We start from the raw sequence: 57,671 nt of genomic DNA on the forward strand, positions 1-57,671 counted from the left end.
GCCCCTTCGCCACCCTGGACATACTGGTGGCACTGCGGCAGTCGTTTCGACTTATCGATGACGTGGGGCAGATTTACGGTGTGCGGCCCTCTGTGGTAGTGCGCTGGCGCCTGTTTAAAAAAGTGCTTGCGCTGGTGGCCTACAGCGGAGTCAGTGAATATGCGGTGAGCGAACTGTGGCCGGAACTGGTGGGTGACAGCGTATTGAATACGGTTTCTGCACGCCTGGGACAGGGAATGGGTGCCAGTTTGTTTATGGCGCGGATAGGGCTGGCTTCAATGCACAGTTGCCGGCCGATTCCATTTGCAGACAAACGCAGTCCCCGCTTGGGGACACTGACAAAGCGCATCGCCAGCAGCCTAAAGGAACGCCTGCTGGGACAGTCCGGGCCGGCAGATGGTTTGTTCACCGGGGGCCTGGGGCGGGGAGCGGAGCACTCCAGCCAGGCGCGCGAGGAAAAGTAGCGGTAAGCTGCCGCGGCCGCTGGAAGCCCAGTGGCCCCTGCAGTTGCGCGCCCAGGGGTAATGCCTGGTGCGTTTAGCCAGTGGGGTGGGGTCGCAATAACTGCGGGGGCGGTATAGCTATTGCCCGAGGCGGTGTTACTGGAACTGTTTGCGCAGCAGTATCTGCGTGTGGTGTTGGTCCACCAGCTTTGCAAGGGTGTCGAAGCGGCTCTTGATGACCGGCTTGGGGTTGTTGTTGCCGGAGTCATCTGTATATTCCACGCCCTCGCGCACATGCTGCAGCTCTTTGGCCAGGGCTTCCATGGCCGCGAAAATCTCGCGTGTCAGAGTTGCGCTGTAAAATACACTGCTGTTGTGGGTGTCGAGCAGATAGTCGTTGCATTCGGACAACCACGAAGAACGCTTCTCGAGAAAATCGATGGTGTTGCGGATACCACCCGTAAACTCGGGTTGAAAGTTATCGTTTACGTACTTGCCGAGGCTGCGCATGCCGTTATCGACGAACTGCTCCGTTAGGCTTTCGCAGTATTTTGGGGTCAGGTACGACGGGTGAGTTTTTGCGTTGGCGACACTGCTCGCCAGCAGCAGGCATAGCAGAGGCAGCAGTCGCTGAAAGGTTGTTGTGTTGGAGGTGTTCATTGCTCTCAGCCTTATAGTTATTTCCGTATGGCTTCCTGTGACGGTCGTCACATGAATATAAGAAGCTGTCGTGGATGTCAATGGATAGTCGGTCATTATTGTCAATTTTGTGCCAATTGCTTGTCTGCCAGATGCCAACAAACAAGTGTGGCTTCCGAGGTTGGAGCGACTGTCCTCTAGCAGGTTGTTGAAAAAGTCCTCCCTAGCTTTCCTCAACCCGGGCCTGCGGCGCATGTCCGCAAACCCTCCACGACAAATCAAGCAGTTACATGCTTGATTTGCGGCTCGAACATCCCTGTTTGGGACAGCAGGCTGTTGAAATACACTTTTTCAACAGCCCGTTAGGGCGGTGATTTGCTTTGCCGTCCCTGTGTCGTAACTGGCCGGGGTGGAAAGGGCGGCTAGCTGGGACCAAGTGTCAGCTGGAGGGATTTTCTGATAACTGCGGTACGGATGGTACTGCTACCGGCTGCAAGCCGGTGTGACTTGTTGAATGGCCGGTGACTGGCAGGCTGCTGGAAAGCCTTTTTGAGCAGCAAAGGCTGGACAGGCGTTAAAGTATTGTTTGTGTCCGGGATTGATAGTGGATGCTAGGGAGTTTGTCTTGAGCGAATTTGATTTTGATGTGTTTGTCATTGGTGCCGGGTCCGGCGGAGTGCGCGCCGCGCGCATGGCGGCTGCGGCGGGCATGCGGGTTGCGGTGGCGGAGGATCGCTACATGGGGGGTACCTGCGTGAACGTGGGCTGTGTGCCGAAAAAACTTTTTGTGTACGCCAGCGGTTACAGTGAGTCCTTTGCGGATGCCCGCGCCTACGGATGGCAATCGGAACGGCCGGATTTTCACTGGCAGACTCTGCGCGATAACAACGCCAGGGAAATAGCGCGGCTAAATGGGATATACCGCGACCTGCTGGCTGGTTCGGGGGTACAGGTGATTGATGGACGGGCCTCTATCGAAGGGCCGCATCAGGTGACGGTCCACGAAATGCGCTATTCCGCCGAGCGTATTCTGGTGGCGACGGGTGGGTGGCCTTTCGTTCCGGAATTTCCCGGGCGTGAACATGTGATTACTTCCAATGAGGTATTCTCATTAGCCGAATTTCCACGGCGGGTACTTGTGGTTGGGGGGGGCTATATAGCGGTTGAATTTGCCGGTATCTTCGCCGGCCTGGGTGCGGAAACACACCTTTCCTATCGCCGGGATCTGTTTTTGCGCGGCTTTGATTACGATATACGCAGCTTCGTAAGAGACGAAGTGGCAAAGAAGGGCGTTCAGTTACATTTCAATAGTGAGATCAGATCCATTGAAAAACAGCCGGATGGCAGCTTGCTGGTAGCAATGAAGTCGGAGGGGCCCCTGAAAGTGGATGCCGTTTTGTACGCAACCGGGCGCAGGCCGAATACCGTCGGCCTGGGTCTGGAGGCACTGGGGGTGGCTACCCGAGCGGACGGGAGCATTTCGGTGGACGACAGTTTCCGCACCAGTGTGCCATCAATCTACGCCCTGGGGGATGTTAGCGGTGGGCCACAGTTAACGCCAGTGGCCCTGGCTGAAGCCATGGCTCTGGTCAAGCACTGGCAGAGCGGGCGCGCTGCCGAAATGGATTACAACTATATTCCCACGGCGGTTTTCTGTCAGCCCAACATCGGCACTGTTGGACTCACGGAAGAGGAGGCCCGCGACGAGGGGATTCCAGTGCACGTATACAAGTCAGAATTCAAGCCGATGCGCCACTCAGTGAGCGGGCGGGACGAGAGAACGCTGATGAAGATGATTGTTGACTCCCGTAACGACAAAGTCCTGGGCGTTCACATGGTGGGGCCGGAAGCGGGTGAAATTATCCAGGGTATGGCAGTTGCGCTAAAAGCCGGGGCGACCAAGGAGACTTTTGATAGGACCATCGGTATTCACCCGACTGCTGCTGAGGAATTTGTGACCATGCGTACGCCATCTCGAGATTAACCCGGGAAGCCAATTAATGGCCTCCCAAACATTGGTTTGTCACTCTTGAAAATCTGCGCATTTCCGCGGATTAAATTGCTTTTCGGAGGCTTGTGCCAGCCTTTGCCCGGCGCTGACATATCCCTGCGCCGCATTAACCCGATGACTTATTGAGTCGCCGGGTTAATGGCGGTTTGTCGGCAAAGCCTTGCGGGGATTTTCCAGCCGGGGTTTACGACCTGTGTCCGCAAATCCTCTATCCAAACAGTTGCAAGCTGGTTTCGCGGTTCGAAGTGTCTGGGGGCATCGGGCTGCTGGCAAGGTTCTTTTCAGCGGTTTGATGGCAGCGAATTTTCGGACCGCCAAATAATTTAGGCGATGCAGACGCACCGCCTTCCGCTTTCCTAAGATAACGTTGATCCGGCAGGAGATAACTGCCGCGTAGACGGCTGACCAGCCGTCAAGTTTCCTCACTTGAGCTGAGAGCCTGATGGCGGAGCGTCTTGCGGCGCTCACCGCGCTCTTTCAGGCAGCGCTCGGCAGAGGCAAAGGCACCGCTGACCGCCCGATGGATGGATTCGCTTTCGCTGGTGATGGTCACAGGCTTGCCGCTTAAGGCTAACTCTACAGAGGCCTTGAACTGTTTGCCTTTGTGCTTGTGCTGATGGGGTGCTTCGAGAACCACACGGCTTCGTATGATGTCGCCACAATAACGTTCCAGTTTATGCAACTTTTTAGATATCGTGTTGGCCAGGGCGGCGGATTTATCGATATCGCGGAACACAATGTTATCGTAAGGCGTTGATTTCATGGGCAAATACCTCCGGTTATAAGGAACCTCGCAGGCCGCTGATGCGGTTTGCTAAATGAAGGTAGGGCGCCCTTAGGGGTCGCGGTTACACTTGAATTGCCGTAACGCCGGTGTCGCAACTAAATCTTGCTGATTTAACAGCCTGGGGTGTTTTACGCCCGGGTCGGAAATTCACTGTTTCCAGCGATTATCCCTGCTATCCATAATGCACTCACGCGCAAAAAAATCAAGCACCCTGATCGCAAAATTTTATCAAAAATGCGCCGCTGGCCATTCCAGTGGCTTTGCACGCTATAGGGCTCAGGGGACAGAAGCTGTATAGAAAACCGGCGCCCGGCAGTCCGGTAGCCGATAGAGGGATGGCTTATTTCTATAGCGGAGATTGCCCCTCGCAGAGCGGCTGCGTAGAATCACGCTGTGCGTGACCAGACGACGGAGAGGAGTACCCAACTCCTCAAGTTAAGGCGGCTGTAGCGCAATTCTCCCAACAGACACATTAAATCGAGAAACGGGTTCTTTCCTATGGCGGTATTGAGGCATTGCTCACTTGTGATGACGGGTTTGATGATGTTGGCGGCTGGCCCCATCACGGCCCAGGAACAGGCGTCCCTGGAGGCGGAGAAGAACCGGCTGGCTCGTATGGGGCAGACACTGGAAAACCGCATGGTTGAGGTGGAGGAGATCGAAAACGAATTGATTTCCTATGACTACAAGCTGGAACAGGCACAGCAGGCTGTTAGCGCGGTGCAGCTAAATTTTGAACAAAGTACCCGGGACTTGCAGAAGGCTGAACGGGATCACCAGTTACAGAACAGTTCTGATTCCGAACGCCAACTGCGCAAAGCCCAACACAGCTTTGCCATGGCCGAGCGCGGTGTGGACAGTCGCAACCGCCGCCTGAAGATCATCCAGTCCAATTACCAGCAGTTGCAGGATCGACTCAGCGCTACCCAGGAGGCCGTCACCAACGACCGGGCGCGCATGGTGGCCCAGGAGCGGAAAGTCGAGCGGTTGACCAATGAAATGCTGGCCCGGGCTGAAGCGGCGAAGGGGCGCAAAGAGATTGATAACCGATCTGCCCTAACGCAGGAATTGAAGATACCCGCGCCAGTGGTCGTTGCGGATCCGGCCCCTGCGCCTGCCCCCGAGCATGAACGGACAGTCGACGGGGAGATGCTCACCTATGTCCGGGGCGAGAAAGACCGCCTGCAAAAAGTATTGGAGGGAGAGGGTGAGGGGGACCAAAGCTTCCCGAACTTAACACTAAAACTTATTGGAGGAACCTCCATCCCATTTGAATTTCTGGGACACAACCAGTATCGCCTGGTGGCACCGGTAGAGGCCGGCCGGCAAACCTATAAAGTCCGCAAGTGGAAGTTCCGCCGCACCATACCCGCCGATGACGCGGGTGAGCCTTACGTGTTTATCTTCGACGCGCGCAGGCCGTCGCGTCCGCGCCTGGTGATGTACCCTGAGTATGTTCTGTCCAAGCTGGATTAGCGGGCAGATTTTTTTATTAACCGCATCGATGATCCGTCCGCGGCAAATCAGGCAGTTATACGCTTGACTTGCCGCCAGAACACCCCTGTTCGGAGCATCAGCCTGCTGGGCAGGCATAGGCGGTGTATTGCCGATTGCGATTGTGGCGCCGGCCTTTCCAGGCGGGCGATCAGACCAATGGTGAAAGATCCGTCTGGTCGCCAGGTTGTTCGCTGGTGCACAGGGGCAGCTCTATCAGTGGCAGATACTGACTGCCGCCCGGCGCCATCAGGCTTTCATAGAGCACCAGGTTGCCAATATTCACGGAAAAATCCACCGCCTGGGCTTTCATTGCCGCGAACCCCCTGGGGCTGCGCGCCAGGGTGATGTGGGGGCGGAAAACCGCACTTTCCGGCTTTAACCCGATATCCATCATTAGCTGCCGACAGCGCCGGTGCAAACGGTCGAGATCGGGATTGCCCAGCAGTTCTGCCACCAGTAACCGCGATTTGTGCTGTGGGAATGGATGCAAGGCTGCGATCCTGCCAGTGCAGCGCTGTGACTCCGATGCAATTACCTGCATCCGCTGTTCGATTGCGGCGACAAGATCGGCGGAAGTCTCCCCCAAAAAAGCCAGTGTCAGATGGCGGTTGGTGTGACTGGTCCAGCGAATGGGGCTGCTGCGCCCGGCGCCGAGCGCGCGTTTCGCATGACTAACCAGTCCATCCAGGAACCGCTGGGTATCACTGTCCGGGCGCACACCAATGAACAGTCGCTGGTCTCCCGGTGCGATGGTTTTTTTTCTGCTGGCCATAAAAGTTTACTTTCGCAGTTGAAAAATAATCCCGCGACCCTATCTAGATAAACGAGGAGGCAGGCTCATCCGGAGCTGCACCCTCAGCCCGGCTCGGTCTTCACGACGAGCGAACTTCAATATTGCTCTGAATAGAGGATATGACAATGCGTAACTTAGATTTTTCACCACTATACCGTTCCGCCATAGGTTTTGACCGCATGGCCCGACTGCTCGACGCAATGACAACCGGCGAGCAAAACCAGCCGACTTACCCGCCCTACAATATCGAATTGACTGGAGACGACAATTATCGCATCTCTATGGCAGTGGCGGGGTTTGAACAGTCCGAACTGGATATTCAGGTGGAGCAGAACCGACTCACCGTGAGCGGCAGAAAACCGGAAGAGAATGATCAGCGGAATTTTCTGCATCGGGGTATCGCCGCACGTAACTTCGAACGCCGTTTCCAGCTCGCCGACCATGTGCAGGTGACCGGTGCCGAATTGGAAAATGGCCTGCTGCATATTGACCTGGTGCGCGAGATTCCGGAGGTCATGAAGCCGCGCAAAGTGAATATCTCCTCCTCCGACAACTTGCTTCAGCAAAAGCGCAAAGCGTCCTCAGCCAGTGCTTCCGCTGCCTGACGGAGTGCCTTCCTGTCCACAGTGCCGCCTTGGGGCGGCACTGATTTGATCTGCGCTCCGAAGATACCTGTTTGGTAAAGCCGGTTGTCGGCTAAGTATTATTCAACAGCCTGCCAGCTGTTTTCGCACCTGGCTACAGGGGTCAGGTGTTTACGCGAAATAACTTGGCGCGCACTGTGGTGCGGTAGTCGCTGGGTGTCGTCGCCAGAAATTTCTTAAACAGGGCGGTGAAGTGCCCCATATCCTGATAACCTACTTTCTCCGCAATTTCATTCACCGAAAGATTGCTGGACTGCAATAGTTCCCGGGCCATATCCACGCGCACATGCTGCAGGTACTGCAGAGGAGTCTGCCCCGTCGCCAGTTTGAAGCGGCGATTGAACGAGCGCACACTCATATCAAAGCGACTGGCGACCTCACTGAGTCGGACCTCTTCACTGCAGTGTTCCCGCAGCCACGTCTGGGTCTGTACTATTTCTTCGTCGGGGTGCAGGCGCACTGAGCCCTCCGAGTAGGCAATTTCCTCGAAGGGACGCCGGATCTCATGGGAAAAATTGCGCTCCACATGGCTCGCCACTGCCGGCCCGTAAAGCTGCCGGATCAAATAGACGGTGACATCCGCCAGGGCGTTGACACTGGCAGCACAGAAAATCTTATCCGCCTGGGTGATGAAATACTGCCGTTTGAGTTTGATCTGCGGGTAGTCCCGCGCGAATCGCTCAAAATAGTGCCAGTGGGTGGTGGCCGGTTTGTTGTCCAGCAGGCCTGCCTCTGCGAGGAAGCATACCCCCGTACCCACGGCCGAAATGGCTGCGCCGGCCTCCGCCTGGCGTTGCAACCATTCGAGTAATGCTCCACTGCGCCGCAGCGCCGGGCGCGGATTGCGCCAGAGGGCGGGCAGGTAGATGATGTCGCTGTCGGGGGCATCGGCGAGGCTCAGGTCCGGAGCCAGCAAAAATCCTGATCGTGTGGCCACCGGAGCGCCATCCAGACTGGCAGTGACAATACGCAGAGGTTCGGTCATTCCCTCGGCGCGGGCGCGACTCTCGGCGCCCCGGAGCATTTCCAGCGGCAGCATGGTGCCGGTGGTAAGCATCTGGTCGATCAGAAGAAAAGTGACGGTTCGCATTACAACTCGAAGCTTTTGGCCAGATAATCAATTTTGCTGGCCAGTATGACCATAACTCGGCCGATTCGCCACCCCCTAAACTGGACTTCCGTGAAATTTGGTTCATATTTTGTCAGCATTTTTTGCTGGAGGTCAGGATGCAGCGCCTTCCCGTTATCACCGCGTTTGGTGGTTTCAACCCCGCCGGACGAAGCTCCTTTCATCACGGTTACAGGCGCTTGGTGCTGGACAGGCTGAACGGCGCGGAGCGCAAGCGGACCCTGACCAGCCTGGCGGCGATGATGGGCATGGGCACCGCCGCGGACGGTGACAAGCCGCTGACTGCGGAAGAGGAGCAGCGGGTACTCAACCACACTCTGGTGCGGGAGCTGGAACAGCGGTTTTACGATTACCACAGGTGCCATTATCACCAGCCGGCGGAGCTGAACAGCACGGAGGGGTTTACCTTCGAAATGAGTGTGCGTCAGTTGCCGGAGCCGCTGCCGGCGGACTGGCGGCTGGAGCCCGCCGGCGAGGGCCGGGTGCGTGTGCACAGCCGGAGCCTGTCGGTCATGCTGGACAGCTATCGTGAGATACCGGTGGCGGCAGCGGGCCAGTTGCCGACGGGGTTTGAACCGGCAGAGTATTACAATTCCCGCTTTCACCCCCGGGGTCTGCAACTGGCAATCCTCGGTGCGTCGGATGCGGTGCAGTCTCTGGGAGTCGACTGGCAGGCGGTGGCAGAGGCGGCCGGGCCGGAGCAGATTTCCGTCTATGCGAGCTCTGCGATGAGCCAGTTGGACCCCTACGGTAATGGGGGCCTGCTGCAGTCCCGCCTGCGCGGCGGCCGGGTCAGTTCCAAACAGCTGGCGCTCGGGCTCACCAGTATGCCGGCGGACTTCGTCAACGCCTATGTGCTGGGCAGCGTGGGAACCACCGGTGCGGTAGCGGGGGCCTGTGCCACCTATCTCTACAACCTGCGTGCCGCGGTAGAGGACATCCGCAGTGGGCGGGCCAGGGTTGCGGTAGTGGGAGCGGCCGAGGCGCCACTGGTTCCCGAGGTTGTTGATGGCTATGCGACCATGGGGGCGCTGGCCAATCTGGACGGATTGCGCAAACTTTTTCCGGGAGAAATTGATTTCCGTCGGGCCAGCCGGCCCTTCGGAGAAAACTGCGGTTTCACCCTGGGTGAGGGCAGTCAGTGGGCCATCCTTATGGATGATGCCCTGGCGCTGGAGCTGGGCGCCACTATTCACGGTGCGGTGGCGAATGTTTTTGTCAATGCCGATGGCACCAAGAAATCCATTTCCGCCCCGGGGCCTGGTAACTATCTCACGGTGGCGCGGGCGATGGCGGAGACCCGTGCAATCGTCGGTGAAGAGAGTTTGCGCCGGCGCAGCTTCATCCAGGCGCACGGTTCTAGCACACCGCAAAACCGCGTTACTGAGTCGGCGATTTTCGATCGCCTGGCGGGTGATTTCGGTATTCAGCACTGGCCTGTATGCGCGGTGAAGGCGTATCTGGGGCACACCGTAGCCGCCGCCAGTGGCGATCAGTTAATCACCAGCCTGGGTATTTTTGACCGCGGTATTCTGCCCGGGGTCACCACCATTGACCGTATCGCCGAGGATGTGCGCCACGACAATCTGGAGATTTCACTGGAGCATTCAGAACGGGATATCAATACGCTGGATGTGGCGTTTCTGAATTCCAAGGGATTTGGTGGCAACAACGCCACCGCCAGTGTACTGGCCCCCCATTTGGTGCACAAAATGGTGGAGCGTCGTCACGGCAGTGAGGCGATGCGCAAATACCGGTCGCGCAACGAGCCGGTTGCAGAGCGGTCGCAGGCTTATGATCTCAGAGCCAGCAGTGGTGATATGAGCGCCATCTACCGGTTTGGAGAGGGCCTGGTGGATGAGGACGCCATCAAAACGTCCACCAGCCAGGTCACTTTGCCGGGCTACCCGCCCGTCAATCTGCCGACAGACAATCCGTTTGCAGACATGGCGTAAGGGGTTGGCCGGCCCTTGGCGTTTATCTTAGACTGTAGCCCCCACCGACGCGGGCACGAAAATGGGAAACGTGGAATCGGTGATTCGCTCACCGGATGGCAAAGGAACTGACGACGTCGGCAGCCGCTTGAAATCAGTGCGTAAAATGCACGGTCTGTCGCAGCGGGAGCTGGCCAAGCGCGCAGGAGTGACCAACGCAACAATCTCACTGATTGAGCAGGGACGAGTCAGTCCCTCGATCGGTTCTCTGAAAAAAGTGCTGGGAGGCATACCCATGTCTCTGGCGGAATTTTTCACACTTCAACTTGATCACAACGCGCAGGTTTTTTTTCGCGCGACGGAGATGCCCGACTTAAGCACGGGTCCGAATCAGTATCGCCTCCTCGGTGCGGACAAACGCCGGCGCCAGATGTCCATCTTCTATGAGATTTACCCTCCCGGTGGTGACACGGGACCGGAACTCCTAAGACACGATGGAGAGGAGGGCGGTATCATTGTTTCCGGGCGGCTGGAGGTGACAGTTGGCGGTGAGTGCGCGGTGCTTGGTTTGGGGGATGGTTATTATTTCAACAGTCGCCTTCCACACCGGTTCCGCAATCCCGGTGACCTCGATTGTGTCCTGGTGACAGCCAACTCACCCGCCAGCGTATAATCCGCACCGTCGCTAGGGTTCCCGCCCGGGAGGTCGGTTTGCGGCCGATACCGCGTTGACCGGCGATTGGAATCACCGAGCCATTCCCGCCCATTCGGGCCGATCCGGGTATCAATCAGCCAAATAGCGGTCTTCACCATTGGTGGCGCCACCCAATTTGTAACGATTGGTATTCAAACAGACGTTTGAATCTGTCTATACTAGGGCTGGCTGACTGCCGGGAACGCAAACGTCATCATCTCAGGGAGGGGGTATCACGGCAGTCACTCACAAACCCCGACCCCGGGCCACTTCGGGCCCCGTTAAAAAGAGGTCAACCAATGTTATTCAATGGCAAGGCGCTCAATGCGCAAATGCTCGACAACGGCATCGTCGAACTCCGGTTCGATTTGGAAGGCGAGTCCGTCAACAAATTTAGCCGGCTCACAGTCGCGGAGTTTTCCGAGGCCCTGGATGTTATCGAGTCCGCGGACGGCGTCAAAGGCGTGCTGCTGACAAGCGGCAAGTCGGTATTTATCGTCGGTGCCGATATCACCGAATTCGGCGGCGCTTTTTCCGCAGGGCCTGAAGGTATTGCGGAGTTGATGAACAAGAACAATGCCAACATCAACCGTTTGGAAGACCTGCCGGTCCCTACGGTTGCGGCCATCAACGGCTACGCCCTGGGTGGAGGCTTTGAAGTTTGTCTTGGGTGCGACTACCGGGTAATGGGCGACCAGGCCAAGGTCGGCTTGCCGGAAGTGAAGCTGGGCCTGATCCCGGGCTGGGGCGGCACAGTGCGCCTGCCACGCCTGGTGGGTGTGGATGTCGCCGCAGAGTGGATCGCCGCGGGCAAGGAGCAGAAGCCGGAGGCCGCGCTGGCGGCGCACGCGGTCGATGCGGTGGTGCCCAACGAGCAGCTGCAAGAGGCGGCAGTGAAACTGTTGAGCCGGGCAATCGATGGCGAACTGGACTATCGGGCCGTCCGCGCTGTCAAGAAATCACCTATCCCCCTCAACGACACCGAAGCCCTGATGGCTTTTTTCACCACCAAAACCTTCGTGGGTGGCCAGGCCGGCCGCAATTATCCATCGCCAGTAAAGGCGGTGGAGTCCATGGAGCAGGGTTACAAGCTCAACCGTGAGGAAGCGCTGGGTATAGAGCAGCAGAAATTTATCGAGTGTGCGCAGACGGGTACCGCCAAGTCACTGGTGGGGCTGTTTCTCAACGATCAGGCGGTCGGCAAGGTGGCGAAGAGCTGGGAGAAGAAGGCCGACAAGGTGGTCGAGCGCACTGCCGTCCTCGGGGCGGGGATCATGGGCGGTGGTATCGCCTACCAGTCGGCGTACAAGGGCACGCCGATCAAGATGAAGGACATCGACCAGAAAGGCATTGATCTGGGCCTTGAGGAGGCCAACAAACTATTGTCCAAGCTGGTGGACAGAGGCCGGCTGACGCCGCTGAAAATGGGTGAAGTGTTGAATCGCATTGAGCCGACCCTGAGCTATGACGGCTTTGACGATGTCGACGTGGTGGTCGAAGCGGTAGTTGAGAATCCAAAAGTGAAGCACGCGGTGCTGAGCGAGGTTGAGGGCAAGATCAGTGAGGACACGGTGATCGCCTCCAATACCTCCACCATATCGATCGACCACCTGGCGCAGGCGTTGAAGCGCCCACAGAACTTCCTCGGCATGCACTTTTTCAACCCGGTCCATAAGATGCCGCTGGTAGAGGTGATCCGCGGCGAGCAGACATCCGACAGCGCCATTGCCCGTGTCGTGGCCTATGCGAAGAAGATGGGCAAGAAAGCCATCGTGGTTGGAGACTGCCCGGGATTTTTGGTTAACCGGGTGCTGTTTCCCTATTTTGCCGGTTTCGCCATGCTGGTGCGGGACGGCGCCGACTTTCAACAGATTGACAAGGTCATGGAGCGTTGGGGGTGGCCAATGGGCCCCGCCTATCTGATGGACGTGGTGGGTATCGATACCGGCGTGCACGCGGAAAAAGTCATGGCGGAGGGTTTTCCGGAGCGTATGGGCAAGACCTTTACCGCCGCTTCCGATGTGATGTACGAAGCCGGTCGCTATGGTCAGAAGAACCGCAAGGGATTTTACAACTATGAGGACGACAAGAAAGGACGCCCGAAAAAGGTGGTTACCGAAGAGTCCTACGATCTACTCAAGGGTCACGTTGCGGAGCGCCGCGAATTTGACCCGGAAGAAATTATCGCGCGCATGATGGTCCCGATGGCCACCGAGTTGGCCCGCTGCCTGGAGGAGGGGATCGTGGGTTCTCCGGCCGAGGCGGACATGGCTCTGATCTATGGCATCGGTTTTCCACCCTTCCGCGGCGGTATTTTTGCCTGGCTGGATAGTATCGGCCTGGATGAATTTTTGCGCATGGCGGACAAGTATGCGGAGTTGGGTGAGCTTTACCGACCCACTGAACGCATGCGGGAAATGGCCGCTAGCGGAAAAACCTACTACGGCAACAAGTAAGGAGATTCACAATGAGTTTAAATCCGAGAGATGCCGTAATCGTAGACTATGCGCGTACGGCCATGGGGCGCTCCAAAAACGGTGTCTACCGGCATGTCAGAGCCGACGACATGTCCGCGGAACTGCTGCAGAAGTTTTTGCAGCGCAACGACAAACTGGACCCGGCCGAGATAGACGATCTCATTTGGGGCTGTGTCATGCAGCGGGACGAGCAGGGGTTTAACGTTGCGCGTTTTATTCTGCTGCGCGCCGGTCTGCCCCACACCATCCCGGCACAGACGGTAAACCGTTTGTGTGGCTCTTCCATGTCCGCGCTGCACACCGCCAGCGCCAACATTCGCGCTGGTATAGGCGATATTTATGTGGTCGGTGGTGTTGAACACATGGGGCATCTGAACATGATGGAGCATGTCAGTCCGAATCCGATGCTGGGTCGCTATATGGCGAAAGCCGCCGGCTCCATGGGTATGACCGCTGAGTATCTGGCTATGATGCACGATGTCCAGCGTGAGCAGATGGACGAGTTTGGGGCCCGTTCTCACCAGCGGGCTGCCGCGGCCACCAGAGAGGGCAAATTCAACCGCGAGATTATCGCTATCGAAGGCCACGACGAGAATGGCGTGCCGTTTCTGGTGGAGACGGATCAAACCATCCGCCCGGACACCACCGTAGAGGGGCTGGCGCAACTCAAGCCGGCGTTCGACCCCAAGCACGGACGGGTGACAGCGGGCACTTCCTCACAGATCACTGACGGTGCCTCGATCATGCTGGTAATGTCTGCCGAGCGTGCCCAGTCGCTCGGCATAACGCCGATCGCAAGGGTGCGGGAAATGACCCTGGCGGGGGTGGATCCGTCAATCATGGGTTATGGCCCGGTGCCCTCGACCCAAAAAGCACTGCAGAGTGCAGGGCTGGGCATGGGGGATATCGACAAGGTGGAACTGAACGAGGCTTTTGCGGCCCAGGCACTGCCGGTGTTGAAGGACCTCGGCCTGCTCGACCAGATGGACGAAAAGGTGAATCTCTACGGCGGTGCCATCGCCCTGGGGCACCCCTTCGGCTGTTCCGGCGTGCGCATAACCGGCACACTGCTGTCAGTCATGCAAAATGAGGGCGGTGACCTGGGTGTTTCCACCATGTGCATTGGTTTGGGACAGGGAATCACTACTGTCGTCGAGCGAGTGTGACTGGATCTCAGTTTGTGAGTTGGCGGCTGCCATCGGCGCATCCGCCAGATCCCAGCCTGTGGACGGAGACTCGTCCGGCTATTCCTTGAAGCCCCTTGGCGCCTGTGGCACAATCTGCTGCCCCCGGCGCCGGAGTAGTATATTTATGCGATAAAGTGCATAGATATCAATGAGTTAGCGTTTGGGAGCGTCTTGGGGACGTGGTGGAATTGGTAGACACGCCAGATTTAGGTTCTGGTGCCGCAAGGTGTGGGAGTTCAAGTCTCCCCGTCCCCACCAACAATTGAATGGAGTGCCTGTGCCGTCGCCGCTTGAACAGAGCGGGGTGCGGGCTATTTTCATTTGGTCCGGGCGGTTCAATAGCCGCCCCAGGGGCCGAACTGAATTCCGCGGATCGACACGGCTGATGCGGTGGCGTGCCGGCCATGGCGGAGCCTAAAGCGCAATAGCGTTAAGAAAGAGAGAGTCTCACGAGGAATAAAATGCAGGTTTCCATCGAAACAACTTCTGGCCTGGAGCGCCGTTTGACGGTCAATTTACCGGCGGAAGTCGTCGATAAAGAAGTGGACAAGCGTCTGCAACAGGCCGCGAAGAATGTGCGTGTAAACGGCTTCCGCAAGGGCAAGGTGCCGTTGAAAGTGGTGCGCCAGCGGTTTGGCAGTGGAGTGCGTGAGGAAGTGCTGGGCGAAGTCATGAGCCGCTCATTTTACGAAGCGGTACAAAAGGAGCAGGTAAAGCCTGCCGGCTCGCCAAGCATCGAAGCAAAGCAAACCGCACCCGGCGAAAATCTGGAATATGTGGCGACTTTCGAAGTGTATCCGGAGGTGGAGCTGGCGGATCTCACCGAGGTGAGAGTGGAGCGACCGGTGGCGGAAGTGAGTGATAAGGATGTCGAGAACATGATCGAGGTGTTGCGTCAGCAACAGGCCACCTGGAAAGATACCAAACGCAAGGCACAAAAGGGCGATCGGGTGACCATCGATTTTGTGGGCCGCAAAGACGGTGAGGAATTTTCCGGCGGCAGCGCTGAGGGGCAGCAACTGGTGCTGGGTTCCGGGCAGATGGTACCCGGTTTCGAAGACGGTATCGTGGGCATGAAGCCCGGCGATGAGAAGGATGTCGATGTCGTCTTCCCGGAAGACTATCAGAGTGAGGAGCTGCGCGGTGCTGAAGCGACCTTTACGATAAAGGTCACCGGGTCAGAAAAGCCTGAGTTGCCGGAATTGAGCGAAGAGTTCATTCGGGGCTACGGCGTTGAAGAGGGCGGCGAAGACAAGTTCCGCGAAGAAGTCCGCAGCAATATGGAACGCGAGCTGAAGAACGCGGCTTCCAACAAAATCAAGACACAGGTAATGGATCAGCTGTGCGACAAGCACCAGGTAGAGGTGCCTGCGGCACTGATTGCCGGTGAGGTGGAGACCCTGCGCGGCCAGATGGTTCAGCAGTTCGGTGGCCAGATCAAAGCCGAAGATGCTAAAGGGATGCTGCCGGACACCATGTTCGAGGAGCAGGCCAAACGCCGCGTGGTGCTGGGGCTGGTGGTCGGAGAGATCATCAAGCAAAACGATATTGCCGTGGATGCGGATAGGGTCAAAGCGAAAGTCGAAGAGTTGGCGTCGACCTATCAGGAGCCGCAGGAAGTGGTTGAGTATTACTACAATAACCGCGAGCTCTTGTCCGGTGTTGAATCCGTCGTACTGGAGGATCAGGTCGTCGATTTTGTGCTTGACACTGCGAAAGTCGAGGACGTGAACAGCAGTTACGATGAGGTAATCAAGCCCCAGCAGCGGGCTTGAGGGCCGCTCACAGGGCGGCAGCAATCTCGCGGCCGCCAATCACTTTTCCCGCCCCCGGAGCCGACTGGCTTTCTCGGCTGTGACCAGTTAAGCTGAGAAAACCGGGCTTTCAGTCATCTACACCAAAACTCTATGGTGCTGCTGAAACGACTCGCCAAATACGCCAAAAAGGAAGCTAAGGTATCTATGGCACGTTTTGATTACCCCCGTTCTTCTCTAGACATTTCAGCTACCGGTCTGGTGCCCATGGTGGTGGAGCAAACGGCCCGAGGTGAGCGTTCGTTTGATATATATTCCCGCCTGCTCAAAGAGAGGGTGATCTTTCTCGTCGGGCCGGTGGAAGACCATATGGCTAACCTTGTGGTGGCGCAATTGTTGTTTCTGGAGGCGGAAAATCCAGATAAGGATATCCATCTTTACATCAATTCCCCCGGCGGTTCGGTTACTGCAGGGATGTCGATTTACGACACCATGCAGTTCGTTAAACCGGACGTCAGCACCATGTGTATTGGGCAGGCCTGTAGCATGGGGGCTTTTCTATTGGCAGCGGGTAGTGCGGGTAAGAGATTTGCTACCCCCAATTCCCGCGTCATGATCCACCAGCCCAGCGGTGGTGCCCAGGGGCAGGCGACAGATATTCATATCCATGCGCAGGAGATTCTCAAACTGCGCCATCGCCTCAATGAGCTGATGGCCCACCACACGGGTCGAAATGTGGAGGAAATCGAGCGGGATACCGAGCGCGATCACTTTTTGAGCGCAGAGGAAGCCAAAGAGTATGGCCTAGTGGATGACGTATTGTCACAGCGGCAGGCGGGTTGAGCCCTGTGTGTCTGGCTGGTCGGCTGACCTGCACTGGCGGACGGCAGCCTGCCCCTGCAGGCAGGGGTGACCCCTCTTCCCGGTGGCTCGCCGCGATTCGGGGTGGTTAATATGACCGGGACCAGGGGCTGCGCGGCCAGATTACCGGTTTCTGCGGTATGCGGACTGCAAGGGCTTGAAAAAGCTGCTGAAAGGCAGCATCTTGCGATATAAGAAATGACCTCAGCGGGATAGCGGCTGGGTTGAGACCACGGAGTAACTGAATGACCGACCAGAGTAGCGGAAAAGACAATGGCAAACTGCTGTACTGCTCTTTCTGTGGCAAGAGCCAGCAGGAAGTTCGCAAGCTTATAGCGGGCCCATCTGTCTTTATCTGTGACGAATGCGTCGAGCTTTGCACCGACATTATCCGCGAAGAAGTGCAGGAGCAGGCGGATGGTGGAGAGGGTCGTCTGCCAATGCCCCGGGAGATTACCGCAATTCTGGACCAGTATGTGATCGGTCAGGAGCGCGCCAAGCGTGTTCTGGCGGTGGCGGTTTACAACCATTACAAACGTCTGCGCAGCAAAACTGACGTCAAGGGCAGAGAGCGGGAAGATGTAGAGCTGAGCAAGTCCAATATTTTGTTGGTCGGCCCCACAGGCAGTGGAAAAACCCTGTTGGCTGAGACCCTGGCGCGCCTTTTAAATGTGCCTTTCACCATTGCCGATGCCACAACCCTTACCGAGGCTGGTTATGTCGGTGAGGACGTGGAGAATATTATTCAGAAACTGCTGCAGAAATGTGACTATGATGTCGAAAAGGCGCAGCAGGGCATTGTTTATATCGACGAGATCGACAAAATTTCCCGCAAGTCTGATAACCCCTCTATCACCCGCGACGTTTCCGGCGAGGGCGTGCAGCAGGCGCTGCTCAAGCTGATTGAGGGCACTGTGGCCTCTGTGCCCCCCCAGGGAGGGCGCAAGCACCCGCAGCAGGAGTTTCTGCAGGTCGATACATCCAATATCCTGTTTATCTGTGGTGGAGCTTTCGCCGGCCTGGACAAGGTGATCCGCGACCGATCGGAAAAGGGTGGTATCGGTTTCAGCGCCGAGGTCAAGTCCAAGGATGACAGCGGCAGCTTTGGCGAGGTTCTGCGGGACCTGGAGCCGGAAGACCTGGTTCGCTATGGGTTGATCCCGGAGTTTGTGGGCCGACTCCCCGTAACTGCCACTCTCGAAGAGCTGGATCGCGAGGCGCTGGTGCGAATCCTCACCGAGCCGCGCAATGCCCTGACCAAGCAGTACATGAAGCTGTTTGAGATGGAGGGGGTCGAACTCGATTTCCGCCCGGACGCGCTGGACGCGGTTGCGCACAAGTCCATGGAGCGGAAGACGGGTGCCCGGGGGCTTCGCTCCATCATGGAATCGGTATTGCTCGAGACTATGTACGACATCCCCTCAACCGACAATGTTGCCAAAGTCGTTATCGATGAGGCGGTCATAAAAGGGGAATCCGCGCCGCTGCTCGTCTATGAGAGCAATGACAAGCCGCAAAAAGCGGCGCCGGAAGAGTAAGCTGGGCCCAGCTTCCGGCGCTTCTCCTGTGCCTGCAAGAGCGCGGATACCCGTGCACTCCTGATGGCCGTTAGGGTCATAAAAGTAACACCTGACAAATTTTCGCCCGGCAGCGGTTTCCCGGGCGACCTCCCCAATGTGGTACCCCGGGGTCGACTTTGGTCAAATTCCGGGTCGGTACCGCCGGACGGAGAGGTTAGACTTGTATTTCACGGGCGCACCCCTATCTATAGGTGGTGGAAAGCAATCAGCCTGTGGCTGAAGTGCGCAAAAACCGCGCAGAATCCCGCGATAATACTTATCCCCCTGTTTTTGGGCCGAGAGGAGTTCTATGGATCAGCCATCCGCCCCCAAGTTTGAATATCCGCTGCTACCGCTGCGCGATGTCGTTGTTTACCCGCATATGGTGATCCCCCTGTTCGTTGGTAGGGAAAAGTCTATCGATGCGCTGGAGGAGGCGATGCGCAACGACAAGCAGGTGCTGCTTGTGGCGCAGCGTCAGGCATCGGAGGATGATCCGAGTGCCGAAGACATATATCGGGTTGGCACAGTTGCCAGTGTGCTGCAGCTGCTAAAGCTTCCCGACGGCACTGTCAAAGTGCTGGTAGAGGGCAGTCGACGGGTGCATATCCTCGAAGTGATGGAAGGTGACGGGCACTACCGCGCCACTGTAGAGTCCATGGAAACCGAGGACATTCCGGAAGCCGAGGCGGAAGCGCTGGTTCGTTCGGCCATGACGCAGTTCGAGCAATACGTCTCGGCGAGCAAAAAGGTGCCCAACGAGGTCATCACCTCTCTGTCCGGAATAGACGAACCGGGACGGCTCGCGGACACTATCGCTGCGCACATGTCGCTGGACCTGCAGCAAAAGCAGGAGTTATTGGAGACGGCCAGCGTGAAGCAGCGTCTCGAGCATCTGCTCGGGCTGATGGATTCGGAAATTGATCTGATCCAGGTCGAAAAACGAATCCGCGGGCGTGTGAAAAAGCAGATGGAGAAAAGCCAGCGCGAATATTATTTGAATGAGCAGATGAAAGCCATTCAGAAGGAACTCGGTGAAATTACCGAGGAGCCAAATGAAATCGAAGAGCTGGAAAAGAAAATTACCGATTCCGGTATGTCTTCCGAAGCGGAAAAGAAAACTCGCACCGAACTGGGCAAGCTGAAGATGATGTCACCAATGTCCGCAGAGGCATCGGTGTTGCGCAGTTACATCGACTGGATGCTGAACGTCCCGTGGAAAAAGGCCAGCCGGGTACGTCACGACTTGAAAAAAGCCGAGGAAATTCTCAACAAGGACCACTATGGTTTGGAGGAGGTGAAGGAAAGAATCCTCGAATACCTGGCGGTGCAGAAAAGGGTTAAGAGGGTCAAGGGACCGATCTTATGCCTGGTGGGACCTCCTGGTGTCGGCAAGACCTCGCTCGGCCAGTCTATCGCCCGCGCCACTAACCGAAAGTATGTACGTATGGCCCTGGGAGGCGTGCGCGATGAGGCGGAAATTCGGGGGCACAGGCGCACCTATATCGGTTCTCTGCCTGGCAAGCTGATCCAGAAAATTTCCAAGGCTGGAGTAAAAAACCCCCTGTTCCTGTTGGATGAAGTGGACAAAATGGGTATGGACCACAGGGGCGACCCCGCATCCGCATTGTTGGAGGTACTGGACCCCGAGCAGAACAAATCGTTTAACGATCATTACCTGGAAGTGGACTATGACCTGTCCGACGTAATGTTCGTGTGCACTTCCAACTCCATGAATATACCCGGCCCTCTGCTGGACCGCATGGAAGTGATACGCATACCCGGTTACACCGAGGATGAGAAGCGCAATATTGCCCAGCGGTATCTGGTGCCCAAGCAGCGCAAGGCGAACGGTCTGAAAGACGATGAACTGGTTTTGTCGGACGATACAGTGCGTGACATAGTGCGTTACTACACCCGCGAGGCAGGTGTCCGCGGGCTGGACCGGGAGATCGCCAAAATCTGCCGCAAGGTAGTGACAGAGCATGTGCGCAACGCCACCGGATCCAAGGCGGTGGTGCAGCCGGACCAGTTGGAGTCCCTGCTCGGGGTGCGGAAGTTCGACTATGGCCGGGCCGAGGAGGAAAATAAAATCGGCCAGGTTACCGGTTTGGCCTGGACGGAGGTTGGCGGCGAGCTGCTGACTATTGAGGCATCTGCGGTACAGGGTAAAGGGCGTGTCATTAAAACCGGCTCTTTGGGAGACGTAATGCAGGAGTCGATCCAGGCCGCCCTCACTGTAGTGCGCACCCGGGCTCAATCTCTGGGCGTGGCACCGGACTTTACTGACACCAAAGACATTCATATTCATGTGCCAGAGGGCGCCACACCCAAAGATGGCCCCTCGGCGGGGATTGCCATGTGTACAGCCCTGGCATCGGTACTCACCGGCATTCCGGTGCGTGCCGATGTGGCCATGACCGGGGAAATTACTCTGCGGGGCGAAGTCCTGCGCATTGGCGGGCTAAAGGAGAAGCTTCTCGCAGCGCATCGGGGCGGTATAAAAACTGTGCTGATCCCCGCAGACAACGAGCGTGACTTAAAGGATATTCCGGATAATATTCAACAGGATTTGGTGATCAAACCGGTAACCTGGATTGATCAGGTACTGGGTCTGGCCCTGGAGCACAAGCCCCGTTCGCTGTCGGATGAAGAGTACCTGGCGCTGCAGAAGAAGGCGGAGGAGCGTTCTCAGTCGCTCCAACACCATTGACATTGCGGCGTCGCCCGGGGCGTTGGTGCAACTTAGGTTAAAAAGTAGCCTTTCAGGCATTTGTGGCCGGTTAGACCGAGCTAAACTGCCCGGAACCCCGCATGGTTCCTTGACCGGTTATCGGGCAGTTGGTATAAAGCGGGGCTTATTGGCCTGCACATAAGCCGCCGGCAATTGTAGCCATGAATACAGAGGCGCACAGAGGGGGCGTCTGTTAAATACCTTAAAAGATGATACAGAGGGATTAAGCGTGAATAAGTCCGAACTGATTGAAGCGATTGCCGCGTCAGCAGATATTCCTAAGGCTGCGGCCGGCCGTGCCCTGGAGGCAATGACGGATAGCATCACTGATGCGCTCAAAAAGGGTGATCAGGTGGCTCTGGTGGGTTTCGGCACCTTCGTAGTCAAAGAGCGTGCGGCCCGTACCGGTCGCAATCCACGCACCGGCGATCCTATCGAAATCGCGGCGGCAAAAATCCCGAGTTTTAAGGCCGGAAAGGCGCTGAAAGACGCGGTAAACTAAGAAGCCTCGATTTCGAAACAATCAAAGCTTCAAAGAGGCGTATCTCTCGGATGCGCCTTTTTTATATCTGGTAGGCAAAAGTAACAGCTAAATTCGGAGCTCAGCATGCTTCAGTCCATGCGTGACAACCTGAAAGGCACTGCCGCGATCATAGTAGCCGGTTTTTTCGGTTTTATTATGGTAATCGGCGGTATTGATTTCTTCACCGGTGCAAGTGGCGGATACGCCGACAAGGTGGCTGAAGTCAACGACGAGAAAATAAGTAATCTGGATCTGCAGCGCGCGATTCAAAATCGCCGCAATTTGATCATGAGTCAGTATGGAGAAAATGTACCGGCGGATTTGCTCAGTGACGAGCAGTTGCGCGATCCGGTGTTACAGCAATTGATCAGCAGTGCGGTAATGCGCCAGGCTGCGCAGAAGAGTGGCATGGTGATGAGTGCGGCGGCGGTCGATCAGGAAACCGTGCTGATTCCCGCTTTTCAAATCAACGGCAGGTTCGATCCACAAACCTTCCGCGACGCTCTGCGCCGGATGGGATACAGCCCGGCCAGTTTTCGCCAGATTATCGAACGGGATATAGTGCTGCAACAGTATGCGGACAGTATTGCGGACAGTGCTTTTGCCACACGCCGGGATGCGGAGCAGGTGGTAACCATATCCATGGAAGAGCGTGACTTTGATTACGCAATTCTGCCGGTACAGCCACTTGTGGACCAGGCTTCGGTAACCGAGGAAGAGGTCGAACGGTACTACCAGGATAACCAAGCTCAGTTTCAGCGCCCCGAGCAGGTAGCAATCGAATATATAGAGTTAAAGCCGGAGCTGTTTGCCAGCGGTATAGATGTATCTCCCGAGGACGTGCGGGCACAGTACGAGCAGGAAGTAGCAAATCTCCAGACCCAGGTTCGCCGTCGGGCAGCGCACATTTTGTTGGAAGACGCCGCTCAGGATAAAGTCGATGAGGTTCAGGCGAGGCTGGATGCCGGTGAGGATTTCGCAGAACTGGCGAAAGAGTTGTCCGATGACCTGGGTTCGAGTGAAGAGGGGGGCGACCTCGGCTTCACCTCTGGAGATGTGTTTCCGCAGAACTTTGAAGAGGCACTGGCCAAACTGGAAGTTGGGCAGGTGTCAGGTCCAGTGGTCACCGACAGCGGCACCCACTTTATCAAATTGCTTGAAGTAGAGGATGCGGAGATTCCCAGTTTCGAGGAACGACAAGGGGCAATTGCGGAGCAGCTTCGCAATGCGGCCGCCGAGCGGGAATTCGTGGCTACCCTGGGACGCCTCACAGACCTGGCATACAATGCGGAAACCCTGGCCGGACCGGCAGAGGAACTTGGTGTGCCGCTGCAGACCAGCGAGCTTTTCGCGCGAGAGGGCGGTAGCGGAATAGTGGCCAATGAGCAGGTGGTGGCCGCGGCCTTCTCTCCGGAAGTGATGGAGGATGGCAATACCTCAGACGTGTTGAATCTCACCGAGAACCACGCAGTTGTACTGCGAGTGACGCAGCACCAGCCAGCGGGTGTGTTTCCCCTGCCGGAGGTTCGCACCCAAATCACGGATCGGCTCAAGCGGGACAAGGCCAGTGCGCAATTGGCCGAACGTGCCAAGGTCCTGGAGCAGGAAGTCGCGGCGGGAACCGATTTTGCGGAACTGGCCAAAGACAACGAACTGACGCTGGAAACCAGTGACAAAACCCGGCGTGGTGGCTTTGGCCAGCGCGGCGAGATTATCACCAAGGCATTTGCATTGCCGGCACCGTCGGATGGTGATTTGACCACCGTGTTTGCCACTGACGGTGGCGATCAGGTGCTGCTGCGACTACGCAAGGTCCGCCCGGGAGATTTTGCCAGTCAGAGTGTTGAGCAGCGCCGCGCGCTGCTGCAGCAACTGGGTTCCCTGTCCGGCAATGCGGAGTTGGTGGCGGTGCGGAAGCACCTGGCCGATGAAGCCGATATAGAGATTTTTGAGGCCAACTAGCGGGTCTTGCAGTTTCGCACCAAAACCCGGCACTGGCCGGGTTTTGGTGTCTTTCGGTCAGCCGCTGGCAGCCGTATCGACAAACAGAGTAAGCCGCTGGCCCGGTTGCAGATAGCTGGACTTGTTGAGTTTATTCCAGCGCAGTATATCGCTTATGTTCAGGCTGAATTTTTGTGCTATGCGGTACAGAGAATCCCCGCTGCGCACATGGTAGGAAATCTTGCGGGTAGTGCGGCTGTCGCCGCCATTGCTATAGGTGACCAGGCTGCGGCCCGGGCGCAAGGTGTCGCCCGGCGCCATACTGTTCCAATTGGCGAGATCACTGACGCTGACGCGCAGAGAGCGGGAAATCTCCCAGAGGGTGTCTCCCGGGCGCACGGTATAGCTGCCCTTTTTACCCTGACTCGCTGAGCGTTGATTCCCGACCCTTCGATCCAGTGTGTAGGCAAACTGGGCACCTGGTCCTGCGGCACTGGGAATCAGCAGGGTTTTGCCCGCGCGGATATTATTGCTGCGCAGTTTGTTGGCCTCGCGAATAGCGGCTACCGTGGTTTCATATCTCCGCGCAATGGTCGAAAGGGTATCACCCCGCGCAATGTTGTAGCGCTGCCAGGTCACGCGCTGGTCCAGCGGCAGCTCGGTGAGCGCCAGTTCCATTTTCTCGCGCTTGTCTGCCGGCACCAGTAGGCGGTGGCTGCCATTGGGATCCGTAGCCCAGCGGTTATAGCCGGGGTTCAGCAGATAAAGCTCTTCCACTTCTATGTCGGCAAGCCTGGCCGCCTGGGCCATGTCTATCTGGCTGCCCACATCGACTGCGGCATAGTAGGGTTCATTGGCTATGTCATACAGCTTCACGCCATAGTATTCCGGCTTGGAGACTACTTCAGCCAGTGCCAGCAATTGCGGCACATAGCGCTGGGTTTCCCGCGGCAGCTTCAGATCCCAGAAGCCGGTACCCATATTGCGACGTGCATTGCGCTCTCTGGCCCGGCGAACCGTGCCTTCCCCGGCGTTGTACGCCGCCAGGACCAATTCCCAGTCGCCGTCGAAGCGCGCGGACAGATAGGAAAAATACTGGATGGCGGCACGGGTGGATTCGTGGACATCCCGACGCCCGTCATACCACCAGTTCTGCTGCAGCCCGAAAGAGCGTCCCGTGGCGGGAATAAACTGCCACATGCCGGAAGCGCGGGCGTGGGAGAACGCAAAGGGGTCATAGGCGCTCTCCACGATGGGCAGCAGGGCGAGCTCCATAGGCATGTTCGCCTGCTCAAGTTGCTCCACCACATGGAAAATGTAGCGTCGGGAGCGCTCGGTAACCCTGGCCATATAGCCCTCATTGCGCGCGAAATAGGCAATGTAATCCTGTACCTTGGGGTTCTCGAGATGCCGCTCCAAATGGAATTCACGGCGCAGCCGGTCCCAGATATCAACCGGGGCCGGTGCTATTTGTATCTCGGGGGGGGGATCGACCGGTTTGTCGCCCACAGCGACTAAAGGATCGTCCTGGAGAGGCTGTTCCCCGGGCGCTGTGCTTTGGTTTTGTACTTGCGCACAAGCACCCACCGCCGCTGCCAGCACGGCAACGGCTAACTTCTTTTGAACCATTCTTGTTTCCGCGACTTGTTCTTGTACTGGATTCCCGCTCAGTGACTAATCACTTTGAGTTAAAACTGAGCTCTTTTCTATAATAAATTGATTCTAAAGGCTTCTCTCGAACAAGGTCAATCCAGTTTGGGTATTTTTTGCCCAGGCGGGCCTGTCTCTCTCCGTCTAGCCCTGGGGCAGGTGGGTCAGTTGCGCCATCGGTCAAAAGTTGTCTTTCCAGCTGCGCAGCCTCGCAAATACCTCCACTTCCTCCGGTTCGGCGGCTGCGCTCTGCCCGGTGGCGCGTCGGGCTATGGCGGCGATGTGGCAGCGGAGAAAAGGGTTGGTGGCCAGCTCCTCGCCGATAGTAGAGGGGAGCGTGGGCTTGTTTTTTGCGCGGAGGTCCTCCACCTCGGCGATGCGGTCCAGGACGACTGTATTGCCGGGTTCCGCCGCCGCGGCAAAGCGCAAATTGGCCAGGGTATACTCGTGGGCACAATAGACCCGGGTCGCCGGCGGCAGCCCGCTGAGTTTGCGCAGTGACCGATACATCTGTTCCGCAGTGCCTTCGAACAGCCGGCCGCATCCCGCCGCGAATAGAGTATCGCCACAAAACAGGTGCAAGAGGGCGCCCCCGTCGGTGGGCTCTTCCAGGATCATGGCCAGATGGTCGAGAGTGTGGCCGGGCACATCTATGACGCTCAGGGGCAGCCCCATAATTTGGCAGCTGTCCCCAGTGCGCAGTGGTTTGGTGACGCCGGGGATACCATCTGGCCCATAGACCGGGCAGTGGTAGCGGGCCACCAGTTCTGCTATGCCGCCGGTGTGGTCGAAGTGATGGTGTGTGACCAAAATCCCGTTCAGGGAAGCTCCTGCCAGTGCCGACACTACCGGCTGTGCATCCCCCGGGTCGACCACCCAGTGCTCGCCGTCCCTTTCGAGATGCCAAATATAGTTGTCGCTGAAGGCCCCAATGGGTGAGATTGTCAGCATTTTATCCGCCCGCTACCCTAGTGGGGCAAAGATACCATAAGGTGGGCGCGACAAAGTGATTGCGCGCGGTCGGGGCGCGGTATTTTCGGCAACCGTGCCCCCTAAAACCAAAGCCTGTAAATTGCGGACGTTGTTCGCAGCGGCACCGGTAACGGGAGAAACTATGGCCGGCAAGTCAATTCTGGGTCCCCGCAGGGAGCCACCTTCTCTGGCACAGTCGTGTGAGCGGCTCGAACGGTGGTTTGGCAGCTGCCTTGGGGAGGAGATTCTCACACAGCAGTTGGCGCTGGCAGAGCCCGTCGTGGAGCGGCTGTTTGGCTACCATTTGCTCCAGGCGGGGGTCTCGAGCAAAGTGGACTTCGCGGCCTGTAGTCGCATCAATCACCGTTTTCGGTTGGGTAGCAGCGAGAAGCAGGGTGGCGCTGCGGTGGCGGACTTCGAGCAGCTGCCGCTGCCCAGCGAGTCGGTTGATGTGGTGATTCTGCACCATTTGCTGGATTTTTCCCCGCACCCTCATCAGCTGTTGCGGGAGGCGGCAAGAGTGATGATTCCCGGTGGGCATATGGTCCTGATCGGCTTCAACCCCTTCTCCCTGCTGGGGTTGTCCCGGCTGTTGTTTTCCAGCGGGGCTTACCAGGTCGGCAATCAGCTGCGGGCGGCGCGTGTCGCCGATTGGATGACGCTGCTGGATTTACAGGCCTGCAGTATCGAAAGGGGGTTCTTTCGCCTGCCCCTGCAGCACCGGGAACTTCTCGCCAATACCTCCTGGATGGAAGGTGTGGGGGCCCGCTGGCGCTTGCCTTGGGGGGGCTTTTACCTCATAGTCGCGCGCAAGGAAGTGGCCAGTATGCGCACCATCAGACTCGATTGGCGTAGCGAACGCAAACCGGTAATGGGCGCAGTACCCACCAGCCTGCGCGTCTCCAAGCGTGAGCGCCGGCAGTAGTCTTCTAGATTCGAGCACCCTTTCGTTACACCCAAAAAAAGTTGTTGAATTGAAACAAGTCACGATATTTACCGATGGCGCCTGCCGGGGCAATCCCGGGCCTGGCGGTTGGGGCGTTCTGTTGAAGTATGAGGACACAGAGCGGGAAATTTACGGTGGGGAGTCCTACACCACCAACAACCGTATGGAGTTGCTGGCCGCGATTGAGGCGCTCGATGCGCTCAAGCAGCGCTGCCGCGTGGATTTGCATACGGATTCGCAGTATTTGCGCCAGGGAATCACCAGCTGGATCCACAACTGGAAAAAGAACGGCTGGAAGACAGCCAGCAAGAAATCTGTCAAAAACGCGGATCTGTGGCAGCGCCTGGATCAGAGTGTCGCCGGGCATGATGTTCACTGGCACTGGGTCAAGGGGCATTCCGGACACCCCGGCAATGAGCGGGCCGACCAACTGGCGAATCGCGGCATCGAAGAGCTGGAGGGGTGAAGGTGAGACAGGTAGTCCTGGATACAGAAACCACCGGACTGGACCCGAAAACGGGACATAGGGTTATCGAGATTGGCTGTGTGGAACTGGTCAATCGAAAACTGACCGGGCGCCACTATCACCAGTACATCAACCCGGAGCGGGAGGTTGAAGATGGCGCTATCGAGGTACATGGAATTACCAATGAGTTCCTGCAGGACAAGCCCGTATTTGCCCAGATCGCCGATGAATTTATGAGCTTTTGCGAAGGCGCGGAGCTGGTGATCCACAACGCACCCTTCGATGTGGGATTTATTGACTGGGAGCTCAAATTGCTCGCCAGCCCGCGCTGGCGGCGCGTGACGGACCATTGCAGTGTCCTCGATACGCTAGCCCTGGCACGGGAAAAGCACCCCGGACAAAAAAACAGTCTGGATGCGCTGTGCAAACGCTATTTCGTCGACAACTCCCAGCGCGATCTGCACGGCGCCCTGCTCGATGCGGAAATCCTCGCCGATGTATTTTTGCTGATGACGGGGGGGCAGACGGGCCTTGCACTGACCCAGGACGGAGATATCCGCGGCGATGAGGGTGCAAGGAGCCAGGGGCCGGAGTCTGCCGCGGGCCCCGTGCGCAGACTGGCTGGCGACCGCCAGCCACTTCCGGTGGTATCGGCAACAGAGGAAGAGCTGGAGGGACATCAGACCATGTTGAATTTGCTCGAGAAAACCGCCGGCAAACACTTTTGGTAGGGGCCGTGGGCCGGGGTGTACCGCGCCCGTAGGGGTTTTCGCAGGCCTTTGAAAAGGTGTGCGTTTCCGCGGGATATACGCAGGCTTTCAAGGGCGACAATCCGGTCTATGGGGGATCATCTACCGGATTGCAGGGCAAATTAAAAAGGGCAGCATCCGCTGCCCTTTTTCTTGGTTATTAGTTAAAGCACTGATACGACACAGGTGAATGCCACGGCTGTGAGCACCAGGGTATAGGGCAGAGCCATGATCACCATGCGTCCATAGGACAGCCTGATCAGGGGTGCCAGGGCGGAGGTGAGCAGGAACAGGAAGGCCGCCTGGCCATTTGGTGTGGCGACACTGGGTAGATTGGTGCCGGTATTGATGGCGACCGCCAGCTTGTCGAAGTGTTCACGGGTGATGTCGCCCGCGGTCAGGGCCGCTTCCACTTCGTTGATATAAACCGTGGCCACGAATACGTTGTCGCTGATCATGGACAGAATACCGTTGGCGAGAAACAGCATTCCAGGCTGCTGTTGCGGTTCAAGCCCCAAGACAAAGAGGGTGACCGGTTCGAACAGGTGTTGTTCGTGAATGACGGCAACGATAGCGAAGAATACAACCAGTAGAGCGGTAAAGGGCAGCGCCTCTTCAAAGGCGTGGCCGATGCGGGCCTCCTGCACAACCCCGGTGAAGGCGGTCAGCAGGACAATAATCATCAGGCCGATGATCCCCACTTCGGCCACGTGAAAGGCCAGCGCCAGAACCAGTACCACGGCTACGATTCCCTGAGCCCACAGCTCGGCAATGTCCCTTGGGGTTCGCCGCTGTTCCTGTTCCCGATTGTATATCACCAAAACTTCGCGAACGGCGGCGGGAAGCTTGGCTCCGTAGCCGCAGATTCCCAGTTTTTCCAGCAGCCCGCAGGTGATCAGGCCGGCAATAAAGGCGGGAATAGTGACCGGCGCCATGATGGTGAAAAACGGCAAAAATTCCCAGCCTGCCTTCTCCGCGATCAACAGGTTTTGTGGTTCACCCACCAGGGTGCAGACACCACCCAGCGCTGTACCCACGGCACCGTGCATGATGAGACTGCGCAGAAATGCGCGGAACTGATCCAGGTCTTCGCGATGGTACTCCACCACATGGTCATCGGTGGAGTGGTCGTGGTCGTGATGATGATGGGGGCGGTTGCTGGCGACACGATGATAGACTGAGTAAAATCCCACCGCTACGGCAATCAGAACCGCGGTTACCGTCAGGGCGTCGAGAAATGCGGATAGAATTGCTGCCACACTGCAAAACAGCAGTGACAGCAGTGTTTTGGAACGAATATTGATTAAAATTTTGGTGAACACAAAAAGCAGCAGGCTCTTCATAAAGTAGATGCCGGCCACCATAAACATCAGCAGCAAAATCACCTTAAAATTGTCGGTGATTTCAAAATAGACAGCATCGGCTGAAGTCATCCCCATCAGCACCGCTTCAATGGCCAGCAGTCCCCCGGGTTGCAGCGGATAACACTTCAGGGCCATTGCCAGAGTGAAAATAAACTCGCCAATCAGAACCCAACCGGTGACAAAGGGCGTGCTCACATAGAGCAGCAGAGGGTTGACGATCAGGAAGAGGGCGATTACCAGCTTGTACCAGTCCGGTGCCTCGCCGAGGAAATTTTCTGTAAATGCGCGGCTGAGGCCGCTACCGGTTGCGGCCACCGCATTGTTATATGTAGTCATTCTCACTTCCTCGGTTGTTTTTCGACCCCTCTCCCGGGGCCCTGCCAAGTCGATTTCACGATGGCTGCGGCGGTCGCAGAGTTAGCATTCAGTACGCATCGCCGGTGAGCCCTCGGGCAGCAGTAGTAGCCGCATTGTGCCACGCATAGGGGGAAGCTGCCCACCTGGGAGCTTCCCGGAGTATGCCGGCGGGTAATGAACGCTACCCAGTTCCCGGGAAAATTCAAGTGCTGTGGCCATTGTCTCCATGTCAACCGCGGAATTGTCGATTACTTGGTGGAATATCTGGATATAAAGCTGGATTCTTTGTGGGTTTAGGATAGATTGCTCATACGTCGGCCAAACCTGTAAGTTTTGGTCATTTATTGTTCGTTTGTGACATTTTATTGCAGTGGTGAAGCAGTGACCCAAGCGCGAGAGATTAACCTTACCTCGGTCAGTCTGGTCAAAGACGAGTTGGCGGCTACCCTTGATGCAGCGGCGTCCCACCTGGACCAGTTTGCCGCCGACCGGGTGAATGAGCAGGCCATTGACCAGTGCCTGGCGATGTTGCGGCAAGCCGGTGGGGCACTGCAACTGGTGCAGCTGAGAGGCGGGGAGCTGTTGGCTCAGGAGATGCTGGCGGCGCTGCTCGAGGTACAGCAGGGCCGGCAGGAAGTGGTTGCAGAGCTGTTGGATAGCCTGGGCACCAGTTTTTACGTATTGTCCCGCTACCTCGAAGTCGTGCAGAGCCGGGCCGTCGCCCGCCCGGAGCTGCTGATACCCTACATCAACAATCTGCGTCTTGCGCGCGGCCACTCGCCGGTGCCCGAAAGCCACTTTTTTCATTGTCGCCTGGATGCCAATGTCCCCGGAGTCGCCTCCTCAGCGGTGATGCCGGAAGAGCTCAATTCTTTCCTGCGCCGGTTTCGCCATATGTATCAACTGGGGCTGCTGGCGCTGTTGCAGGGTAAACCCCTGAAGCCCGCCTTTACCATGATGGCGCGGGCCCTGCAGCGGGTGGCAAGCGTCTCTGCCGGCCGCCCCAACGGCAAACTCTGGGCCCTGGCCGGCGAGGCCCTGGGTGCCATGGCGGTGCGGGAAATGCGTCCCAATCGCTCCCGTATCATGGTGTTCAGTATGCTGGACCGGAGTTTGCGGGCCCTGCAGAAGCAGGGGGACAGTGCCCTGGATCAGCCGTCGCCACCGGTGCTGGTCAGGGAGTGTCTGTACTGGGTGGCCCTGGCGGGGCCCGGTGGGCAGGGTGATCAAATCCTGGAAGCCTTTGCGGTGCAGCCTCTCGGCTACAACGACGAGGAATTGGAGCGTGAAAGGGCCAGCCTGGGTGGCCCCGGGGCCACGGCGATCAATGCAGTGGCCAAGGCTCTGGAAGAGGAACTGGCCGGCGTGCGCCGCATGCTGGATGATGCCGAATCGCTTTCGGTGGTGGATGACCTGGGGGGAGACAGCGGTCTCATCGGCAGCCTGCAGCGCATTGCCGGGACCATGCAGCTGCTCAATTTCAAGCGATTGTCCGACGGTTTGCGGGCGGCTCTAATGGAATTTCGCCAGGGCGGTGATGGTGGGGGGCAGATCCCGCCGGCGGTACTGCAGCGGTTGACCGGCCAGGTGCTGCAGGTGGACAGCGCCGTTCGGGTGCTGCGCCAGAGCGCCAGTATCGACCTGGACGAGTACGGCCACGCGGATATCTCACTGCAGGGCAGCCAGCTGGCAGAAGCCGAGCAGGCGGTGCTGCGTGAAGCGGAGGCGGGCCTGTCAATGATCAAGCGCGCGCTCGCTTCCTACGCGGAATCCGAGTTTGACCACGGCCATATCCGCAATGTGCCGACCACCCTGAACACACTGCGGGGCGGTCTGCTGGCACTGGGGCTGAGTCGGGCCGCCGCCGTGGTCGAGCGGCTGATGGCTTTCGTGGAGACGGTGATGGAAAGGCGCGATGTGGCACCGGAGCTGGAGCAATCTCTGGATGTGTTTGCGGACGCCATCATCAGCCTGGAATACTATCTGGGCGAACTCAAGCTGAATCGCCAAGCGGATGTCCAGTCCCTCAATCTGGCGGTCGAGAGCCTGGCGGTACTGGGCTATCCGGTAGAGGTCGCCTGATTGGAGCCCAAATTGAACGAGGTTTTTGTCCCCGCCGCGAAAGTGCGCCCCGAGCCACCTTTTGCCCGTCATATCTTTGTGGCGGATGGATGGCTCCTGTGTCGCGACGGCGATTTTCTGCACCGGGGCAACCGGTTCCCGGGGGGTGCGATTGGCAGCAGCCACTACCTGGGTGAACTCGGCGGCGAGCCGGTGGGGGTGCACGCCCTGGCCACCCAGGCAGAAGTCCCCGGCTGCGAGTGGCGCGGGCTGCGCAATCTGCTCGGGCGTGTGGATGAGTCACTTTTTGCCCTGGCGGGACGCGCGGTTCAGGTGGTCAACTGGGACAGCGACCACCGTTTTTGTGGCCGCTGCGGTTCGCCCACGGATTATCACGCCAGTGAGCGCGCCCGCGAGTGCCCCCGCTGCCATCTCACCGCTTACCCGCGTATTTCCCCCTGTGTCATTATGCTGGTGATCAAGGGGGAGGAATGCCTGCTGGCCCGCCATACCCATCACCGCCATCGCCTCTTTACGGCTTTGGCGGGGTTCGTCGAGCCGGGTGAGAGTGCAGAACAGGCGCTGGTGCGGGAAGTCGCCGAAGAGGTATCCGTGGAAGTGGGGCCGGTGCAGTATGTCGCCAGTCAGTCCTGGCCTTTTCCCGGCCAGTTGATGCTGGGCTACCTGGCGCACTGGGCCGGCGGGGACATCCGCGTGGATGGGGAGGAGATCGCCGAGGCCGATTGGTTTCACTATCGGGCTCTGCCCGAAGTGCCGCCGGCCGAAACGCTGTCCGGGCGGCTGATAAGGACCTTTGCTGAAATTGCGGCTCGCGGGGCCGGATAACGGGAGTTCTGACACCATGTACATAGCGATTGCGCTGCTTGTTGCCATGCTGGCGCTGCTACTGGTTTTTTGGGGCGGGCGGGTGCTGGTTGGCGGCAGCTGGCTGTTTGGTTTTATTCGTGGGGCCATTGGTCTCGCCCTGTGTGGCGCCGCCTTGATGGTGGTGCTGGTGGCGGCCGATATATACAGTTATCGCAACCTCGCCAAAGAGCAGAGTGTCGGAACCCTGTCGTTTCGCGAAATTGACCCCCAGCATTTTTTGACCAAATTTGCCGATGAGGATGGGTTGATTCGGGAGGTGGAACTCAGGGGGGACCAGTGGCAGCTGGACGCGCGTATACTCAAATGGAAGGGGCCGCTGGCGCGCTGGGGAATTCAACCGGCCTACCGCCTGGACCGTATCAGTGGCCGTTATCTGACACTGCAGGATGAGCGCGTCAAACAGCGAACAGTGCACCAACTGCAGGGCAGCAACTACGGCGTTGATGTGTGGCAATTTCTGCGGCAGGTCGGTGATGGCTTGCCTTTTGTCGATACCGTATATGGCAGTGCGACCTTTGTGCCCATGCGGGACGGTGCGGTTTACGATGTGCGGATCAGCCATGCGGGTTTGTTGGCGCGGCCGCTGAACCAGCAGGCGGAGTCGGCACTGGAGGCATGGCAGTAGCAATAACGCGTTTGGCCGACGGCCAATAAATTGATTCAGAGTGGGAGTCTCAGTGGAATTTATCAGTGAATACGGCCTTTTTCTGGCCAAAGTGGTCACAATGGTAGCGGCGCTTTTGGTTGTCATTGGCTTTGTGGTTGCCAACCGCGAGCATCTGAAGGAGCGGTCCCAGGGACACATCAGGGTTTCGCATCTCAACGAACGCTATGAGGCGATGAAAGATGCACTGCTGGAAGCGGTGATGGACAAGCGGGAGTTCCACCGCGTCAAAAAGCAGCAGGCCAAGGAGCACAAAGCCGCGGCCAAGGCGTTACAGGACAAGCACAAGGCCAGGCGTAAGCAAAAGCCGGCGCAATCGGTGCGGCGCGCGGACCTCGAAAGTACCGACACCCCGGTGCCGGAGCAGGGCGAGGCTGACGCCGAGGCCGGTGACCACCACACACCGGCGAAAGCCGGGGACAGGGGTGACGAAGACGCCAGTCGGGTATTCGTCGCCCATTTCGATGGCGACATCAAAGCCAGCGCACTGTCCCAGTTGCGCGAGGAGATCACTGGCATTCTTCAGGTGGCTGAACCCGCCGACGAGGTGGTTGTTTGTCTGCAAAGTCCCGGTGGCATGGTTGCGAATTACGGGCTGGCCGCCAGCCAGTTGGCGCGAGTGCGCAGTGCGGGAATCAAGCTGACCATCGCCGTCGACACAGTGGCTGCCAGTGGCGGTTATATGATGGCCTGCGTGGCAGACCGTATCATTGCTGCGCCCTTCGCCATGCTTGGGTCCATTGGTGTACTGGCGCAGCTGCCGAACTTTCACCGCCTGCTCAAACGCCACGACGTAGATTTTGAATTGTTCACTGCGGGTGAGTACAAGCGCACTGTCACCATGTTTGGAGAAAACACCGAGGAGGGGCGTGAGAAATTCCAGAGCGATCTGGAAGACATCCATGTGCTGTTTCAGCATTTTGTTGCGGAGTACAGGCCGCAACTGGATGTGGCCAGCGTTGCCACCGGAGAGGTCTGGTTTGGCCAGCGGGCGCTGGAGCTGGGACTGGTCGACGAGCTGAAGACTTCGGATGAATACCTCACCGGCAGGGCCCGCGATGCTGAGTTGTACCTGGTGGAGTACAAGGAAAGGAGAAATATTGCCAAGAAAATGGGCCTGGCGGTGCAAACCGGGGTGGAGGCTGCGCTTGTACGCCTCTTCTCACGCCTGGCCGCTTGGCGCCACCAGGCCCAATAGGTGGCCCGATGATGGGGTAAAGGCCAGTACAAGGCCGGCCTAAGTCACTGTCTCGGGTACTGCCGTCAGCCGGCAAAAGCTGGTGCGCTAGTATTGTTACGGAAGCGATCCAAGAGAAACTAAAAAGACCGCCGTATTGCGGGCGCGCCAATCGGGATAGGGTTGGGAGGAACGGAGGCCAATCAGTATGAAAACAGGATTTCGTGCGATTCTGGTGGAGGAAGTGGCCCCCGGTAAGTTTGACCAGCGGTTGGTTGAGCGCCAGGTACAGGAATTGCCCGACTATCCTTTGCTGGTGGCGGTGTCCCATTCGTCGCTGAACTTCAAAGACGCCCTGTCGGCATATGGTAATCGCGCCGTGACCCGGCATTACCCCCACACCCCGGGCATCGATGCCGCAGGTACCTTGATCAGCGATTCGAGCGGGGTTTTTGCGGCGGGTGACAAAATCCTGGTCACAGGATATGACCTGGGAATGAATACGCCCGGGGGGCACAGTGAATGCATCTGTATCCCTTCGGATTGGGCTCTGCCGCTGCCGGACGGCTTGAGCCTGCGGGAGGCCATGATTCTCGGCACTGCCGGCCTGACCGCTGGCCTGTGCGTGGAAAAGCTGCTGGAGGCCGGTGCCAAACCCGGGGATGGCGAGGTGCTGGTGACCGGTGCCACCGGTGGCGTTGGTTCTATCGCCGTGGCGCTGTTGGCCCATCTGGGATTTCGGGTCGCGGCGGTGACAGGTAAATTGGAGTCAACCCAGTATCTGACTGCGCTGGGGGCGCAGAAAGTCCTCGACCGGGAAACCCTTGCCCCCTTTGCCAGCAAGGCGATAGCAAAGCCACTGTGGGCCTGGGCGGTGGATACCGTCGGTGGGGAAACACTTTTCAATGTGGTGAAATCCCTGGCCTACGGGGGCGGCGTGGCGGCCTGTGGCATGGCGGCCGGGGCCCAGTTCCAGGCCAATGTATTCCCGTTTATCCTGAGGGGCATCAGCCTCCTTGGGGTGGAGAGTGTGGAGCTGCCGCTGGCGAAAAAAAGCGCCGTGTGGCAGCGCCTCGCGGGCGACTGGTATATCGGCAGACAGCTGGACCTGATCGCCGAAGACATCTCGCTGGAGCAGGTACCGGAGTTTCTCGCGCGATTGCATCGGGGGCACGGCATCGGCCGCTATGTGGTGGATATGTCCCTGGCCTGTCCGGAGCGCGAACCGCTAGTGTCCAGGCTGACGGCTGAGTCATGATTTTGTGCCGGCGACCCTGTTATGATAGTGGGCCCGGAGGGGGGCGACGGCACCGCGGAGTGCCCCCTGCGAGTGGGGCTGTTACTCTGATGCAAGCCGGTACTGGTTGGATAAATTGACCGCTAATAGAGAGATACCCAAGCTGACCCACAAGTCCAGTGCTCTGGTGCTGTCCGGGGGCGGTGCCCGCGCTGCCTATCAGGCTGGGGTACTGAAGGCGCTGGCGGAGCTGACACCGGCGGAAAGCCCCAATCCATTCCAGATTATCTGCGGCACCTCCGCGGGTGCCGTAAACGCGCTGTTACTGGCTTCCCATAGGGGTACTTTTCGCGAGGCAGTGGAGCGCCTGTGTGCGCTCTGGGCGGAATTGACCGTAGAGCAGATCTACAACAGCAGCTGGCGCAGCCTGCTGGGCAATATGCTGTCGATTTCCCGCTCGCTGTTCAACCAGGGGGTAGCGCGACGCAAGCCGCTGGCGCTGTTGGACAACCAGCCGTTGCGGCAGTTGATCGACGAAGCGATTGATTTTGGCAGCCTGCGGCAGAATATTGAACAGGGGCGTCTGCGCGCTGTCTGTGTCAATGCCATGTCCTATAGCGCCGGGGAATCCGTCAGTTTTTTTCAGGGGATGGAAGACCTGTGCGAGTGGCGTCGCTTCCGCCGTTACGGTACCCGTACGATATTGACCGCGGACCACCTGATGGCCTCCACCGCCATACCCACGCTCTTCCCCACAGTTAGGATTGGCAACGATTATTTTGGGGACGGAGCTGTGCGCCAATTGGCTCCGATCAGTCCGGCCCTGCATCTGGGCGCCAGCCGGGTGTTCGTCGTGGGGGTGTCCAGCAACCGGTCGCCAGTGCACTGGGGCAAGCGTCGTTCAATGACACCGAGACATTCGCCGTCAATGGCGCAGATAGCCGGACAGCTGTTCAATGCGGCATTTATCGACAGTCTCGAAGGGGATCTGGAACACCTGGACAGGGTCAACCATTTGCTCGACGCTGTGCCAGGGGATGAGCTGTTGCAGCTGGCGCCACTGCGCCCGGTGGAGTCCGCGGTTATAGAGCCCTCTCAGAGCCTGGACCGGTTGGCGGGGCGCAAGGTGCGTTATCTGCCATCGGCGCTGCGCTGGCTGTTCCGTGCCACCGGCGCCACTACTTCGGGCGGAGGTGCTTCGGCAGCCAGTTACCTGTTGTTCGAAAAGCCGTTTCTGGGCGAGCTGATGGAATTGGGATACCAGGATGCCATGTGGGAGCAGGCGAAATTGCGGGATTTTCTGCAGCCGGAAACTGCAGAGCCGGAAACGGAACAGAGAGGCTTTTTTGGCCGTAAAGTAAAACCGGAGGCGGAAACAGGCGATGGTAAGACCCAAGCGTAGAAGTTCGATCCTGGCGGGTGCCATGCTTTCGACAGGCCTGCTGCTCGCCGCCTGCAGCAGTAACCCACTGCGCACTGCGACCGGGGCCGAACAGAGTCCCGCCGCACCGGTTCATGTGAGCGAGTACCACCGTTTGCTGTCGGAGGCGCAGAGGCTTTCGTTTACTCTGAACTTCGATCAGCTGCGTCGGGCGTACGCCCAGTCCACAGAATACAACCCCTATGGGGGTGTAAGGCTGGAGGGGTTGCCGGAGGCCTATAAGGCGGTGGAGGATGGCGATTATGATGCCTGCCTCAATTATGTGGACCAGGTGCTGTCCGGCAACTTTATGAGTTTGGAAGCGCATATGATCGGCGTGGTCTGTAGCGGCCGCGCTGCGGATCTGCAGCGCGAGGACAGGCATCGCTATATGGTCGACGGCCTTATGGGTTCCATTGAAGCCAGTGGTGATGGCAGGAGTGAGAACAGCGCCTACCGAACCATCACCACCTCCGAGCTGCGGGGTTTCGTGCGCCTTAAAGGGCTCCAGGTGCTCGACCGTTCCATCGTCTACGACCAGTACGGCATCTACGACAAGATGCAGGTGCGGGACCCCGAGTCCGGTGAGGAGTATGCGCTCTTCTTCGACGTCACTGAGCAGTTGGCTTACAGTACAGGTGATGTCCAGCGTTAGTTTCCCCCCGTTGAAAAATCCTTTCCCGGCTTTCCTCAACCCAGGTTTGCGGCGCATGTCCGCAAACCCTCCACGATAAATCGAGCCGTTACACGCTTGACTTGTGACTCGAATATCTCTGTTCGGGACAACAGCCTGTAGATTATGCTCCGGTTTGATTCTCCATCGCCTATCTCAGGTGCCGGGATAGGGCCTGCCAGTCAAAACGACGGATTTTTCGATCACTGAATAGGATTTCCACCCTTTGGTCCTCCCATTTGAGTACCCGCCCGTGACCGAGTTTGTGGTGGCGGATGCCTTCCCCAGGGGCCGGACGCCGTTGAGCCGGGGGGGGAGCATGAATGCCGGGGCTGTAGTCGCAGGCGTCCAGGTAGCGCAGTACCAGGGATGTGACCGGATGCGGGCTGTGCAGCTGCCGGGGGCGGGAGCGCAGGCCCTCTTCAATGAGTCCGCAGAGTGGCAGATGCATTTCCTCGATAAACGGTGAAGGTCGCTCCCGCCCGTCGCTCTCTTGTGCTTTGAGCGTCGGTGCCAGCAGGTATAACTGGCAGCGGGCACGGGTCATGGCCACGTACATCAATCGCCGCTCGCTTTCCACCTTGGTCGGGGTGGATAAATCCCTTTGCGGCAGATACGGCATATTGTGTTGTGTCAGTGAAGGAATAATTACCTGATCCCACTCGAGGCCTTTGGCCTGGTGCATGGTGGTGATCAGCACGGCATCAGTGCTGGTCTGAACCCCGTCCAAATGCTGTTGCTGCAATTCCTGCAGGTGTGCCAGGGCATCTGCCGGTGATTGCCTGAGACCGTCCAGGTAGCACTGGAAAGCCAGTGCTGTTTGCCGCCGCTCTTCCCCCTGCTGACGGGTAAAACTGTCGGCGGCAATACCATTCAGGTAGTCCAGTTCACCCATATGGCGTCGCAGCAGTTCCCCGGCAAGGCCGCGCCACTGTTCTATTTCCGTCAGCAGCCGTGCCCGCTGGCGCAGCCGTTTCGCCTGCGCCCGGCTGAGACTTTTGGGCAGCGAACCCATAAGATGCCGGCCCCAGTCCTCGTCGAGGTGGGCCAGCTGGGCACACAGGGGTTCGAGGATTTTTTTGGCGATCCGCGTATGCGGCGCGGTGAGCCACTCGTAGAGACCCTGCTGGCGGCGTTGGGGCGCTAGTTGGGTGAAGCGGCCTGAGGCGATGTTGAGGCTCCAGAACAGGGCGCGCAATTCGCGGCGGGACAATACGGTGTTGCGGTTCGCCGAGCGATAGGGAATGCCCCCGGCGAGCAGCGCCAGTTCGATAGGTGCGGCGACCGACCAGAGACGCACGAGAATCGCGACCGATGACAATGGCAAACCCTTTTTTTGCCGCCGTCTCAAATGATCCGTCAGCCAGGCCACCTCCCGGTCTGTGCCCACCAGTTCGATGTTTGTACTCGTCTCGTCACTGGCGGAAACACAGAGAATATCCGCGCGTTCGCGATTGTTCTGGATAAAGTGATTTGCGGCCAGTGACAGGCTGTGGCCATAGCGAAAAGTCCGGCTCAAGTGATAGATGTTTGACGGTGGGAAATCCCCATCGAAATGCCGGAGCAGATAGGCAGGTTTGGAGCCGCGCCATTCGTAGATTGTCTGATCGGGGTCGCCGATGGCGATCACATTAGCGGATTTTCCGTGCAGTACGCGCAACAGGAAGTGCTGTACTTCGTTGATGTCCTGATATTCGTCTACCAGGATGTCCTGGTAGAAGCCGCCGTATTGTTCGGCAATATCGGGACATAAGCTGAGCAGGAGGGCGGGGTCGTAGATCAGGTCCGCATAGGTTACCGCCCTCTGGCTGTGACGCCACTGCTCAAAAGCGCGAAAGACTTTGAGAAAATACAGGTGTTCATCCCCGAGCCCCAGCTCCTGAAATGCACTGAGATCGCCGCTCAGCATGGTCTTGGTGTAGTCGATAAACCATTCCGCCGCTTCCATTTCCGCCTGTTTACGGGCGCGGATATCGTCCAGTTCCGCGGGCGGAGCACACTGTTCGATGGCCTTCCAGATCTGCAGCTGGACCGAAGACTGGGACAGGGGGGTGAGGTTCGCCTGTGCAATCTGCCCTCTGGCGATCATGCGCCGGTAGAGGCGGTACCCGAGGCTGTGGAAGGTCTGCACCGCCGGTACCGGGCCGTCGATCAGTTGTCCCAGGCGCTGCTCGAAATCCTCCCGTGCACTGCGGTTGTACATCAGCACCAGCATGTGTTTGGCGGCGGTGCCTTTCCCCAGTCGGTTTTTTACATAGTGCAGCAGAGCGGTGGTTTTACCTGAACCGGCAACGGCAATGATTTTGGCGTGGCCACCGGGATGATTTGCGATCGCCTGCTGTTCTTCTGTCAGGTGGGAGGAAGACATGGTCTTTGTCGGCCAAATACTGGATATTTTGCCAGTATCCGATGGCTGCGTACAGGGGGCGGCTCAGGTTTGGCCCGCCTGCGGTTCCTGTTGCGTATCCTGGCGCAGTGCCAGTTCAGCGATGTAGGTGGACAGGAAAATCCGCCCCGTCAGTTGGCCCAGCAATTTTGAGCGGCTCAGGCGGTCCAGTACCGGCCCTTTGACCTCGGACAGATGCAGGCAAATATTGCGGCTTTTAAGGTCGCGGTTTACCTGGAACAGGCGCTCCAGGGCGGTTCCGTCAATGCGGTTCACCGAGGACAGAATCAATACCAGATGGCGTATGTCCGGATGGCGTTTCAGCTCACTCAGCAACCGGTCCTCCACTGCACTGATATTGCTGAAGAACAGGCTTTCGTCTATGCGCAGAAAAAGAATCTGCGGCCGGGTTTCCACCGTATGGCGCAGCACATTGCGAAAATGCTCTGTACCGGAAACCCGTCCCACTACAGCGATATGGGGTCGGCTGCTGCGCCAGACTAGGGTGGCGAATGACAGGGCGATACCCAGGCCTATGCCCGCCTCCACACCAAACATCAGTACACCCAGAAAAGTGCCCGCCATGGCCGAGCCATCGGCGTGATCGTAACGCCAGTTGTGCACAAAACCTTTAACATCGATCAGGTTGGCCGCCGTCACAATGATAGTGGCGGCCAGGACACATAGCGGCAGCTGCTCGAAGAGTCCGGTCAAAAACAAGAGGACAAGCACCATCAGCAGGGCTGCCATCACGCCGCTTAGCGGGGTGTGGGCACCGCCTTCGTCGTTAATGGCGGTGCGGGCGAAACTGCCGGTTACGGCAAATGCCCCGGAAAAGGCGCTGGCGAGATTGGCCGCGCCCAGGCCGAAGAGTTCCGCGTTCGGATCCAGCCGCTCACCGCGCCTCTGCGCGATGGCGTGGGCAACCGACAGGCTCTCTGCGAAACCCAGTAGCGCGATAATCAGTGCCGGAAGCAAAAGCTGGTAGGTCAGCCCCCAGTTAATGGCCGGCAGTCCCAACTTGGGCAGCCCGGCGGGAATACTGCCGACAACTTCGAGATGTTCATCCCAGTGCAGAAAGTAGGCCAGCGTTATGGCCAGCAGCAACACCAGCATGGGCGCAACGCGGGCCAGCAGCTTCGCGCCTGACTCGTTGAGACCCAGGCGCCGTGCCAGTCGCGCCAGGCCGAGGCGGGCGCAGATCAGCATTGCCACCGCCGTCACACCCACTGTGGCGGTGAAGGGGTTAATCGTCTCCAAGTCGCTTATGGTGACTGAAATCAATTGCACAAGGGTGTTGCCGGAACTCTCCACCCCGAGCAGCGGACCCACCTGGCCGAGGATGATCAGGGTGGCGGCCCCGGAGACAAAACCGTTGATCACGGGGTGGCTGAGGAGATTGGACAGGGCGCCCAGCCGCAATAGCCCCATAGCCAGCAGAAAAACACCGCTGAGCGCCGCCAATAGGATAGTGCCCTCGACATACGCATCGGTGCCGGGCGGGGCGATTGGGGATACTGCCGAGGCGGTCATCAGGGCCAGTACCGCCACGGGTCCCACGGAAAGCACGCTGCTGGTGCCAAACAGCGCATAGCCAATCAGCGGAAAGAGACCCGCATAGAGACCGATATGCGGTGGCAGGCCGGCCAGGGTTCCGTAGGCCAGAGCCTGTGGAACCAGCATCATGGTTGCGATCAGCGCGGCAGTGGCATCGCCGGGCAGCCACTGTCGCCGATAGCTTTTTAACCATTTGGGTAGTAGATAGGTCGCCCGTATCTCTGCCATAGATCCCTGGGATACTTGCTCAAGGTATTTACCCGACCGTCAAAAAGATTGCCGGGCTAATCATTGAAACTGGACACTCAGGAAAAAAGCGCCGGCAATGCGCTGTTTTCCACCGGCTTTTGTTTACTTTTCGCCACCCGGATCAGCCGCTCAACCAGCAGTTGTACCCGTTGGCGATCCAGGGGTTGGGGAGGCGTTGTGTAAAGCGCTGCACTCAACAGTTCCTGGAGTTGCTGTAAATCTTCCAGCTTCAGATTGCGATTGGCCTCGGCGAGACTCTGGCCACGGGTTTCCGGCCAGCGGCTATGTAGCCAGTTGTCCAGTGCCGCCATTAATTTAGCGGCGTCGCCGCCACCTGCCGCTTGCAATAAAGCCGATGCCTCGCCGCCACTATCAGTTCGCGGCGTTTCTTTTAGTCGCGGGGAAGGATTTCGTTTTTTTCTCTGGTATAGAAAATACAAAACCCAAAACAGGTGGGTGAAAATGGCTGCCAGGGCCAAATTGCGCCAGAAATTATCTTCGGCGGTGGGTGCGGTCAGATTGACACGGGTCTCCGGCGCCACCCCGGTTTGATCCGGCTTGGCGCCCGCGGCACTGCCGCTTACTGTGAATCGAAATGGCGGCAGCTGCGTGGCCCTCTGCCGCCCGGTCTTGGTGTCCCACCAGGTAATGACTATTTCCGGCAGCTGATAGTCACCTGGCTGGGTGGCGACAATGGCGGTGGTCTCGATTCGGCTGCCGGTAACGCCGCCGGAGTCCACCTGATCGTCCTGCTGTGGTTGGTCCGGGTAGGTTTTCAAGCCTTCCACCTCCAGCCGCGGCAGCGGCGGCAGCTGTGCGGCCCTCAGGCCCTCGGCGCGGACGGTGACGATGCGGGTGATGGGTTCCCCCACTTTGAAGTGCTTTGGATCCTGGCTCCAGCTCTGCACTATGCCCAGGCTGGCGGCGGGGAGCCAGTGGGCACCGCTGTAGCTCGCCGGTTTGGGAACTACCTGAATGACCTTGGGTTGGGAGCGCAGTCTCAGTCGCTGTGTATTGCGATTAAACAGTGAGAAGGGATCGCGGCGGCCGGCGATGGCGACATAGCTGAGGGCGGGGATTTTCAGTTCGCCTGAGCTTTCCGGGTAGACAGCGTAAGTCAGTTCGTAGACGGCGTGGCTGACACCACCGATACGGCGCTCATAGCGTTGTTCGTCCACCTTTTCCACATGGGCACCGGGAATCTGCAGGGGTTCAGTCGCTATATCGTGGAGGCCGATGGTGGTGTAGAGGCGAACCTTAACCAACAGCTGTTCCTGAACGTAGACCTGGCCTTTATCCAGTTCCACTTCCAGGAATGCCTGCCGGTCTCCGGCGCCGGGTGTGGTGCTGGCGTCCTTCACAGTAATCGGTACGGCGTTGGAAACACTGCCCTGATAGTGCAGGGATGGCACGAAGAGTTTGCCCTGGCGCTTGGGGGCCAGTGTCAGCGTCCACTCCACAAAACTTTCCGCGCGGCCGTTGATCACCTGATACTGATTGGACTGCTGCCGCGAGAGGATATCGAAGTCCTGCTGCAAAAGTTCGAAGTCCGGCTGCCCACCGCTCTCGCTGCCGGTATAGCGCAGGCGCAGGTTGAGAGTTTCGTCGATACCAATGGTGTCGCGGTTGACTGAGGCACTCAGGTCGGATGCCTGTACGGTCAGAGCGTTGAGCAGCAGGAGTGCGCCCCACAACCAGTGCCACAAAGGGGAATTTACGGGATGTCGTCCGGCGGCCATCACCATCTCTGCGAAGCTCCATTTTCCGGTGGCTGCCACTCGCCGCTGCGATAGGCGCGGCGGCGTTGCAGACTCTCATACTTGAATTTTTCCCGCATCAGGCCGGCGGGGTCGTCGGGGATCTGTCGCAGCCACTGGTCCAGCGCCTGCTGGGTTTCCGGGTCCAGAGGGCTTTCCTCAGCTCCTGCCTGCTGTTGTGGGCCCTCGGGTTCCTGTGCCCGGTCTTCGGGGGATTCTCCCTCGGCAGCTTGCCGTTCCGACTGTTCCTGCTCGCCAGTTTGCCCCTCGCCCTGCTGGGATTGCTCCTGTTGCTGGGCCTGGGAGCCGTCGCTCTGGGATTCCGGGCTTTGCTGGGGCTGCTGTTGGTCACCCTGGCTTTCCTGGTCCTGTGCACCTTGTTCTGCGGACTGTTGCTGGTTTTCGCCCTGCTGGTCCTCTTGTCCCTGCTGATCCTGTTGCTGACCCTGCTGCTGCTGATCTTGTTGCTGTTGCAGTTCCTTGAGTTTTCTGGCGATGTCCCTGTTGTATTCTGCATCGGCCAGTTGGGGTTGCTGTTCCAATGCCGCATCGTAGGCCGCAATGGCCTGATCATACTGCCCCAGCTGGGTTAGGCTGTTGCCCAAATTGTAGAGGCTGTCGGCACTGTTGCCGCGGGCGAAATCTTCCTGTGCTGCGGGAAAATTTCCCGACCGGTAGTTGGCGGTGCCGCGCCACTGGGGTTGTTTGAACAGTTCCGCTGCCTTGTCTGCCTCGCCGGCATCCAGCAACTGTTTGGCCCTCTGGTCGTCCCGCAGCCAGAGTTCCTGCCAGTCGGCCGCTGCGGACGGTTGGGGCAACCCGTACAGGAACGCCAGGGGAAGCGCGCAGGCGAGGGCGCCGCGGCGGAACAGCAGTGCGGCCAGGGGCAATAGCAGCAACACCAGCCAGGGTCCCTCCTCGCGCCACTGGTCGAATTCGCGCTCGGTCAGCTGGGCCCGCTGAGGTGTCTCCTCCTCTGCGAAGAGCCGGCTGATGTCGCTGTCGTCCACCGTGATTTCTGCAAAATCGCCGCCGCCATTGCGGGCCAGGCGGCGCAATTGCCGCGCGTCGTGCCCGGAGATAATAATGGCTCCACTGTCGTCGGTAATAAAGCCGCCACCGGCGCCGCGTGGTATGGGACTGCCCTCACCGCTGCCGACGGCGAGGATCGACAGGTCCACGCCGGCGGCAGACACCAGCCCGGCCACAGTGTCCAGTGCCTCTTCGGCGATACCGTCGGTGACCGCCAACAGCTTGCCGCGGCCGTTGGCGCCGTCTTTAAGTAGTTGGATCCCCGCTTCGACAGCCATTTCGATGTTGCTGCCGGGGACCGGCATAATGGCGGGCGACAGGGCGGGGACCAGGTTGGCAATGGTGGCGGTGTCCTCGGTCAGGGGCGTGACCACATATGCCTCGCCTCCGTAGGCGATCAAAGCGGTGAGACCGTCTTTGCGCTGGCGCAGAATATCCAGGATCTTCAGACGGGCGCGAGTAAGCCGATTTGGTGACAGATCCGTTGCCATCATGGATGGCGACAGGTCCAGCAGGATTACCAGCGCGTCCTGGTTGCTGTACACCGGGGTGGGCAGCTTGCGCCAGGAGGGGCCGGCGAGAGCGACGATACTGGCCGCCAACAGCGAGAAGATCAACGCAAACAGCCAGGGGCGCCGGGTCCCGCCAGCCAATATCAGGTGAGGCAGCAGCTCCGCATCGATGACTTTTTGCAACTGCCCGCTGATCAAAAGAGTGCGAGCCAGTTTCCAGCACAGCAGCGCCGCCGGAATCAGTAGCCAAAGGATGAGAGGGCGCAGGAAGTGGAATTCGCTCAGTTCGTTCACGATAACTCCCGACTTATGCGCTGCCCGGTACTGCGGGAAAATGCCGGAATTAGAGCCCATATCAAGGCCAGTGACAGGGCGGTGCCCAGAGGCCAGGTATAGAGTGATTTCAGCGGGCGGTAGCTGGCCGCCTCCTGTTCGACTGGCTCCAGGCGGTCGAGTTCAGCGTAGATCTGTGCCAGCTCCTGGGGGTTGTAGGCGCGAAAGAAGCGCCCGCCGGTGCGCTCGGCGATAGCCTGCAGAGTGTCGCTGTCCAGATCCCGGGAGGGGTTGATACGGCGGGCGCCGAAGCGGCTGCCCAGCAGGCCCGGTTGCACCATTTCCTCCGCGCCGATACCGATGGTGTAGACGGTAACACCGGCCTGCTGTGCCAGTTCGGCGGCCTTGAGCGGCGCTATTTCACCCGCCGTATTGGCGCCGTCCGTAAGCAGTATGAGCACCCGCTGCTGTGCGGGCCTCTGGGTCAGGCGCTTTACCGCGAGGCCAATGGCATCGCCGATGGCGGTGCCCTGGCCGGCAAATCCAATCTGCGCCTCCCACAGCAGGGTATCTACGGTGTTGCGGTCGTAAGTGAGAGGTGCCTGCAGGTAGGCGCGTGTTCCGAACAGCACCAAACCCAGGCGATCACCTTTGCGCCGCTCGACAAAGTCCCCAACCACATCCTTTACCGCCTGAATGCGCATTGCCGGGCGGCCGTTTAACAGCATATCCGGGGTTTCCATGCTGCCGGAGATATCCACTGCCAGCAGGAGGTCGCGGGCGCTGCTGGCCTGACTGATGGGCTGGCCATACCACTGGGGTCGGGCGGCAGCGGCAACCAGCAGCAGCCAGATCAACCAGAGCAGAAGGAGATTAAAACGGTTGACCGGGTTGCTCTCGCCACGCTGGGACAGTTCGGCGTAAAAAGGCACCTTGAGCGCACTGGTGAGTGGGCGGGCGCGGGGCAGGGATAGACGCGCCAACAGTGGCAGTGGCAACAGGGCAAAAACCCACGGCAGGGCAAACTCAAACACCGGCAGTACCCCCTTCCCCGGCAGTCTGCAGAGGTGTTTGTGCCTTGTGACGCTGCACCCAGTTGATGGCAAACTCCCGTACGGCGTTTATTTCGGCCGGGTTACCGACTGCACCGCTATAGAGCTTTTCACCGATTAGGTCCTCTACTTCTCGCGGACATTCGACGTCTGCGGTATCGCGCAGAAACTGAAGCCAGCCAGCACCGGTGAGATTACCGCAAGCGGCGCGGCCGTATGTGGTGATCGCGACCCGCTTGAGTAGCTCATTGGCGGTCTGGGCGGCGTCGGGGGCAGAGATGTCCAGACGGCGTAACAGGTGCACCCCTTCAATGCGATAGCGGCTTCGCGCCCGGCGTCGGCGCGAGTTGCGCAGCCAGATGACCGCCACGACTGCCAGAACCAGAGTCAGGAGTGCCAGCATCCACCATCCGGGAGCCGGAGGCCACCAGCCGGGCGCCGCCGGCTCATGCACATCGCGCATTTGCTGCAGCAGCGCCTGCACTTCCGCCGACTGTGGCTGGGGACTTTGCTGTGTGGTGAGTAGCTTCACTGCCTGGGTCTCCCCGTCCGGGCAGGCTTCGCCTGGCGCCCGCCATAAACGCGCAGCAGTGCGGGCACCACCGGTTGGGTATTGTCAAAATCCAATAGCGGCAGCCGGTGTCGGCGACAGAGCTGCTCTACGGCGGCCCGGGCCTCCGCCTGGCTGGTGGCGAAATGCGCGCGCAGGGAACGGTTGCCGGCATTGAGAAAGGTGCGCTGCACCCCATCCGAAATGGTCAGGGACTGGTCCGGCAGCCGGCGTTCAAAGGGGTCGCTGACCCGCAGTATCTGCAAATCCGCGTGGCGGGTCAGCAGGTACAGGGGCTGGGCACAGCTTTCGTCGAGGTCGTGGCAGTCGCTGATCAGGAACATGGCACTGCCGGGCCTGGCTATTCGCCGCGCCTCTTCCAGCAACAGCCTCAGGGGTTGGTTGCCGGCGGAGGCGGCGGGGTTTTGCAGGGCGCCCGCGCGCGCCACCATGCCGTGGATCATGGCCAGCACTGAATGGTGGCTGCGACGGGGACGGACCGTTTCGCTGCTCTGGTCGGAGAACAGCAGGGCACCGATGCGGTCGCTGTGCTGGAGGCCGGCCCAGCCGAGTGCCGCGGCAATGCCGCAACCGGCCACGGATTTAAAGGCGCGGCGGCTGCCAAAAAACATCGGCGAACGGAGATCCAGTAGAATCAGTACCGGCCGCTCCCGCTCCTCCTGGTAGAGTTTGGTATGTGCACTACCGGTTCGTGCGGTGACGCGCCAATCGATGGAGCGCACATCGTCACCTGCCTGGTAGTCGCGCACTTCCTCGAAGTTCATGCCGCGTCCCCGGTAGCGGGTCAGCAGATTGCCGGCCTGGTCGCTGCGCGCCAAGCGGGGCCTGAACAATTGCAGTTGGCGGGCGATATGGCGCAATTGCACCATGGGCCCAACGGCAGGGTAGGCTCCGCGGGGGCTGAGCTCGGTATGGGAGGCTTCCTGAGTCATCAGATAGCGGGTACCAGCTGCAGCAGGCGCCGTATCACCTGTTCCGCGTCGACTCCGGCGGCCTCGGCCTCGAAGCTCAACAGCAGCCGGTGGCGCAGCACGTCCGGCGCCACCTCCATGACATCGTCCGGGGTGACAAAGTCGCGCCCGTTGAGCCAGGCATAGACACGCGCGCAGCGATCAAGGGCAATGGTCGCGCGTGGGCTGGCACCAAAATCTAGCCAGGACGCCAGCTCACTGTCATACTTCGCCGGCTCGCGGGTGGCGATGACAAGCTGGACAATGTAGGTCTCCACAGCTTCCACCATTTGCATTTCGAGGACCTGCTGGCGGGCGCTGAAAATGGAATCGCGGCTGATGATTTCGCCAGGGCGATTTTCGCCAAGACTTGCCTCGGATCTGGCCAGTCGTAAAATTTTTGCTTCCGCACCGGCATCGGGATAGGCAAGATTCACCTGCATGAGGAACCTGTCCAACTGTGCCTCTGGCAGCGGATAAGTGCCCTCCTGTTCTATAGGGTTCTGAGTTGCCATCACCAGAAATAATTCTGGCAGCGGGTAGGTCTTTCGGCCGACGCTGATCTGGCGCTCGGCCATGGCTTCCAGCAGCGCCGACTGCACTTTGGCAGGCGCGCGGTTGATTTCATCGGCCAGCACCAGATTGTGGAACACCGGTCCGGGTTGAAAATGGAACTCGCCGGTTTCCGGGCGGTAGATATCGGTACCGGTGATATCCGCCGGCAGCAGGTCCGGGGTAAATTGGACGCGATGAAAATCACCCTCAATAGCCTCACCCAGAGTTTTGATCGCTTTTGTCTTGGCCAGGCCGGGCGCACCTTCCACCAGCAGGTGGCCGTCCGCCAGCAGGGCGATCAAAATTCGGTTGACCAGGGTTTCCTGGCCGATGATTTGTTGTTCGAGCCAATCACCCAGGAACTTAATCCGCTCCCTAACATTCAGATGTGCTTCCATAGTCTCGCTTCTGTTAAGGGTACCCCCGCGGTTCCGGATGCCGGAGGGTATCTATCATCTCTTGTATATAGTGGCCGCCTATCGGGGCGGCTGTGTTGATTCTAGCGGCAGTTGGCCGGGAGGCAACCACTCGGTGTGTCCTGGACCGGTGAAGTGAGGCAAAGTTCAGCTGATTGGATGCCGCTTTAGTCAGCCTGCTTGGGTTTGCGGCCAATGGCCAGCAGACAAATGAAATAGCTGTGTCACCGGCGCCGACCGGTGGTGGATACCGGATGAATTTGGGAGGTTCTCGGTGAATAAGGCGACAGTAATTACCGACAGCCGGGATGAATTGCTGCAACAGGTGAGCGCGCTGGCGCGTGCAAAGCTGGGGGATCAGGCTGAGCCGGTGATGGCGTTTGCCGCCCGGTTTTTACACCAGTATCCGCTGGAGGACCTGGCCGGTCGCCGCCTGGCGGACCTTTACGGGTGTATCTACACCTGCTGGGATTTTATTCAGCAGCGCCAGCCCGGCCGCCCCAAGGTGCGGGTGTTCAATCCGCGTCTCGAAGACGACGGTTGGGAGTGTTCCCACACTGTGGTCGCGGTGCTGCAACGGGATATGCCGTTTCTGGTGGACTCGGTGCGCATCGAGATCAACAGCCGCGAAACTGTCATTCACTCCATCAAGAGCACGGTCATGCAGCTGCGCCGCGATAGCGGCGGCAGATTGAGCGAGCTGCTGTCGCGGTCGCCCTCCGGGGAGGGACCGGCGCCGGGTGCCGATACCGAGGCGCTCATTTATGTGGAGATCAACCTGGATTCCTCCGAGGATCGCGCAGCGGCGCTCAGTGAAGCCATTGCAGAGGTGTTGGGTGAAGTCGAACTGGTAGTGGACGACTATATGCCAATGCTGGATACCTGCAGTGCCATGGAGGATCAACTGTACAAAGGTGTTGCGTCAGATGAGGCAGACCTGCGCGAAGCCTGCGCCTTCCTGCAGTGGATGCGCGACGGCAGTTTTACCTTTCTCGGCTACCGCGAGTACGAATTCTGCCAGCAGGGGGACAACAAGGTACTGTGCGAGGTGGAGGAGCGCCGTCTCGGCATTTTCAAAAAGCTGGAGGAAGCGGCGGTCCCGACTCCGGAAACCGCCTTCAATGAAGGCAAACAGCGCTTCTATCAGGGCCCCAACTATCTCACTTTTGCCAAGTCATCGGTAAAATCGCGGGTACACCGCCTGGCTTACTCGGACTATGTGACCGTCAAGCGTTACGATAGCGCCGGAGAGGTTATCGGTGAATCGGCCTTTATGGGGCTGTACACCTCCCCGGTTTATACCGAGAGTCCGATCAAGATTCCCATTATTCGCCGCAAAATGGCCTCGGTACTGGATTCCAGCGGCCTGTCACCCCATACCCATGACGGCAAGGCATTGAGGCGTATCCTCGATACTTTCCCGCGGGACGAGTTGTTTCAAAGCAGTGCCCGGGAACTGTTCCATACGGTGATGGGTGTGTTGAGTATGAATGAACGGGCACATATCCGCCTGTTTATGCGCCGGGACCCATTCGGCAAGTTTGTCACCGCCACAGTTTATGTGCCGCGGGAGCAGTTCAACAGTGATGTGCGGGAGACCATCTGCGCGCACATCAGCAAAACCATCAATGCAAAAGAGTCCGATTTTACCACCTATTTTTCCGAGTCCATTTTGGCCCGGGTGCACTTCGTGTTTCGCGTGTCGCCCGAAGAACAGGTGGATATCAATGTGGCGCGACTGGAGGCGCAGATAGTGGATATTACGCGTTCCTGGGAGGATGTCTTCCAGAAATCCCTTATTGACAGCCTCGGTGAAGAGGAGGGCAATCGCCAGTTCAGTATTTATGGGCAGGCTTTTCCCGCCGGTTACCGCGAAGACTTTGATCCGCGCATAGCGGTGCAGGATGTTGCCGCCATTCAGAATCTGTCGGCGGAAAACCGCGTCGCCATGAGTTTCTATCAACCGGTAGGGGCGGCACCCGGCAGCCTGCGCTTCAAGGTGTTCAACTGGGGCAGTGGGCTGACCCTGTCCGATGTGATCCCGGTGCTGGAGAATCTCGGTCTGCGGGTCATGGGTGAATTTCCCTACACCATACGTCCGCGGGCGTCCACCGACGTGTGGATGCACGAGTTCCACCTGGAGTTCGGTCTGCCGGCGCGGGTGGATGCGCAGGCGTCGCGGGGTATGTTCCAGGACGCCTTCGCCGCTATCTGGAGCGGCGTGGCGGAAAGTGATGCATTTAACCGGCTGGTGCTGGCCGCACGCCTCAACTGGCGGGAAGTGTCCATGTTGCGGGCCTATGCCCGCTACCTAAAGCAGATCAAGTTCAGCGCCAGCCAACCCTATATTGCCGCGACACTGGCCAGCCATGTGGAGATCACGCGCAATCTGGTGGCGCTGTTTCGCGCCATGTTTGATCCGCGGATCAACACCAGTAACAAGCAGGACCAGACCCGGGTCGAACGCCTGATCAGCAAGATCCACGACGGTCTCGACGGTGTGGACAATCTCAACGAAGACCAGGTGATCCGCCGTTATCTGGATCTTATTCTGGCCACCCTGCGCACCAATTTTTTCCAGCTGGATGAGAACGAACAGCCCAAGGATTATATTTCCATCAAATTCGGTCCGCGCAATATACCCAATATCCCGGAGCCGCGGCCGGAGTTCGAGATTTTTGTCTACTCGCCCCGTGTGGAGGGGGTTCACCTGCGTGGTGGCAAGGTGGCCCGGGGCGGCCTGCGCTGGTCGGACCGGCTGGAGGACTTCCGCACAGAGGTGTTGGGTCTGGTCAAGGCGCAGAATGTAAAAAATGCGGTGATTGTTCCCAGCGGTGCCAAGGGTGGCTTTGTAGTGCGCAAGCCGCCGGTGGATGGCAGTCGCGAGGCGATGCTGGAAGCGGGTATCGATTGTTACAAAACATTTGTTCGCGGCCTGCTGGATATCACCGACAATCTGCGCGACGGAGAGGCGGTGCCGCCGCAGCTGGTGGTGCGCCGCGATGCGGACGACCCCTATCTGGTGGTGGCGGCCGACAAGGGCACAGCGACCTTTTCCGATATCGCCAATGGTATCGCCGCTGAGTACGACTTTTGGCTCGGCGATGCTTTTGCATCCGGGGGCAGCCAGGGCTACGACCACAAAAAAATGGGCATCACCGCGCGGGGTGCCTGGGTTTCGGTACAGCGCCATTTTCGCGAAATGGACGTCGATGTACAAAAGGAGGACTTTTCAGTTATTGCCATTGGCGACATGGCGGGTGACGTTTTCGGCAATGGTATGTTGCTGTCCGAACATATCTGCCTGCGAGCGGCCTTCAATCACCTGCATATCTTTATCGATCCCAACCCGGATGCGACAACCAGCTTCGCGGAGCGCCAACGTCTGTTCGCCCTGCCGCGCTCCAGCTGGAGGGACTATGAGACAGGGTTGATCTCCAAGGGTGGGGGTGTCTTCGACCGCCGCGTCAAGTCCATTGCCATCACCCCCGAGATGAAGGCTGCGTTTGCCATTGAGGCGGACCGGCTCAATCCCAATGAACTGATCAACGCACTGTTGAAAGCTCCGGTGGATCTGATCTGGAACGGCGGTATCGGCACCTACGTCAAGGCCAGTAGCGAAAACCATGGGGACGTGGGGGACAAGGCGAACGACGCCGTGCGTGTGGATGGGCGGGAATTGCGGGCCAGAGTGTTTGGTGAGGGTGGCAACCTTGGCATGACCCAGCGGGGCCGGATTGAATTTGCATTGAACGGTGGCCGCTGCAACACCGACTTTATCGATAACGCCGCCGGGGTCGACTGCTCCGACCACGAAGTAAATATCAAGATCCTGCTGAACAAAGTGGTCGCCAACGGCGATCTGACCGACAAGCAGCGCAATCAGCTGCTGGAGGAAATGACGGATTCCGTCAGTGATCTGGTACTGCACAACAACTACCGGCAGACCCAGGCACTCAGTGTCGCGGAGTTTCAGGTTCCGGAGCGCCTGGATGAATACCGCCGTACCATCAACGCATTGGAGAGCGAGGGACGCCTGCGCCGCACCCTGGAATTTATTCCCGATAATGAACAGATCACCGAGCGCCATAACCAGGAGCAGTACCTGACGCGACCGGAGCTTTCTGTATTGATTTCCTACGTCAAGGTCAAGCTCAAGGAGGAACTGCTGCAGGCGGAGATTATCGACAATGCCCACGTCCGCCAGGCGGTGGAATCGGCATTCCCGCTGGAGCTGGTGGCCCGTTACCGGGAACTGGTATATGAGCATCCACTGCGGCGCCAGATAGTTGCCACCCAGTTGGCCAACGAACTGGTGAACAATATGGGCATCACTTTTTTCAACCGCCTCAGCGGCGCCACCGGTGCCGATATCAATACCATCGCCGCCGCTTACGTCAGCGCCCGCGATGTCTATCTGATGAACGAGTTTCAGCAGAGCGTGGCGTCACTGGATTACCAGGTGCCCGCACAGCTGCAAATCGAACTGCTCGATTCAATGGCCGGGCGCGTCAGGCGCGCCGCCCGCTGGTTTATTCGCAACAGGCGCGGGGACCTGGAGCCCGGTACCGACAATGTGCTGTTCGGCGAACTTGTGCAGAGGGTGATCAAGGCACTGCCGGAAGTGCTCAGCGGTGAGCCCCGGCGGGAGTGGGAATCCCGCTATCAGACCCTGTTGCTGGAAAAGGTGCCGGAACCAATCGCGCTACTGGCGGCGTCGCCGACCTATCTTTATTCCGCCCTGGGCATTTCCCAGACATCCCGCACCAGCGAGTGGCCGGTAGAGGAAGTGGCGCGGGTTTATTTCCGCCTTGCGGACACACTCGACCTGCAGTGGTTTGGTAATCAGATTATTGCCTTGCCGGTGGACAGTTTCTGGCAGGCCCAGGCGCGCGAGACCAGCATGGATGACCTGGACAGCCAGTTGAGCAGTCTCGCGGTCAATATTCTGCGCCTGGCCCGGGATGCGGACCTGGACGTGGATGGTGCAATCTCCCGTTGGAGCGCTATCATGGCGCCCGCCATAGAGCGCTGGGAAAATGTGTTGGGCGAACTCAAGGCTGTGCCCACCGGCGACTTTGCCATGTTTGTGGTCGCGCTGCGCGAACTGATGTATCTGGCCAATGCCACCGCCGATCAGCCGTCGTTGGCCGAAGTGTGATGTGGCTCGAACGATGGACACAGCTGCGGCTGGGAAATGATGTGCGTGATTTATGTGTCGACGGATGGACCCGTCGCAGTTAAAAATATAGAGGAGCGGCATGTATTCATATTTGCGCAAAGCCCTGTTTGCGCTCGACCCGGAAAGGGCCCACCACCTCACCATTGATGCCATAGGCGCCGCGGAGCGGCTCCGGCTCATGTCCCTGCTGGCCAAACCGGTGGCCGACGATCCGGTCGAGCTGATGGGGCTGACACTCCCCAACCCGGTGGGCCTGGCCGCGGGTCTGGACAAGAATGCCCAGGCGTTCAACGGCCTGGGCGCGCTGGGTTTTGGGTTTGTGGAAGTGGGCACTGTGACCCCGCGCCCCCAGCCGGGCAATCCGCAACCGCGCATATTTCGCCTGGAGGAGGCTGGGGCGATTGTCAACCGCATGGGTTTTAACAACCTCGGCGTGGACTACCTTATTCAGCGGGTGCGCAGGCGCCGCTTCGGCGGGGTCCTGGGCATTAATATCGGCAAAAATTTCGATACCCCGGTTGAGCGCGCTACGGATGACTACTGTTTCTGCCTGGAGAAGGTGTACCCCTACGCGGACTATATTACTATCAATGTCTCTTCACCCAACACCAGGGGGCTGCGGGAACTGCAGTTTGGCGACAGCCTGAGCGGACTGCTGGGGGCCATCAAAAGCAGGCAGCGGCAACTGGCGCGGGATGCCGGCCGCTATGTACCCCTGGCGGTGAAGATAGCTCCGGATATGGAGTTGGATGCGGTCGGCGACATTGCCGGGGCGTTGAAAGAGTTTGAAATCGATGGGGTGATTGCCACCAACACCACCATCGATAAATCCGGTGTCACCAACCTTCCCTATGGAACAGAAGAGGGCGGCTTGAGCGGCAGGCCACTGCGGGAAAAATCCACCCGGATGATAACTGCGCTGGCTGAGAAACTGGATGGAGAGTTACCCATTATCGGCGTCGGCGGGATTGACGATGGTGAAAGCGCAGCGGAAAAAATCCGTGCCGGCGCGACCGCGGTACAGATCTACACGGGTTTTATCTATCGCGGGCCCGGCCTGATCCGCGAGGCTGCCGAAGCGATAGCACTGGCCCGGCGGGAGGGGACCAAGGCAGCCTGATCCCCGGCTCTGGCGCTGGAGATTCGCCGGGTGAAAAAACATCGAAGGTTTTCTCGACAAGCTTTCAGATAGTACTCCAGCCGTCGGGGTGATGGGTTTCGGTGGTCACTGTTCGGTAGGTTTCGAGTTTCTGGGCTTTGGTGGAAGCCCCAAGTCCATTCCAGTAATCTTCGCGTCCTTCGCGCCAGCCGTTTATCCACTCCTGGTGTCGATCGCCCGTGAAAAAGGGGCAGCTGTCGACCGGTTTATTTTCGGTGGCGGCCAGATAACCTTTGCAAAAGGCTCTATCGGGCAGGTTGCGTTTTTGACGTTTCATCGTTTGCAGCACCTCAGTTTGTTTATGGGTGGTGACGGGGGTCCGGGTGGAGCCTCTTCATCCGGCCCCTGGGTGGCCGGGTTGACGGTGCATAAGTGACCCTGTCGTCGGCTGCCCTTGCCGGCCCGGCGGCTCACGACAATTGCAACCGGCGAAACCCGTTAAGGCCGCTGGGCTGATCAGCGCTCAACCCTCTATGTAAAAGAATATGGTCCGCGAACGGATTCAAAAAGCCACGTGGCTTGTGAACAGGCCTTAGAATACTGGCGCACGTCGATGGAATGGCATGAACACAGGTGGCGGAAGCCGCAATGGTGCAAACGGCTAGTGCGTTGAGCCTGGTTTTTGCTAAGCAGGCAATGGCATAGATAGGAATGGCATAAGCTTGCGGATGCTGTTGTCCGAACCATTGGCGCAGGGGAATTTTATTGCGCTATGATCCCGCCGGCGCATCGACCCGGGCTGACATGGCGCTGGCCGCGGTACCGCGACATATACACTAGAGATACCTGAATTTTGACCAGATCACCGCAAGAGTTTGTATTTACCGCCACTTGCCCCAAGGGCCTGGAGGGGCTGCTGGCGTCCGAATTGTGCGCACTGGGGGCCGGGGAGGCCCGCGAGCAGCCGGCGGCAGTACAGTTCCGCGGCGACCTGACACTGGCTTACCGCTGCTGTCTGTGGAGCCGGCTGGCCAACAGAATACTGTTGCAGCTGGCGCAGGAGTCGGTTGAGGATGCCGATGATCTCTACCGGGCAGTGGGGGCGATTCCCTGGGAGCAACATATCAATCCCGGCGGCAAGTTATGGCTGCAGTTTTCCGGTACCAACCGGGAGATCCGCAACAGCCAGTTCGGGGCCCAGCGGGCCAAGGATGCGATTGTCGACCGGATGCGCCGGGAGTGTGGCGAGCGGCCGCTGGTGGAGCGCAATAATCCCGACCTGAGCGTAGCCCTGCGCCTGCATAGGGGCAGGCTGGATATCGCCATCGACCTGTGTGGTGAGAGTCTCCACAAGCGCGGTTACCGCACCCAAATTGGCGCGGCGCCGCTAAAAGAAAACCTGGCCGCGGCGCTGTTGCTGCGCGCCGGCTGGCCCCAGATCGCGGCCGCCGGAGGGGCGCTGCTGGACCCCATGTGCGGGTCCGGCACCATCCTGATCGAAGCGGCGATGATGGCCGCGGATATAGCGCCTGGGTTGTTGCGGGCCGATTTCGGTTTCGAGCGCTGGCTCAATCACCAGGGTGACATTTGGCTGGCTCTGCGGGAGGAGGCACAGATACGGAGGCAGCGGGGGCTGGAGCAGGGGCTGCCGGAAATTCGCGGCTACGATGCCGATGCCAGAATTGTGTTTGCCGCAGAGGCCAATATCGCCCATGCGGGCCTGGAGCGTTTTGTACGGGTGAGTTGTCGCCCGGTGGCGGCATTCAAGGTACCCAGTCATCGCCCGGTAGAGAAGGGGCTGGTGCTGACCAATCCCCCCTACGGGGAGCGCCTGGGGGAACAGGAGGCC

At 58.7% G+C, this 57,671-nt stretch carries 43 protein-coding genes and 1 tRNA gene (2 of these 44 only partly in view); 28 read left to right on the forward strand and 16 right to left on the reverse strand.

What is annotated here, in order from left to right; all coding sequences use genetic code 11:
* Positions 1-464: the final stretch of a TIGR01620 family protein gene (locus tag ABVT36_RS04950; RefSeq protein ID WP_368455545.1), read on the forward strand. Its footprint begins 667 nt before the window's first position; the window shows 464 of its 1,131 coding nt (coding positions 668-1,131); the start codon falls outside the window, past its left edge; its stop codon occupies positions 462-464.
* 135 nt (positions 465-599) lie between these two features.
* Here the strand turns inward: ABVT36_RS04950 and ABVT36_RS04955 are convergent, their stop codons facing one another.
* Positions 600-1,103, reverse strand: a complete 504-nt coding sequence (locus ABVT36_RS04955; RefSeq protein ID WP_367148794.1) for a hypothetical protein — start codon at positions 1,101-1,103, stop codon at positions 600-602.
* Positions 1,104-1,707: 604 nt separating this feature from the next.
* On the opposite strand from ABVT36_RS04955, the gene gorA reads away from it, so the two are divergent.
* Entirely contained in the window at positions 1,708-3,066 is a 1,359-nt protein-coding gene (gene gorA / locus ABVT36_RS04960) for a glutathione-disulfide reductase (protein WP_368455546.1), read from the forward strand.
* A 439-nt stretch (positions 3,067-3,505) separates the two neighbouring features.
* On the opposite strand, the gene ABVT36_RS04965 is transcribed toward gorA, so the two are convergent.
* Complete coding sequence (locus tag ABVT36_RS04965) at positions 3,506-3,856, reverse strand: HPF/RaiA family ribosome-associated protein (RefSeq protein WP_368455547.1); 351 nt, start codon at positions 3,854-3,856, stop codon at positions 3,506-3,508.
* 549 nt (positions 3,857-4,405) lie between these two features.
* Here ABVT36_RS04965 and ABVT36_RS04970 point away from each other — a divergent pair.
* Positions 4,406-5,356: a hypothetical protein gene (locus ABVT36_RS04970; protein ID WP_368455548.1), complete on the forward strand. Its 951-nt coding sequence runs from the start codon at positions 4,406-4,408 to the stop codon at positions 5,354-5,356.
* Between the two features lie 169 nt (positions 5,357-5,525).
* Here ABVT36_RS04970 and thpR read toward each other — a convergent pair whose 3' ends face one another.
* A complete protein-coding gene (thpR, locus tag ABVT36_RS04975; protein WP_368455549.1) occupies positions 5,526-6,149 on the reverse strand; it encodes an RNA 2',3'-cyclic phosphodiesterase in 624 nt (207 codons plus the stop codon).
* 146 nt (positions 6,150-6,295) lie between these two features.
* Between thpR and ABVT36_RS04980 the strand changes: the two genes are divergently transcribed.
* The gene (locus ABVT36_RS04980; RefSeq protein WP_368455550.1) at positions 6,296-6,775 is read left to right on the forward strand and encodes an Hsp20 family protein; all 480 of its coding nucleotides are present in this window, start codon (positions 6,296-6,298) and stop codon (positions 6,773-6,775) included.
* A 142-nt stretch (positions 6,776-6,917) separates the two neighbouring features.
* Here ABVT36_RS04980 and ABVT36_RS04985 read toward each other — a convergent pair whose 3' ends face one another.
* Positions 6,918-7,904, reverse strand: a complete 987-nt coding sequence (locus ABVT36_RS04985) for a GlxA family transcriptional regulator (protein WP_368455551.1) — start codon at positions 7,902-7,904, stop codon at positions 6,918-6,920.
* A 137-nt stretch (positions 7,905-8,041) separates the two neighbouring features.
* Here ABVT36_RS04985 and ABVT36_RS04990 point away from each other — a divergent pair, with 137 nt between their 5' ends.
* From ABVT36_RS04990 to ABVT36_RS05040, 11 genes are all read left to right on the forward strand, one after another.
* Complete coding sequence (locus ABVT36_RS04990) at positions 8,042-9,898, forward strand: beta-ketoacyl synthase (RefSeq protein ID WP_368455552.1); 1,857 nt, start codon at positions 8,042-8,044, stop codon at positions 9,896-9,898.
* A 61-nt stretch (positions 9,899-9,959) separates the two neighbouring features.
* Positions 9,960-10,550 carry a cupin domain-containing protein gene (locus ABVT36_RS04995; protein ID WP_368455553.1) on the forward strand — a complete coding sequence of 197 codons (591 nt, stop codon included), beginning with the start codon at positions 9,960-9,962 and terminating at the stop codon, positions 10,548-10,550.
* Positions 10,551-10,870: 320 nt separating this feature from the next.
* On the forward strand, positions 10,871-13,027 hold the full coding sequence (fadB, locus tag ABVT36_RS05000) for a fatty acid oxidation complex subunit alpha FadB (RefSeq protein WP_368455554.1): 2,157 nt from the start codon (positions 10,871-10,873) through the stop codon (positions 13,025-13,027).
* A gap of 11 nt (positions 13,028-13,038) precedes the next feature.
* Entirely contained in the window at positions 13,039-14,214 is a 1,176-nt protein-coding gene (gene fadA, locus ABVT36_RS05005) for an acetyl-CoA C-acyltransferase FadA (protein WP_368455555.1), read from the forward strand.
* Between the two features lie 194 nt (positions 14,215-14,408).
* A tRNA-Leu gene (locus ABVT36_RS05010) sits at positions 14,409-14,493 on the forward strand.
* Positions 14,494-14,696: 203 nt separating this feature from the next.
* The gene (gene tig, locus ABVT36_RS05015; RefSeq protein ID WP_368455556.1) at positions 14,697-16,010 is read left to right on the forward strand and encodes a trigger factor; all 1,314 of its coding nucleotides are present in this window, start codon (positions 14,697-14,699) and stop codon (positions 16,008-16,010) included.
* A 186-nt stretch (positions 16,011-16,196) separates the two neighbouring features.
* Positions 16,197-16,832: an ATP-dependent Clp endopeptidase proteolytic subunit ClpP gene (gene clpP / locus ABVT36_RS05020; RefSeq protein WP_367148847.1), complete on the forward strand. Its 636-nt coding sequence runs from the start codon at positions 16,197-16,199 to the stop codon at positions 16,830-16,832.
* Between the two features lie 263 nt (positions 16,833-17,095).
* Positions 17,096-18,388, forward strand: coding sequence for an ATP-dependent Clp protease ATP-binding subunit ClpX (gene clpX, locus ABVT36_RS05025; RefSeq protein WP_367148782.1), 1,293 nt, complete (start codon positions 17,096-17,098; stop codon positions 18,386-18,388).
* A 331-nt stretch (positions 18,389-18,719) separates the two neighbouring features.
* The gene (gene lon, locus ABVT36_RS05030) at positions 18,720-21,122 is read left to right on the forward strand and encodes an endopeptidase La (RefSeq protein WP_368455557.1); all 2,403 of its coding nucleotides are present in this window, start codon (positions 18,720-18,722) and stop codon (positions 21,120-21,122) included.
* 250 nt (positions 21,123-21,372) lie between these two features.
* The gene (locus ABVT36_RS05035; protein WP_367148780.1) at positions 21,373-21,645 is read left to right on the forward strand and encodes an HU family DNA-binding protein; all 273 of its coding nucleotides are present in this window, start codon (positions 21,373-21,375) and stop codon (positions 21,643-21,645) included.
* Positions 21,646-21,750: 105 nt separating this feature from the next.
* Positions 21,751-23,628, forward strand: coding sequence for a SurA N-terminal domain-containing protein (locus ABVT36_RS05040; protein WP_368455558.1), 1,878 nt, complete (start codon positions 21,751-21,753; stop codon positions 23,626-23,628).
* Positions 23,629-23,685: 57 nt separating this feature from the next.
* Here ABVT36_RS05040 and ABVT36_RS05045 read toward each other — a convergent pair whose 3' ends face one another.
* Complete coding sequence (locus ABVT36_RS05045) at positions 23,686-25,236, reverse strand: LysM peptidoglycan-binding domain-containing protein (RefSeq protein WP_368455559.1); 1,551 nt, start codon at positions 25,234-25,236, stop codon at positions 23,686-23,688.
* Between the two features lie 201 nt (positions 25,237-25,437).
* Positions 25,438-26,208 (reverse strand): hydroxyacylglutathione hydrolase, encoded by a 771-nt coding sequence (gene gloB / locus ABVT36_RS05050; protein ID WP_368455560.1) that lies wholly within the window; start codon positions 26,206-26,208, stop codon positions 25,438-25,440.
* 163 nt (positions 26,209-26,371) lie between these two features.
* Between gloB and ABVT36_RS05055 the strand changes: the two genes are divergently transcribed.
* From ABVT36_RS05055 to dnaQ, 3 genes are read left to right on the forward strand one after another with little or no spacing between them, the layout of a single operon-like run.
* Positions 26,372-27,154: a class I SAM-dependent methyltransferase gene (locus ABVT36_RS05055; RefSeq protein WP_368455561.1), complete on the forward strand. Its 783-nt coding sequence runs from the start codon at positions 26,372-26,374 to the stop codon at positions 27,152-27,154.
* A 49-nt stretch (positions 27,155-27,203) separates the two neighbouring features.
* Positions 27,204-27,641, forward strand: coding sequence for a ribonuclease HI (gene rnhA, locus ABVT36_RS05060; RefSeq protein ID WP_368455562.1), 438 nt, complete (start codon positions 27,204-27,206; stop codon positions 27,639-27,641).
* 2 nt (positions 27,642-27,643) lie between these two features.
* Positions 27,644-28,372: a DNA polymerase III subunit epsilon gene (gene dnaQ, locus ABVT36_RS05065; RefSeq protein ID WP_368455563.1), complete on the forward strand. Its 729-nt coding sequence runs from the start codon at positions 27,644-27,646 to the stop codon at positions 28,370-28,372.
* A 182-nt stretch (positions 28,373-28,554) separates the two neighbouring features.
* Here dnaQ and nhaB read toward each other — a convergent pair whose 3' ends face one another.
* Entirely contained in the window at positions 28,555-30,090 is a 1,536-nt protein-coding gene (gene nhaB, locus ABVT36_RS05070) for a sodium/proton antiporter NhaB (protein ID WP_368455564.1), read from the reverse strand.
* Positions 30,091-30,492: 402 nt separating this feature from the next.
* Here nhaB and ABVT36_RS05075 point away from each other — a divergent pair, with 402 nt between their 5' ends.
* The 7 genes from ABVT36_RS05075 (at position 30,493) to ABVT36_RS05105 (ending at position 38,213) form a co-directional block, all read left to right on the forward strand.
* Positions 30,493-32,193 carry a hypothetical protein gene (locus ABVT36_RS05075; RefSeq protein WP_368455565.1) on the forward strand — a complete coding sequence of 567 codons (1,701 nt, stop codon included), beginning with the start codon at positions 30,493-30,495 and terminating at the stop codon, positions 32,191-32,193.
* Positions 32,194-32,205: 12 nt separating this feature from the next.
* On the forward strand, positions 32,206-33,018 hold the full coding sequence (nudC, locus tag ABVT36_RS05080) for an NAD(+) diphosphatase (RefSeq protein ID WP_368455566.1): 813 nt from the start codon (positions 32,206-32,208) through the stop codon (positions 33,016-33,018).
* A 16-nt stretch (positions 33,019-33,034) separates the two neighbouring features.
* Entirely contained in the window at positions 33,035-33,685 is a 651-nt protein-coding gene (locus ABVT36_RS05085) for a cation/multidrug efflux pump (protein ID WP_368455567.1), read from the forward strand.
* Positions 33,686-33,737: 52 nt separating this feature from the next.
* Positions 33,738-34,922: a protease SohB gene (gene sohB, locus ABVT36_RS05090; protein WP_368455568.1), complete on the forward strand. Its 1,185-nt coding sequence runs from the start codon at positions 33,738-33,740 to the stop codon at positions 34,920-34,922.
* 187 nt (positions 34,923-35,109) lie between these two features.
* Positions 35,110-36,159, forward strand: a complete 1,050-nt coding sequence (locus tag ABVT36_RS05095) for a YhdH/YhfP family quinone oxidoreductase (RefSeq protein ID WP_368455569.1) — start codon at positions 35,110-35,112, stop codon at positions 36,157-36,159.
* A 115-nt stretch (positions 36,160-36,274) separates the two neighbouring features.
* Positions 36,275-37,540, forward strand: coding sequence for a patatin-like phospholipase family protein (locus ABVT36_RS05100; protein WP_368455570.1), 1,266 nt, complete (start codon positions 36,275-36,277; stop codon positions 37,538-37,540).
* Complete coding sequence (locus tag ABVT36_RS05105; RefSeq protein ID WP_368455571.1) at positions 37,521-38,213, forward strand: DUF4919 domain-containing protein; 693 nt, start codon at positions 37,521-37,523, stop codon at positions 38,211-38,213. Before ABVT36_RS05100 ends, ABVT36_RS05105 begins: the two co-directional genes overlap by 20 nt.
* Before the next feature lie 169 nt (positions 38,214-38,382).
* Here ABVT36_RS05105 and ABVT36_RS05110 read toward each other — a convergent pair whose 3' ends face one another.
* The 8 genes from ABVT36_RS05110 to ABVT36_RS05145 all read right to left on the reverse strand — a co-directional run bounded on the left by ABVT36_RS05110 (position 38,383) and on the right by ABVT36_RS05145 (position 49,523).
* Positions 38,383-40,599, reverse strand: a complete 2,217-nt coding sequence (locus ABVT36_RS05110) for an ATP-dependent helicase (RefSeq protein ID WP_368455572.1) — start codon at positions 40,597-40,599, stop codon at positions 38,383-38,385.
* Between the two features lie 63 nt (positions 40,600-40,662).
* Positions 40,663-42,402 (reverse strand): SulP family inorganic anion transporter, encoded by a 1,740-nt coding sequence (locus ABVT36_RS05115; protein ID WP_368455573.1) that lies wholly within the window; start codon positions 42,400-42,402, stop codon positions 40,663-40,665.
* A gap of 77 nt (positions 42,403-42,479) precedes the next feature.
* A complete protein-coding gene (locus ABVT36_RS05120; protein ID WP_368455574.1) occupies positions 42,480-44,201 on the reverse strand; it encodes a BatD family protein in 1,722 nt (573 codons plus the stop codon).
* Positions 44,162-46,018 carry a VWA domain-containing protein gene (locus ABVT36_RS05125; RefSeq protein WP_368455575.1) on the reverse strand — a complete coding sequence of 619 codons (1,857 nt, stop codon included), beginning with the start codon at positions 46,016-46,018 and terminating at the stop codon, positions 44,162-44,164. Before ABVT36_RS05125 ends, ABVT36_RS05120 begins: the two co-directional genes overlap by 40 nt.
* Complete coding sequence (locus tag ABVT36_RS05130; RefSeq protein ID WP_368455576.1) at positions 46,015-47,031, reverse strand: VWA domain-containing protein; 1,017 nt, start codon at positions 47,029-47,031, stop codon at positions 46,015-46,017. The genes ABVT36_RS05125 and ABVT36_RS05130 overlap by 4 nt, the downstream gene beginning before the upstream one ends.
* Positions 47,024-47,581 carry a DUF4381 domain-containing protein gene (locus ABVT36_RS05135; RefSeq protein ID WP_368455577.1) on the reverse strand — a complete coding sequence of 186 codons (558 nt, stop codon included), beginning with the start codon at positions 47,579-47,581 and terminating at the stop codon, positions 47,024-47,026. Before ABVT36_RS05135 ends, ABVT36_RS05130 begins: the two co-directional genes overlap by 8 nt.
* Complete coding sequence (locus ABVT36_RS05140) at positions 47,578-48,552, reverse strand: DUF58 domain-containing protein (protein WP_368455579.1); 975 nt, start codon at positions 48,550-48,552, stop codon at positions 47,578-47,580. The genes ABVT36_RS05135 and ABVT36_RS05140 overlap by 4 nt, the downstream gene beginning before the upstream one ends.
* Complete coding sequence (locus ABVT36_RS05145) at positions 48,552-49,523, reverse strand: AAA family ATPase (RefSeq protein WP_368455580.1); 972 nt, start codon at positions 49,521-49,523, stop codon at positions 48,552-48,554. The genes ABVT36_RS05140 and ABVT36_RS05145 overlap by 1 nt, the downstream gene beginning before the upstream one ends.
* Before the next feature lie 292 nt (positions 49,524-49,815).
* On the opposite strand from ABVT36_RS05145, the gene ABVT36_RS05150 reads away from it, so the two are divergent.
* A complete protein-coding gene (locus tag ABVT36_RS05150) occupies positions 49,816-54,702 on the forward strand; it encodes an NAD-glutamate dehydrogenase (protein ID WP_367148755.1) in 4,887 nt (1,628 codons plus the stop codon).
* 100 nt (positions 54,703-54,802) lie between these two features.
* Positions 54,803-55,843: a quinone-dependent dihydroorotate dehydrogenase gene (locus ABVT36_RS05155; protein ID WP_368455581.1), complete on the forward strand. Its 1,041-nt coding sequence runs from the start codon at positions 54,803-54,805 to the stop codon at positions 55,841-55,843.
* 64 nt (positions 55,844-55,907) lie between these two features.
* Here the strand turns inward: ABVT36_RS05155 and ABVT36_RS05160 are convergent, their stop codons facing one another.
* Positions 55,908-56,159, reverse strand: coding sequence for a ribosome modulation factor (locus tag ABVT36_RS05160; RefSeq protein WP_367148753.1), 252 nt, complete (start codon positions 56,157-56,159; stop codon positions 55,908-55,910).
* Positions 56,160-56,675: 516 nt separating this feature from the next.
* Between ABVT36_RS05160 and rlmKL the strand changes: the two genes are divergently transcribed.
* A protein-coding gene (rlmKL, locus tag ABVT36_RS05165; RefSeq protein WP_367148752.1) for a bifunctional 23S rRNA (guanine(2069)-N(7))-methyltransferase RlmK/23S rRNA (guanine(2445)-N(2))-methyltransferase RlmL crosses the window boundary here: on the forward strand, positions 56,676-57,671 show its beginning. 1,212 nt of this gene lie beyond the right edge of the window; only the first 996 of its 2,208 coding nucleotides appear in the window; the start codon lies at positions 56,676-56,678; its stop codon lies beyond the right edge, outside the window.

Source organism: Microbulbifer sp. TYP-18, from assembly GCF_040932045.1.
In the GTDB taxonomy this organism is placed as follows: Bacteria; Pseudomonadota; Gammaproteobacteria; order Pseudomonadales; family Cellvibrionaceae; genus Microbulbifer.

Coding starts and splice junctions, on each gene's coding strand:
- ABVT36_RS04955 (WP_367148794.1), bottom strand. CDS start 1,103: ATGAACACCTCCAACACAACAACCTTTCAGCGACTGCTGCCTCTGCTA.
- ABVT36_RS04965 (WP_368455547.1), bottom strand. CDS start 3,856: ATGAAATCAACGCCTTACGATAACATTGTGTTCCGCGATATCGATAAA.
- thpR (WP_368455549.1), bottom strand. CDS start 6,149: ATGGCCAGCAGAAAAAAAACCATCGCACCGGGAGACCAGCGACTGTTC.
- ABVT36_RS04980 (WP_368455550.1), top strand. CDS start 6,296: ATGCGTAACTTAGATTTTTCACCACTATACCGTTCCGCCATAGGTTTT.
- ABVT36_RS04985 (WP_368455551.1), bottom strand. CDS start 7,904: ATGCGAACCGTCACTTTTCTTCTGATCGACCAGATGCTTACCACCGGC.
- ABVT36_RS04990 (WP_368455552.1), top strand. CDS start 8,042: ATGCAGCGCCTTCCCGTTATCACCGCGTTTGGTGGTTTCAACCCCGCC.
- ABVT36_RS04995 (WP_368455553.1), top strand. CDS start 9,960: ATGGGAAACGTGGAATCGGTGATTCGCTCACCGGATGGCAAAGGAACT.
- fadB (WP_368455554.1), top strand. CDS start 10,871: ATGTTATTCAATGGCAAGGCGCTCAATGCGCAAATGCTCGACAACGGC.
- fadA (WP_368455555.1), top strand. CDS start 13,039: ATGAGTTTAAATCCGAGAGATGCCGTAATCGTAGACTATGCGCGTACG.
- tig (WP_368455556.1), top strand. CDS start 14,697: ATGCAGGTTTCCATCGAAACAACTTCTGGCCTGGAGCGCCGTTTGACG.
- clpP (WP_367148847.1), top strand. CDS start 16,197: ATGGCACGTTTTGATTACCCCCGTTCTTCTCTAGACATTTCAGCTACC.
- clpX (WP_367148782.1), top strand. CDS start 17,096: ATGACCGACCAGAGTAGCGGAAAAGACAATGGCAAACTGCTGTACTGC.
- lon (WP_368455557.1), top strand. CDS start 18,720: ATGGATCAGCCATCCGCCCCCAAGTTTGAATATCCGCTGCTACCGCTG.
- ABVT36_RS05040 (WP_368455558.1), top strand. CDS start 21,751: ATGCTTCAGTCCATGCGTGACAACCTGAAAGGCACTGCCGCGATCATA.
- ABVT36_RS05045 (WP_368455559.1), bottom strand. CDS start 25,236: ATGGTTCAAAAGAAGTTAGCCGTTGCCGTGCTGGCAGCGGCGGTGGGT.
- gloB (WP_368455560.1), bottom strand. CDS start 26,208: ATGCTGACAATCTCACCCATTGGGGCCTTCAGCGACAACTATATTTGG.
- ABVT36_RS05055 (WP_368455561.1), top strand. CDS start 26,372: ATGGCCGGCAAGTCAATTCTGGGTCCCCGCAGGGAGCCACCTTCTCTG.
- nhaB (WP_368455564.1), bottom strand. CDS start 30,090: ATGACTACATATAACAATGCGGTGGCCGCAACCGGTAGCGGCCTCAGC.
- ABVT36_RS05085 (WP_368455567.1), top strand. CDS start 33,035: ATGTACATAGCGATTGCGCTGCTTGTTGCCATGCTGGCGCTGCTACTG.
- ABVT36_RS05095 (WP_368455569.1), top strand. CDS start 35,110: ATGAAAACAGGATTTCGTGCGATTCTGGTGGAGGAAGTGGCCCCCGGT.
- ABVT36_RS05105 (WP_368455571.1), top strand. CDS start 37,521: ATGGTAAGACCCAAGCGTAGAAGTTCGATCCTGGCGGGTGCCATGCTT.
- ABVT36_RS05110 (WP_368455572.1), bottom strand. CDS start 40,599: ATGTCTTCCTCCCACCTGACAGAAGAACAGCAGGCGATCGCAAATCAT.
- ABVT36_RS05115 (WP_368455573.1), bottom strand. CDS start 42,402: ATGGCAGAGATACGGGCGACCTATCTACTACCCAAATGGTTAAAAAGC.
- ABVT36_RS05140 (WP_368455579.1), bottom strand. CDS start 48,552: ATGACTCAGGAAGCCTCCCATACCGAGCTCAGCCCCCGCGGAGCCTAC.
- ABVT36_RS05145 (WP_368455580.1), bottom strand. CDS start 49,523: ATGGAAGCACATCTGAATGTTAGGGAGCGGATTAAGTTCCTGGGTGAT.
- ABVT36_RS05155 (WP_368455581.1), top strand. CDS start 54,803: ATGTATTCATATTTGCGCAAAGCCCTGTTTGCGCTCGACCCGGAAAGG.
- ABVT36_RS05160 (WP_367148753.1), bottom strand. CDS start 56,159: ATGAAACGTCAAAAACGCAACCTGCCCGATAGAGCCTTTTGCAAAGGT.